Below are 57,671 nucleotides of genomic sequence, written 5' to 3'. Positions count from 1 at the left end.
CATAATTGACAGACAGCGGCCTGGGGAAATAAGCATTTGTATTAGGACTCCAAAAATCATCGCCTTCACGAAAAAAATCAAGATGAGGAGTAAAGCATGCTGATTGCCATATGTCACCTGTAGCTCCCCAGAACATATTATCACCTAACCATGCGTCACGTTTTGCTACCCCCTGGAAGAACAAACGCGCATCGAAACCTTTCCAGGATGCATTCAAATCCAGACCGAATTTGAACCGAGGAGAACTGTTACCGATAATCCTCCTGTCTCCCGGGTCATTGAGAGTGGCACCGGAGGTAATTTTACCATCGCCATTCAAATCCCGGTACATGATATCACCCGCACCCCATTTGGTGCCTAAAGCATCCTGTCCGCCATTGGGCAGTGAAGCAAGATGGGCGTCCATTTCTTCCTGGCTCTTGGCTATGCCGATGGTTTCAAATCCCCATATATTACCGCTATATTCACCTGCATACCAAGTGTCGATTTTACCCGTCTTATTAGGATACCTCAAAATCTTCTGGCGGTCATCCGAAAGTAACAGGTGGACTCCATAATTAAATCCTCTGATTTGATCTCTCCATCCCAAATCCAGTTCAAAACCGGTAGACTGCATATCGGCATTGTTCACTTTAGGAACATTCGTTCCCAAAGTGACAGGAAGTTCGGGAGCCGGCCCCACCATATTAATGGTTTTCCGGTTGAACCAGTCAAAGCTTACAGTCAAGCGGTTGCTCAACAATCCCAAATCGAAACCAATATTCCATGACCGCATGGTTTCCCAGCCTAATAACGCCGAGATCAAATCCGGTGCATTCGCTGTGTTGGGACGCTTGTTTTCAATCAGCCAATTAGAGTTAGGATCTTCAGCAACAAACTTCATCAACTGGATATACGGATATAGATTTGTCGTATTCTGATTGCCAAGCTCTCCCCAAGAGCCACGGACTTTCAAATTATTGATAACATCGTTATAAGGTTCCATAAATGCCTCACGCGCCACATTCCATCCGGCAGAGAACGAGGGAAACAAGTTCCAGCGCTTATTCCTTGCAAAACGTGAAGTTCCGTCATAACGAAGATTCATCTCGAACAGATAACGTTCTTTATAATCGTAATTGACTCGACCGAAAAAGCCGGCTGTAGCCCAATGAGTCAGTTGAGACTTGTCAATAGTAGGTTTTCCCGTGGCAGCATTTATATTAGGGACGGATTCTGATATCAAATCCTGCTTCGTAGCCTTAAGCTGTCTCCATTTGCTCATTTCAGCTTGAAATCCTGCCATCACTTTCACATGATGTGCCTCAGCAAAAGTTCTGCTATAGTCACTATAAACATTTGTGTTAAAATAATTGGTACGTTCAGCATTTTCTGTAACTTTCGATGTTTGCCAGGTATCACCCAAATAAGGCTCACCGGCTACATTCATTTGTGTAACCTTTAAAGAAGCCGTATGGGAAAAGTTATCGATCGTTTTATAATTAATCTCCCCGAAAATTTTCCAGTTCTTGACAGGCTCCACTACTACCTGGAATTGTTGGTATAGCCAGTCAGTCTGAGAATCATTGTCACCTCCGTAGAGAATAGGCCGGATGATCGTGTTTCCCATTGGATATCCATTAGGATCTACAGTAGGCTCCATCGGCCAACGTTTGGAAATATTCTGATAAAGAGTATTATCGGTCATAGCAGTAGGCTTGGAATAATCCTTTCTCATGTATTTCATACTATAATTCATATGAAGCCAGGGAAAAAGTTCTGCATTAATCTTTCCTGTCACCGAGTAACGCTGCAATTGATCACGACGGATAGCCATCATGCCTTCCTGCCCCATGTAATTTCCCGAAAAATAATACTGTATTTTCTCCGTTCCGCCACTAACACTCAGCGAATGCTCCTGTGAAAATGCCGTTCCTCCGAATACTACATCATACCAATCCGTATCCGTATTGCCGATCCAGTCCCAAATAGTAGGGGTATTCCTATTAGGCTGAGTAGTAGTGGTAATCACTCCCGATGCATAATCTTTGATAGCTTGAAGGCGGGTATCATCAAACTGTACTGCCGTTACACCGTCATTCCGCTGCATAGTATTGAAATACATAGCATATGTGTATGCATCTGCCACATGCGGCAGATTGATAGCCTGCGACCAACGAAAACTGTTATTGTAATTAACGGTTGCCTTCCCGGCTTTTCCTTTCTTAGTTGTTATCAACACTACCCCGAAAGGTGCACGCGAACCATAGATAGATGAGGCGGCAGCGTCTTTCAGAACTGATATGCTTTCAATATCATTCGGATTCAGCATATTCATATTTCCTTCCATACCATCGATCAGGATTAACGGAGCCGCATTGGAACCAGCTCCGATAGTACCTGTTCCACGAATATTGACCTTCATGTCCGCACCTATCTCACCGCCATTGCCATCGGAAGCATAGGAAAAATTCATTCCCGGAACCAATCCCTGTAAAGCCTGGCTTACGTTGGAAACCGGACGCGACAATAATTCATCAGCATTTACTGTAGATACAGAACCGGTCAGATTCACTTTCTTTTGTGTACCGAAACCTACGACCACGACTTCATCCAATGTTTGCATATCCTCTTTCAGAATAATCGACAAAACCTTGTCACCTTGCGCCTTCACAGTCTGAGATACATAACCTACATAAGAAACTGTGATAGTAGTGTTAGGCGAAGAGACATCCAGAGTGAAATTTCCGTTCAGATCTGTTATCACGCCGTTTTTAGTGCTATTCTCCATAACAGTAGCTCCAATCACCGGATCGCCGGATATGTCCGTCACCTTTCCCTTTATATGTATTGTCTGTTTTACGGAAGATGTATCCGGTATCTTCGTGGACAATATTATTTTCTTGTTATTTATAACATATTTTACATTAGTATTTTTAAACACCTCATTCAATATAGTAAAGATGTTATTGTACCCGGTTGATATTGATACCCGGCGGTTAATATCAACATGACTATCATTATAAAAAAAACTAAATTCAGATTGTGACTCAATTTGGGAAAGTACTTCTTTTACAGTCTGATTTTTTGCTTCCACATTGATTATAGTGCGTTGGGCATAACTGTCGCTGGCACATAGTAAACCAACAAAACAAAAAGAAAACACAAAAAGCAATTTCATAGTTAATGGAAAATTTTTCCAAACGGCAGGCATGGGATTATCCGCCCATAATTGTTGGACATAGTTGTTTTTCTTCATATCTTTGCATGAATTAAAGTTAAGAAATAATTTATTCTGTTTGCGCGCAAACAGTTTAAAGGCTTTCACATACAGGCAGATGTTGGCGCATCATGCCTGTATGTCTTTTTAATTAAGGAGGCTTGTAATGTTTCATAATAGTATCAAATTTAGTTAAACATAAGGGTTCTTTCTAATATATCTCTATAACCCGCTTCTTCTGATCGTTATCTTTTGCCTTAATGACCCGCCAACGAATGCATGATGAAATTTTAAAGTTTTCCAAGATTTCGTCTACATATTGATCTGTAAACATACCGGTGAATGTATATTTGTCATACTTAGAAGTATTTACTATAAAGTCTACATTATAACGTTTCCCCAGCATGCGTAATGCATCCCTCATAGGAGTCCGGTCAAATATCATTTTCATATCTTTCCACGACAATTCCGATTCTCCATTCGTACTCTTTAATAAAATTTCTTCGTTCTTTTTGTTATAAATGGTTTTCTGTCCCGGCTTCATTGTCACTTTACGTTTAGTACCTGCCTGCTGATATATAAATTCTACTTTACCTTCTATCAACGTCGTAGTGACTTCATCCATATTGCCGAATGCTTCCAGATTAAAACGTGTACCCAAAACCTCCACTTTAGAATTTTGAAGCGTTGAAACAATGAATTTGCGAGTGGAATCCTTAGTCACATCAAAATAAGCTTCACCATCCAAGCTTACTTCACGAATATCACCAGTAAAAGCTGAAGGATACTTCAAAACTGAACCAGAATTCAAATATACCAAAGTACTGTCCGGTAATCTAAATGAGGTAATCATCCCAGGCTGTGTACGGATTTCGTATAATTGGGTACGGACAGGCGCAGCAGATCCCGATTGATAGAGCAAAATAAAAATAGTAATTGTCATCGGTATAAGTAAAAACACGGCTACGCGCTGCATCCAACTCCACCAGGGAATATGATACTTGCTTCCCTGCATATGCCCTTTCACTTTGGTTAACTCTTCATTCAAATCTATATTTTCAGCGACTTGCTGTGCGTCGGTCATAAGAAGAAGAGTATAAATGTCAATAGCCTTCTTTTTATTCCCATCTGACGACTTGATCCAGGCTTCTATTTCCCGTACTTCATCTGCTGTCGCTTTACCATCATAATAGCTAATGAGCAAGTCTTCTATATTCGAATAATCCATTTCCATGATAAATTTATTAAAGAGACAACCGGGAAATAAAAAATACTAAACTCATTTTCATAATTAACATTACTTAATATTAATAAACTTTATAATTAACAACAGTGATTGTATATATTTAAAATACAAGCATTATCATTGCAGACATGGAACACAGCAATGAAGATGCATATTTATTAATTGCACTGAGAAAAGGAGAAGTAATAGCTTTCGATAGTATATTTAAAAAGTACTACCCAATTCTTTGCGCATATGGGAATAGGTTTGTAGATAATGAAGAGTCAAAAGAAATAGCCGGAGACGCAATTTTGTGGTTGTGGGAACATCGCCAGACACTCCAGGTTGAAACTTCATTAGGTCGATATTTACTCAAATCGGTATATCACAGGTCACTCAACTGCATTAAGCAGAAAAATTTGAAAAATCAAGCTGATACCATATTTTATGAAGAAATGGAAAAGCTAATACATGGTGTAGAAGCATTTCAATTTCAAGAGCTTTCCAGACGAATAAAAGAGGCCATAGATGGGTTACCAACTTCTTATCGGGAGGCTTTTCTTATGCATCGTTTTACCCAAAAGAGTTATAAAGAAATTGCTGAGATTTCCGGAGTTTCAATAAAAACCATTGCTTACCGCATACAACAGGCAACAAAGCTGCTTCGTGAGGATCTTGCAGATTTACTAATCACCACCCTCGTTTGTGTATTGACAATCATCCGTTAGCTATTGAATTAGTTTTTCCTCAGTTGCTGAAAAAGAATTCTTAGAGTAAAAAATTACTATCAGAGAAGTCCCCTTCCAACAAAAGTAGAAAACATTTTAACAGAGGAAAGTCTTGGTTCTTGATTTTTCTCGTTTGCAAATGCAGCAGAAACAATATTTACCCCATACTCAATCTCTTTCCGGGTAATTAGCAGAAGAGGGACTTCTGATTCTGCCAAGTTTCTACCAATGAAGAATGATATTGTTTTTTGTTCTTCTTTTGGCATATTGTCTATCACCAGAGGAAGTCTTTTCATAAAAATATTTATGGTATGAGTTATGTGTTCCTTTGTAGGAAAGTGAAAGATTCCTCATCTTTTTTATTCAATCCTAATCATATTACCCAAATTATAATTAAATTTGTCTGAAACCTTAAAGACATACATCCATGGAGCTAACCCATTATATACCAGTTAATACCACAGAAAAATAGATTTGATAATCAAAGAACTTTTGGAAGAGAATCTACTAAACAATAAAGTTTTCCAATTAAGAATCATGAATATGATTAATAAATATAAGATACAACTCTATTTCCTTGAACAACTGACTGAACTAAGGAAAATTAAACAGGTCACGCAAAAGAAAAAGGAAGCAGTATGCCAAGAGGAAAAGGAACTAATACGCCAAAAGAATTTTTTAGTTCCCAACCCAAACGATTCCTATAGCCGAAAGAAATTCAAGAATCTAGTTGGAATGACTATCGGAGACATTGCCAAAGCATATAATGTAAAAGTAAACGATATATTGGAACTCATCAAAACAAAAAATCCGTATACAAATTCATGTTTATCCACTTCCAAGTTGGAAATAAGAGATTTATTTATCAATAGATCTTACTTTAAAGGAATAATTTCCAATTATTTATCATTCAAAGCACAATGCAAAATACAGAATAACAGTTTTAAAGGTTCTTCTTCAAATTTGGTGGTAAGGGAAGTGTAAGCCCTCGTTTATAGTTGACAAAAAAGCAAGTATCCCGACTTTCCCCCGAAGAGTCTATCCATGAGGTGAAGAAGCGAATTTTAGAATAAACCATCTGAAAATCAATATCTTTAAAAAGTAAAATTTCCATCTTCAAAAGCTTTGTTTTAACACAGAGTTAAAGCTTGTTCTTTGGATGTGAATAACAAGTTCTTTAAATGCAAAAGCCTTATTATTTGCGCATAAGAACCTGACAAACTGCAAAAGGCATTAACAATGTTAATTGAAGAAAGGGATAAGGATGAAGATACCGGTTCAGACGGCGCAAATTCACTTCCGAAACTTGAGTTATCTTATTCAGCCGGTGTCTATTTTTTCTTATTAAAGCAAGCAAAAAGGACAATTATCAACTTGAAAATAAAGAAATAAAGAATTTACCACCAAATTTGGAGAAGAACCGTTTTAAAGGAAAGAAACACATGGGAATTTATGAACGTAAAGTTGATATGGTAAAACCATTAAAAGCTGTCCTTATCTCCACTCCTATGGGAGGACTAAACAAAGGAAAAGGTAGAAGATAGATAGCTGTGTCTTGGCATGTTACTCAAAAGAAAGGATTAGTCAACAAACTGAAGTGGAATGGGACACCAATAATACCAAAACAAGACAAAGAATGCATTGAATTGCAAGACTGTTCTGAACAAAACTCCATACAGTCTTTTTTGCTTATATGACATAAGGATCTCATCCTTTTACAAAATCACTTTACATGATAAATGATGGACTTAAGATAGAAAAACGTATTCATATAAGACGGAAGGTACAAAATTTAAAAAGTAATCAATATATAACATTCATTAGTTCAGTTAGTTAAAATACATGAATGTTACGCATGGATTGGTCGCACGGGTTACTAATAATCGGTCGCATATTATGCACACCATTTTTAAAAGTGTAGCAAAGGTAAGAACATAAAAAAGCACTAATATATTGAATATCAGTGCTAAATATTTGTTCTCAATTCTCCTTTGCGGTGCGTACGGAAGATGAACCTTAATTCTATTCCTCACGTACTCAATATCTTAGCAAGCTCCTTTATTCTTTCTCCCACTAATAACCCCACGTGTGCAATTCTTTAGATTGCTTGGTGTTGCGGTGGTTGTTTGAGTTGGTGCAAAATTAGCAAAATAGTTCATACGGAATATTATCTAAAGATTTATTAACAGAGTGTCAGGCTTCTAACTTTCCTATTGTGTTTTTTGCATTTTTATTAGAATGTCCCTTTTTTACACCTATTATCAATCTAAGAAATCTTACTTTTGCCTGATAATTAAGGCAAAATGGAGAAAATTCAAGTAATACAACCTACTAAATTGCTCGCACCTTATATAAAGCAATATTGGTTTTTAAGGATAGATGATGTAAAGCAAGGCTTTCAACGTTCTATTCCGGCAGGTTATGTAGCACTTGTTTTTCATAAAGGAAACAAAATTATTTCTTCTTTTCATAAGGGGACGCAGCCACAATCCTATATAAGCGGGCAAATCAGCACTTATTCAGACATAGAATTTTCTTTCTTAGATATGGTTATTATCCTATTTCAGCCTATCGGATGCAGGATGTTTTTTTCATATCCTATGGAAGAATTTACTAATCAAAACATAAGTATTGATTTGTTAGACAATACCTATTTAGTAGAATTGGAAGAGAAAATAAATGAAGCATTTGATACTTATCAAACGGTTAGATTGATAGAAGAATATTTATTAAATAGACTATCCAAAAATATTCCATGTAATGCCAATAGGATGATGACTACTGTTCAAAATATCAATGAAGGAGAAGGAAATATATCCGTTCTATCTCAAACGGCTTGTTTAGGATATAAGCAATTTAAACGGATATTCTCTGAATATATAGGACTAAATCCAAAAGATTTTATCCAAATCACACGATTTAGAAAGACATTCAATATTTTGCAATCAACTCCACAAATCAGTATAAGTAAAGTTGCCTATGATTGTGGATATTATGATAAGTCACATCTAATAAAGGAGTTTAAAATGTTCACGGGCTATACCCCTAAACAACTACTTGATATTTGTGATACTTATACCGAAAATCTATCGGTATTCAACTCTGTATTTATCAACGACAATAAAAAACTTAATAACATCGCTTTATGAAAATATTGATATACGGTGCTGGTGTAGTAGGCTGTACTTATGGTTGGCAATTATCCAAAGTAGGATGTGACGTTACTGTATTGGTGCGTAAAGGGCAAAAAGAATCTGTACAAAAGAATGGCATTCAAATTATCTGTTCTGACTTTAGAGGGAAAGCAAGAAAAGATACAGATGTAATCTTTAAGCCTACAGTAATAGACGAACTTTCGTCAAACAATGATTTTGAATATATTATTGTCTCCACCAATAAATTGCAATTATCAACTATATTGCCAACTCTTTCAAAGTCAGCAGGAAAAGCAAATGTTGTATTTTTCCAAAATAACTGGGATGTTTTTACTGAAATAGATAAATATTTAAAACCTGAACAATACTTTTTTGCCTTTCCCTTTATGGTTGGAGGTGGGAAAGAAGATAAAAGCATACATTGTGCCATCTCAGGTCTAAAATATTCCAATACTCCGTTAGGTGAAAAAGACGGGCGGATAACTCCACGAGTAGAAAAACTTTTTATAATACTGGATAAAGCAAACTTAAAGCCTGTCATTTCTAATCAAATATTAGTATGGCTAATCACACATTATGCTGTTGCTGCCGGTCTTTCAGCGGGAATAATGAGTGCCGGAAGTGCCTTTAAATTTATAGAGAATACAGCTATTATTAAAATTACAATGAAAGCTATTCGGGAAGGCTTAGCTATTTGTAAAAGAATGGGTGTCAATCCTAAAACAGAAAAAGCAAATAGATTATATCTTTTACCTTTATTTATCAGTGTGCCAATAGCTAAGAAAATTTATGGTAATGATGCTCTGCAACTTATGTTTGATGGACATATAAATCATTCTCCTGTTGAAATAAGGCAAATGATAGATGATATAATAGATAGTGGTGTAAAATATGCTGTTATAACTCCTAATCTGGCACAATTAAAAAGTTATATATCTTCTAACCAAACTAATAAAAGTAAGTGAATAAAGCTATCAATTCGATAGCTATTAAATATAAGTATATGAAAGATATATTACAAGAGAGATTTTTCCAATTATTATTGGAATGCTCGCAGCGTAAAGTTTCTGTAACAGAATTTACAGAAGCTATTGAGGAATTGGCTACACATTTAGCTGATTTCAGTTTCAACGAACAGGATTATAGCGTTTTACTTCGTTATTTCTCCTTTGGTTTGCATCGACTTAAATCGTATCGTGTGCGGTTTGAGCAAGAAAAAAATGCCCTACTTGCATTTAATTGATGAAGCAATGGGATTACTAAATAATGAAATGCGTATTATCAAACTGCGCATAAAATATCCGGAACAGTTTCAGCAACACGCAAATAAGCTCTTTATTTCCCCTCTCTACTTGGCTGACAAGACAACCTTTATCAACATCATGGAAATTGTCAGCGGTCTATTTCTCTCCCAACGTATAATATATCAAAATGGTAGCCCTGCTCACCTGACGGATTTAGGCAAAGGCTTTGAATGGCTTTTCAATATAAAGTTAGGCGATTATCATCAAAAGCATATGGATGTCATCAAGCGTAAGCCAACAAAACTAACAGAGTTCCTTAGCGAACTGGTAACCCTTATCCGAAAAGAACACGGAAATAAAGGGTATAGATAATCAGATACTTAGTATCAATTTATACGGGGTAGCGTATGCTACCCTGTAATTTGTTTGCTTCCCTTTTCTGAACTTTGCTTCATCAATCGATTGAGAATCTTAATGTATAATCAGAAAAATGAAGCAATATGTATGTAGATAATTACGAGTTCAAAGACTGGATGCAAAAGCTACTTGATAAACTGGAAGAAGTCGGCAAAGATGTAAAGAGTTTGCAAACCAACCCAGAAGTAATGCCGAATGACAAACTTTTGGATAATCAGGATTTATGCCTGCTATTCAAAGTCAGTACCCGGACATTACAGAGATTAAGAAGCAAGAAACTGCTGCCCTTTATGATGATTAGCGGAAAAGCCTATTACCGGGCTTCCGATGTGCGAGAGTTCATAAAGGAACGGTTCGATGTGGGTACGTTCCGAAAGTTCGAGAAAGAACACGGAACGAATAAGTAAAACTGAAATTCATCCCGAAGTTGTACACGTGGCAGCTTCGGGATGTTTTTCTTTTGGCAAACCTCTACTTATTTCTCTGCCGATATTATTCCCTCTTCCTTATAAGATGCTTCAAACTGTTTGGTAAGCGCAATAATCTGCTGGTTCGTCTTTATCAATTCAACAGTGTACTGTTCCAGTTTGTAAAGCAAGGCAAGTGCTTTCTTTTCCGCAAAATTGGAATGTAGTTCTTTCACCGTTTGGTTATACAGTATGCCTATGCTCCTGAATTGTGAAAACAGTTGGGAGAGTTGGATGTAATAATCTACCTTGCTTTTATCAATCCTAAGTACCTTAAACGATTTCCCGAAAATACAGTTCTTAATAAAATGCGCCTTTACCTTGTAGCCTGATTGGTCGTAAAAGGCTAAGAACTTGGCGTTCTCCACATCGTCCAAATTAAGGGAATAGCGGTGTGTTCGTGGGTCAAGTTTAGGCTTGCGCCCACCTTTGTTAAATAGCTTCTTTTTCTGTTCCATAATGATAATTATTTACTGGTTTTACGACTTCGGAGTAAAACCAACCACCTTAAAAGGTGGCAAGGTTTTGAGGCACAAAAAGCGAAGCGCGGACCTCAAAACACAACTTGCTATGTTCTAATGAACATAAAAATCTTCCCTACGGTCAGATTGCCAAAGCAAGTAGTTTGGCTTTATCCTCTGTCTGTTTATCAGTTGCAAAATTACAGACAGCAATTTTCCCTTGAAATATAAGATATTGCGCCAAATCACGACACAAACGGACAAAGTAACCCCATTTTTTAAAGCGTCTGTTTTTACCCCTTTCTTTGCTGAAAAATGATTGAATGGTGGCAATATATGAGACAGTAAAACAAGGTCTGAATATAATTTTAAACCATGTTTGAAAGCTATTTAAAGATAAAGGGACATAGTTATAAAATTGGCTTACATTATTTCAATCAGTATCGGGAATAAATCAACTTATTTATAAATCATTAAAAATTAAATGTATGGAACAAGTAAAACAATCATTACAGGAAACAGTAAGCAAGGAACGGGAAAGTTATAAATCGGTGTTCCTTAAAAAACGGTCGGTTTGCAACCGTCAAAGCGTGTACATAAGCGGAGAGATACAAAAACGTATCGTTCAGATTGTAGGCGTGATTACAAACAAACAAGTAAGCATCGGAAATTTCATTGATAACGTACTGGAAGAACATTTAGGTGCACACAATGATGTTCTTTCAGCTCTCTACCGGGAAGAAATGCAGAAAGGAATATTCAACCAGCCAAAAGAGAAAGACATATGAATATCGTAACTATTGAGGAACAAACCTTTAAACAGGTGTGCAGACGATTCTCCGGTTTCGTCAATCAGGTAGAACGGATTTGTAAAGAGAATACCCACCAGCCAGACAAATGGCTGTCAGGTCGTGAAGCGTGTGCCCTGCTCGGTATCAGCATCCGAAGTTTGCAGAACTACCGGGATAGCGGTAAACTGGGCTACTCCCAAATCGGGAATAGGCTGTACTATAAATCTGCCGATATTGAAAGATTGATTGCAGAATGTACAGTAAATCATGTTTCAGGAAAGAAAAACAACTATATACCAACCAACAAATAAGTATCGCCTTATGAAAAGAAAACAAGATGCCAATTCAGAAGCAAACCAATCTTTTACCCTTCCGGCTATTGTGGGTACATGGGAAAGTTTAAATCTTCATCCTACAATAATGATATACCAAAGCAAGAAAAAGTATTTTCTTTCGATGCTCCATGTATCGGATAACGGACAGGCGCAACCAGCCACTTACGAAATACAAAAAGAAGATAGCCGTTACTTCATCGTTTCAGCCTTTAAGCGGCTTTATATCAGCTATGACAAGATAAAAGACAGCCTTTCCATTTCTTATTATGGCGAGTATTTGCGTAACTGACATGTGATATATGTCAATCATTCAAACCAATTATAAATCAATAAAACGATATAACAATATGGAATTGATAAACGGCAATAGTGAAATAATTAAGGATTTCTTTCAGTCTATGGAAAGAATGTTAGAGGGTATCGGTAAACTGGCAAAGAAAAGCAGACCGCATTTGAACGGTGAAAAGTTTCTAAGCAACCGAGAAGCATCCAAATATTTGAAAGTAAGCATTCGCACGCTACAAGAATGGAGAGATACGGGCGTTATCCCTTACATTCAGATAAAAGGCAAAATAATCTACCGTCAAAGCGATATAGAACGGCTTTTACAGACCTACTACAACAAGGAACGGCAGGAATAGCTTATTACCCTAAAACACATTTTTTCCGAAACTGACTAAGAACATTAACTTTATCAGTGTAGTAGTCCGTCTGTGCAAGCCTTTGGAAGAAAATACTACCCGGAGCGGAGCGCAGGTGTGGAGATTTTCTTTCAAACCCGTAGGGCTTGGGCTTGAACGGACGGAATACGGAGCTTACCTTTGTTAATGTTTTATTCAGTTTGGGAAAATTACATAGCATTTTTCTTTGGTAATACTATTTTATTCTATACTTTTGCAAAGTATTCGTTCTTTGAAAGAATGTGGAAGAAGGTACAATTGAACCAATAGTACTACAAAATTAAAGTGATTTATCACACCAATATGGTTTTATGGGACGAGCATCTGTGTTCATCTATATTAATGATAAACATCAGAGATAGCGGTCTATCCATTTATAGTTTGTTGGCATTCTATATAGGGATTCCTCACTTGTAAATCGTCTCTACGTCTGTTAGGACATGAAAATAGAGAGCAAAAAGTATTATTGGTTATTAGTAATATTGATTGAGGACATGGCGATATTGCCATATAATCATTTAATATTATATATCATGAAAAAGGTTATACCTTCAAAAGGAGGAAAAATAAAAACCTCCCATTGCTCTTCGAAGATAGGAAGAATGACAAAAAAAATAGATGAGTTTTCTCAACTATTAAAGTCTATTCAAAAATGTGGAAGCACCTTATATCTACTTTTTAAAAGTTTGTTTAAGGTAATTCCAGTTATTTCAAAAATATACAGTTTTTTGAAAACCGTTTTTGATATTCTATCGGCTCTCTAATTTCTTTTATACATTTTAGTAGGATGATTACAACCGAAAAGCATTTGCTATATATACTAAAAGTTTCTCGTCAACAATTGGATTCCATTATAGAGAATATAGATAAATATTACTCTACATGGGAAAAGCCTAAATTAAATAAAGATACCAATGAACCTTTATATAATTCTGATGGAACAATAAAAAAACGCACAATTAACTCTACTAATAAAGATTTGAAAGTTATACAAAAAAGATTGTATAACTATTTACTTTCAAAAACAACTCTTCCTAATTATTTTTTTGGAGGTATTCCTAAGAAGGATAATATTCTTAACGCTAAATATCATCAAGGTAATAAATATGTATTTACTACAGACTTGAAATCCTTTTTTCCTTCCATTAATCATAAAATGGTGTTTTATATGTTTTTAAAATTAGGATGCACCCCTGAAATTGCAAGAACTTTAACTAAACTTACTACACATAATTATCAAGTTCCACAAGGTGTTCCAACATCAACATTAATAGCTAATTTGGTATTCAAGCCTGTTGGCGATAGAATACAGGCATTAGCAAAAGAGAATAATATTAAATTTTCAATATTTGTTGATGATATAACAATGTCTTCTTCTATAGATTTCCATAAAAAAATCCCTGAAATATTATCTATTATAACTACTTCAGGATATAAAATTAGTCATTCTAAAACTTTTTATAAAACAAAAAATCCAATAGTTACTGGTGTAATATGTCAAAACAATAAACTTAAAATACCACAATCATATAATAAAAGAATAAAGCGAATCAAGGCGGACGTTCAAAACAATGAACAAGCATTCTTAAAGATAAAAGGACTAACTATGTATCGTCAAAGAATAAAGCAAGCATAATTCTTTTTCTATTTAAAATTCTTCTCCACATTCACCATATCACGCATAATAGAGCTATCTAAAACTTTTGCATAATGCTGTGTCATTCTGATATTGGAATGTCCCAAAATCTTAGAGACATTTTCCATTGACACATCATTGGCGAGAAAAACAACGGTAGCCGCAGTATGCCGGGCAACATGTGTAGTTAAGCGTTTGGTAATGCCGCATAAATCAGCGATTTCTTTTAAGTAGGCATTCATGCGTTGATTACTGATTACGGGTAAAAGTACGCCTTTCTTTATACACTCTGCATTATCTTCATATTTCCCAAATATCCTTTGGGGAATGGATAAAACGGGAATGTTGCACATCTGATTGGTTTTCTGCCGTGCCTTGCGTATCCACAAAGCACCGTTGTTGTCTTTTATCAGGTGCTCACGGCTTAACTGCTGCACATCAACGAAAGCAAGTGCGGTAAAACAGCAAAAGACAAAAATATCCCTTACTTGCTCCAAACGTTTGATAGTAAATTCTTTGTTCATCAAAACATCCAATTCTTCACGTGAAAGGAACTCTACATTTACTTCTTCCTGCTTGAAGTGGATGCCGTAAAACGGGTCTTTCTTTATCCAGTCGTTAGCCAAAGCAATACGGACAACTTTTTTCAAATTCTTCAAATGTTTTAATGCGGAATTGTTTTGGCAATGCTTCTCTGTTTTCAACCAAAAATCAAAATCACGGATAAACTGCCCGTCCAGTTCTGCTAACATTATATCATCACGATGATAACGACTGCGGATATATTCTTTTAGGCGGTTTATGGAAGTATCAAACTTGGTAACGGTGCTTTCCGTATATTCTTTGCCAATCAGGGCACGACATTTTTCGTTATGCTCCGCATACACTTCCAGTAAGCTGCGCTGTACCTTGTCTCGTCCGTAGAAACAATCCTTTATTATATCGGCTGTTATCGGTTTGTTGTCTATCTCCAGTTCGCGGTGTATCTGCAATACTTTGGCACGAACTGTATTAATATAGTGGTTCAGTTCGATGGCTACACGGTCTTTTCCTTTGGAACATTCCTTTTTCTGATTCCATAAATCTACGGGAATGCTCCGTTTAATCATAACTTCGGCTACTCGTTTGTTTACGGTGATGCGCATACAAATAGGAGCTTCACCGTTTTTCAGAAGTTTCGCTTTCTTGATGATGAACAATACGCTTAGTGTGTTTCTTTTCACTGCTCCCATAATTCTTTGATTTTTAAGTGGTACAAAATTAGTTCGCTACACTCAAAAACCAGCTACGCAAAAAGCTGACAATCAAAGACAAATGCGTCAATTCGTGGGAGCAAAAACAGTTTTCAAAAAGTCCCACGAATAAGCCACGTGAGAACTGCCTTAAACCGTCGTTTTTTGCCGAAGCGAAGAAAAAGAAAAAGCTCTGAAATCCTTGAATTTCAGAGCTTTGCTTTAATTTACTATTTGCTTTCGCGGTGCGTACGGGACTCGAACCCGTGACCCCATGCGTGACAGGCATGTATTCTAACCAACTGAACTAACGCACCAGTATTTCATTTCTTAATCGCTATCTCTCTCGATTGCGGTTGCAAAGGTAGATATTTATTTTATATCTGCAATAGCTAAGAAAGATTTTTTTTCATCTTTCATATTCATTTGTTGATTATAAGTAGATTATACCTATCTTTGTGACACAAATTATAAAGCAATAAAAAGAAACATGAAAGATACACCTATCAAACGGCATCTTATTGATGAAACTATCGAAGAATTTCAAATAGCCGACTTTTCAAAAGCAACCATCCGTGAAGTAAAAGCCATAGCAGCGAAAGCAGAAGCAACATCCGGAGTTGAATTTATAAAAATGGAAATGGGAGTACCAGGTCTTCCCCCCTCTTCTGTAGGAGTGAAGGCCGAAATAGAAGCACTGCAAAACGGAATAGCAAGTTTATATCCTGATATTAATGGATTGCCGGAACTAAAACTGGAAGCATCAAAATTCATAAAAGCATTTATCAATATAGATCTCAAACCAGAAGGTTGTGTACCTGTCACAGGATCTATGCAGGGTACTTTCGCATCTTTCCTGACTTGCAGTCAATGCGACGAAAAGAAAGATACAATTTTATTCATAGATCCCGGTTTTCCGGTACAAAAACAACAATTAGTTGTTATGGGGCAGAAATACGAAACATTTGATGTTTACGACTACCGAGGAGACAAATTAAAAGAGAAACTTGAAAGCTATCTGAAAAAAGGAAATATTTCAGCTATCATATATTCGAATCCCAATAATCCAAGCTGGATTTGTTTGAAAGACGAAGAGCTGAAGATTATCGGTGAATTAGCGACCCAATACGATGTGATTATCCTTGAAGACCTGGCATATTTTGCTATGGACTTCCGTCAAGATCTAAGCAATCCATATCATGCACCTTACCAACCTTCGGTAGCACACTACACAGACAACTATATTCTACTTATATCCGGTTCTAAAGCATTCAGTTATGCAGGACAACGTATCGGTGTCAGCTGTATCTCTGATAAATTATATCATCGCCATTATCCCGGATTCGACAAACGCTACGGAGGCGGCACTTTTGGTACTGTATTTATCCATCGTGTACTGTATGCTCTCTCGTCAGGAACCAGTCATTCGGCACAATTCGCTATGGCAGCTATGCTGAAAGCAGCCAATGAAGGTAAATACAATTTCCTAAATGAAGTGAAGATATATGGTGAACGTGCCCGTAAGTTAAAAGAGATATTCTTACGCTACGGCTTCCATTTGGTATACGATAAAGATCTTGAAGATCCTGTTGCCGACGGTTTTTATTTCACCATTGGCTATCCGGGAATGACCGGTGGAGAGTTAGCTAAAGAATTGATGTACTATGGAGTGAGTGCAATTTCTTTAGTTACCACAGGAAGCCATCAACAGGGATTGCGTGCATGCACTTCTTTCATTAAAGAGCACCAATATACTCAGTTGGATGAAAGAATGAAATTATTTGCCGAGAACCATCCTATATCTTAAAAAGAGCACACTAAATCGAAAAAAAGAGGAATATTGTTTGTTCGTGTAAAATAAATCTTTAAATTAGGGGCATGAACATCAATTCCGACATATTTAAGATCCAATCGAATAACGTAATGCCATCGAGAGGAAAGATTCTGATATCAGAACCTTTCCTCCACGATGTAACCTTCGGAAGGTCAGTAGTATTACTTGTTGATCATACTGAGGAAGGAAGCATGGGATTGATTATAAATAAACAACTCCCATTGATGCTCAATGATATTATTAAAGAATTTAAATATATAGAAGATATTCCGCTACACAAAGGTGGTCCTATCGGAACCGATACCCTATTCTATTTACATACTCTACGCGAAATTCCCGGAACCCTTCCAATCAATAATGGATTATACCTCAATGGAGATTTCGATGCTATCAAAAGATACATTTTACAAGGAAATCCTGTAAAAGGAAAGATACGCTTTTTTCTCGGATATTCCGGTTGGGAGTGCGAACAACTAATTCAGGAAATAAAGGAGAATACCTGGATTATTTCAAAAGAAGAAAACACCTATTTAATGAATGAAGATATAAAAGGCATGTGGAAAGAAGCTTTAGGGAAATTGGGTAGCAAGTATGAAACCTGGTCCCGCTTCCCACAAGTTCCTTCTCTAAACTAAAATTACCGCTTAGGATTCATACATTGCACAAGTACTGCATCTTTATAACCTTCGTGTGTCAACAGCCAATCTTTCAATACCCCACATTGGGTAAATCCACAAGAAGTAAACAATCGTAAACTGGCCTCATTATCTATAGCTATATGGGCATACAATTGTTTCACAAATAAAAAATTAAAAGCATATTCACAAAGCAACTTCAATGCATCGGCAGCATACCCCTCCTGTCTATAATTCCTATGAACGGCAATTCCGACTGCTCCCCTTGAATGCAAGGGCACAAAATCAGTTATATCAACTGTTCCCAAAGCACGATTGTCATTCCGGCGCATAATCATCAACCTCAGCTGTTTATCAGCAAACATGTCGCTCTGTGAACCTTCAATGTATTGTTTCAGCACAAAACGAGAATACGGAACTGTAAAACTACTGATATCCCACATGGAAGGATCATTTTCCATTTCGTACATGATATCCAAATCCTCCGGTTCCACTGCACGGAGGTATATTCGCTCATTGGTTAAGAAAGATTGTTTCATCATTTATTCTTTGTTGATATGTAGCTCGGCACGTAATCTTTTCTCTCCCGGAAGACAGAAAAAGGAAGCCGTCAGGCCTATAAGTGCACATAGCGCACCTGTACTGCTAAGTGTAAAGTAGTAACCTGCCAGATTAAACACCACTACAAATTCCAGTAAAGCCAGCCGAACAGCACTCCAAAGCATATAGCGGCTCAATGCCACCGGAAACGTCAGTTGATCTATTTTCTTTGTCAAAACAAAACTGAATAATTTAAGAGAAAGTGGTATACAGACAGCGGTTATCAAAATACCGATTGTTTCAAAAACATAAACGGCCCTTACATTATCTGCTTTTATTCCAACAGGCAACACACCAGCTTCTCCAAGCAGTACCAACAGTAACGGAATGATCCAAAAAGAAATATACTGTATCTTCTGGCTTTTCACAACGCGTTTTATTTGTTCTTCCATTTATTATATATAATGATTATCAATTACAGTAATTCCATTTTAAACGGTTCCGGTAAACGTTGTGCGGTTCACGATACTTCTACCTAATGTTATCTCATCAGTGTATTCCAACTCGTCACCAATAGATACCCCGCGGGCAAGCACACTCAGTTTGACACCCATTTTCTCAAGTTTACGGTAAATATAAAAATTTGTAGTATCCCCTTCCATAGTTGTGCTGAGAGCAAGAATGACTTCATTTATTCCGCCTTCGGCTACCCGACGCACCAGGCTTTCTATCTGCAAATCGCCCGGCCCCACCCCATCCATAGGTGAAATTACACCACCCAAAACATGGTATAGCCCACGATATTGCTGAGTAGCCTCTACAGCCATCACATCCCGTATATTCTCTACGACACAAACCATAGACGCATCTCGCTGCGGATTTGCGCAGATCTGACAAGTCTCTGTATCAGATATATTATGACACACCTTGCAATATTTCACCTCATGCTTTAAAGTTATAATAGAGCTTCCGAAAGCTTCTACCACAGATGTATCCTGACGCAATAAATGAAGCACCAGTCTCATAGCTGTTTTCCGTCCGATACCCGGCAATTTAGAAAATTCTCCGACGGCTTTTTCAAGCAACGTCGATGGATATTGTTGATTCATATACAAACAAGTATATCTATTTAATTTTCAATAAAGTATATATCAATACGCATAGAAGCAACAGATTTAATATAAAAGCACTTCAACTCTCCCATAAAGATATTGTATACTTAATGAAGCACAAAGATACGCATATTTTATAAATGGCAAATCTGCCACTGATAAAATAGGAGACTTATTCAATCGGCATGTTCATTTCTTCTATTACAATTTCCGAGACAACCTATCATTACGGAACTATAAAAACAGCTCAGAATAACGCTCACAGACACATACCGCAATCAGGTTCGACACCGCCGAACGATAATTTTCAAGTATCAGATGATGAAAATTAATCTCAAATATTCCTAAATGTTCAGATCATATTTCTTAGGACATGAACAAGTGCGGTTCCCGATGGCTACCTCTTATACATTGAACAACCAACGGCACATTTTTGTTATTATAGCTAAATAACTAAAATTATGAACTTACAAAAGACTACTTTCTATCTATTCACCCTCATTAGTTTAGTGCTTACATCCTGTAGCAGCGATGATGAAAACAAAAATGATACGCAGGTATTAGTCACTGTGATCAGTGCTGATGACAAACCCCTGTCTAACGAAATCGTCCAAATGTTCGATGAAAAAACTTATGAAGAGTTCAAAAAGGATAATCGAACGACTCCTACAGCATATGCATTAACCAACTCTAAAGGAGTGGCCACTTTCATTTTTACTTATGATGAGTGGTTCGAGTCAAGTAAAGACAGATTCTTTACTTTCGCCGTTCAATATGGCAGTGGTACGGAGAACTATGAAATATGGTCTTCGGGACGTACCATACGTTCGGGCTCAGTTACACAAATAGAGTTGAAGTTAAAACCTTTGTAAACGGAAAGCGGTTTTATAAGCGGTTCCAGGTTATAATCTCACGGAATTACTTTTAAAACCGCTTTTTAGATTTTATCTTCAGCAAATTCCTTTTTTCACAAATATCAAACAGATCAGAATGAAAGCCGCATATTTTTAACCAGTATTTAAAAACTCCTATGCCTATCCGCCAATTCATAGCTATTCTGAAATGAACTGAGTTTTGGCTCGTTTGTGCCGGGCATTCCTTCGTCATTTTGAGAACGAAAATAAAAAATTATCTTTGCTCCCTAAAATACAAAAACAATGCAGAATATCATTATTACATTTATCGTCTTTTTTACACTCAGATTGTTGTCCTTGGCCTATTCCATTCGTAACGAAAAACGTCTCCTGAAAAACGGAGCTGTACAATATGGTAAAGTTAATTCGTTATTACTGACATTAGCGCATGTCGCCTACTATTTATCCGCTCTCTATGAAGCGTATATTTCGGGAACTACCTTCAACTGTTTCTCCGTGTGTGGTGTTCTTGTAATGGGCTTTGCCTATGCTATGTTATTCTATGTCATCTATAAACTACACGATGTATGGACAGTGAAACTTTATATTGTTCCCGGCCAACGCATTGAAAAGAGCTTCCTTTTCAGGACGGTGCGACATCCCAATTACTATCTGAATATCATACCTGAGCTAATTGGAGTTGGTTTACTCTGTAATGCCTGGTACACGCTATTTATCGGGCTACCGATTTATGTATGCTTGCTGGCTGTACGTATCCGACAAGAAGAGAAGGTGATGAAAAAACTACTGGAAAACTAAATCCATTTCACCACAGACTACACGGATGAGCACAGATTCTTTAATCTTATTCTCAACGAAATTAATTATCAATCCGTGTAATCTATGGTGAAATCAGAACCATTACAAATCTGAACTGAATCAGCTCCCACTTCTCACCGCTCCCAAACTGCCTCAAACAGAAACTTTTTATCCGTAACCTGTATTTGAATCGTTCTTTATCCATTATTATTTCTAAATTTGCCGGACTTATTTATAAAGCACCCCAGTCATAATGAAAACTATATCAAGAATCGCTACCGTTCTCGCACTATTGGTCAGCATTATTCCTGTCTATGCCGTCATGGGCATCGTATTAGATCCCAATGGCGATGGAAATCTGTTAATAACACTCGGCACCCTGACACCTATATTGGGTGGCCTTTTGATGGGTATCGTGAAGCTCGTGAAGAAATCACCAAAGTCTGCCACTATTTATTCTATAATAAGCCTCTCAGTTTCGGCAGTTGTTTATGCCGTCATATTGACATAAATATGGTTATTCATCATTTGCTTATCAATCGTTAATATCTAAATAAACGCAGCATAGGCGGGTGTTTCAACTATTACATGAGGGTGTGTTTACCTGCAACAGAGCGGTGCGGGTGATTACCAAACTTTTATTATTTATTCGTCTTATAAATATTGCTGATCCATACATAAAATTCCATTATAGACCCGTAGAGATAAATATCAAATTTTAATTAGCAATCATCGTTTGCAAAATAAATGTTACCTTTGTACCCGTTATGATGATACTTGTCACTATTGTATGTTACTTTGCCATTCTCTTGCTGATAGCCCGTATCACCGGACGGAAAGGAGGTTCGAATGCAGCGTTTTTCAAAGGAGAAAACCAGTCTCCGTGGTACATCGTTGCTTTCGGAATGATTGGCGCATCCATTTCGGGAGTGACTTTCGTATCTGTACCCGGCATGGTAAAGGCGATGGATATGACGTATATGCAAACTGTATTCGGATTCTTTTTCGGTTACCTGGCAGTTGCCCATATACTCCTCCCACTCTATTATAAACTCAACCTGACCAGCATATACACTTATCTGGATACCCGTATCGGAAAGCGCGCCTACCGTACAGGAGCTTCTTTTTTCCTTCTTTCGCGTATGCTGGGCACAGCTGCAAAACTATACCTCGTCTGTCTGATTCTATATACCTATGTGTTTCGCGACATGGGCATACCATTCTGGAGTATTGCTGCCGGATCGGTAGCCTTAGTCTGGATATACACCCACAAGAGCGGTATTAAAACTATCGTCTGGACAGACACCTTGCAGACCTTCTGTCTGATTGCCGCACTGATCTGTATCCTTGTTTTTGTCACAGCAAAACTAAATCTTGACTTCAGCGGAGTCATACAGACAATCAGTAACAATGAACACAGCCGCATTTTTGTATTTGACGACTGGATGTCACGCCAGAATTTCTTCAAGCAGTTTCTGAGCGGGATTTTCATTGTTATCGTTATGACCGGACTCGATCAAGACATGATGCAAAAAAACCTTTCTTGCCGTAGCCTGCGTGACGCACAGAAAAATATGTATTGTTATGGCTTCGCATTCGCCCCGCTCAACCTGCTGTTCCTCGGCCTTGGCATTTTATTACTGGTCCTTGCTCAGGAGATGCAGCTGGAACTTCCGGCAACCGGTGACGATATCCTGCCTATGTTTGCTACTCAAGGGTATCTGGGAGAAGGAGTGCTGATTCTATTCACAATCGGTATCATTGCCGCCGCCTTTAGTAATTCGGATTCGGCTTTGACCGCCATGACAACGAGCTTTTGCATCGATCTGCTCGACACAGGGAAAGACACAGAAGGAATAGCCCGTAAAAAACGAAACCGGGTACACATCGGGCTCTCTATTCTGCTCGTTTTCTTTATCTGCCTTGTCGATGCATTGAACAATCAAAGTGTTATTGATGCCATTTACATCATAGCTTCCTATACATATGGCCCTCTTTTGGGAATGTTTGCTTTCGGTTTGTTTACCCGACGGCAAACAAACGATCGGTACATACCGTTTATTGCGATAGTTTCACCGCTGATATGTTACGCAGCCGATAGGCTTGCCCGTCAGGAAACCGGCTATCAGTTTGGTTATGAATTACTGATGCTGAACGGTATGCTTACTTTTGCAGGGATGTGGATTGCATCAAGAAAAGCAACTAAAAAATGAATTTAAAAACTAACAAGAAATATGGAAATAACCAATGCTGAGTTTGTAATTAGTAACACGGACGTGAAAAAATGTCCTGCAGGCACCTTTCCCGAATACGCCTTTATCGGCCGATCCAATGTGGGCAAATCCAGCCTCATCAATATGCTGACCGCCCGAAAGGGACTGGCCATGACTTCCGCCACTCCCGGTAAGACAATGCTTATCAACCATTTTCTGATCAATAACAGTTGGTATCTGGTTGACCTCCCCGGATACGGATATGCCAGACGAGGCCAGAAAGGACAGGAGCAAATACGCACTATCATCGAAGACTATATCCTCGAGCGGGAACAGATGACCAATCTTTTCGTATTGATAGACAGTCGGTTGGAGCCCCAGAAAATAGATATAGAGTTCATGGAATGGTTGGGTGAGAACGGAATCCCCTTTTCCATTATCTTCACCAAGGCAGACAAACTAAAAGGAGGACGACTCAAAATGAATATCAACGCATATCTGAAGGAGTTACGGAAACAGTGGGAAGAACTCCCCCCCTACTTCATCACTTCATCGGAAGAATGCCTTGGTAGAACAGAAGTATTAAATTACATCGAATCAATTAACAAAGAACTTTATTCAAAGTAAAAACAGAGATATCAAAATGAAAAGAGAACTATTATCATTGGCAGTTCTTGCCACACTGCTGCTTGTACCGGGCACAGGTCGTGCACAATCCATTAAAGATCTATTCAACAAAGACAATATTTCCAAAGTGGTCAATGCGGTCACCGGGCATACCGAAACAGTGGATATGACCGGAACCTGGCGTTATACCGGCTCCGCCATTGAATTCGAATCGGAAAATCTGCTGAAAAAAGCCGGAGGAACGGTTGCCGCTTCCGCTGCCGAACAAAAACTGGATGAACAATTAGCCAAACTCGGCATAAAAGAAGGGCAACTGAGCTTTACGTTCAACACAGACAGTACTTTTGTCAGCACTTTAGGCAAACGCAAGCTGAACGGTACCTACTCTTATAACCCCACAACCGGTATGCTCCAGTTGAAGTACATGAAATTGATCCCCATGAACGCAAAAGTCAACTATACGACCCAGCAAATGGATCTTCTGTTTGAAGCAGATAAGTTACTGAAATTAATCACTTTCTTATCCAGTAAAAGCAGCAGTGCCACTCTCAAGGCCATCAGTTCATTGGCAGACAGCTATGACGGCATGATGCTTGGATATGAACTGAAACGATGAAGGCTTTTGAATGATGAACGGTAAACAACGATCAACGATGAATAATAAAGTAATTAGCGAGTAAAATAGGTTATCATAATTCTCTCTGTTAATCGCATTATTCATCGTTGATCGCTTATTGCTTATCATTCAAAAACCTTCATCGTTTGCTTTCCGTCAAAATGCACCCATCCATCATCCTCACAATACGGTTGGCCTCCCGCGCATTCTCTTCCGAGTGGGTCACCATTACAATAGTTGCCCCATCCTTATTCAACTCTTTCAACAAGGCCATCACCTCATTACCATTGGTAGAATCAAGATTACCTGTCGGCTCGTCCGCTAATATAATCCGCGGATTCGTCACAATGGCCCGGGCTATAGCTACACGCTGCTGCTGACCTCCGGATAGTTGTTGAGGATAATGTTCCGCACGATGGGCAATCTGCATTCTTTCCAACGCCTTGTTCACACGTTCCACACGTTCACGAACCGGTACTCCGGCATACAGCAATGGCAATTCCACATTTTCAAACACAGTCAGCTCGTCTATCAGATTAAAACTCTGGAAGACAAAACCAATATTCCCGTTCCGCATATCCGTCCGATCGTTTTCCGAGTAGCGGGAAACCTCTTTGTCAATGAACCACAGCTGCCCCGAAGTAGGATTGTCCAGCAAGCCCAACATATTCAGCAAAGTTGATTTTCCACACCCCGAAGGCCCCATGATTGCTACAAATTCTCCTTCTGATATTTCGATGCTAATTTCGTTCAATGCGGTAGTCTGCACACTTTCTGTACGGAATATCTTTGTCAATCCAATTGCTTTTATCATAATCTTTCAGTTTTTTTATTATTCATATCTCAATGACTTTACCGGATTTTGTGAAGCCGTCCGCCAAGTCTGGCCAATCACCGTAAGCAAGGTGATGCCGGCTATAATCAGTCCCACCAACGGAAACAGCCACCAGCTGATCGCTGTTTGATAGGCAAAATCGCTCAACCAATAGTACATCAGGAGATAACCCGACGGACAAGCAATCACAAAGGCAATGCCCACCCATTTCAGGTATTCCAGACAGAACATCTTTACAATCCGATCCGAATGGGCACCATTCACTTTACGGATACCGATCTCTTTAGTACGCTGCCGGGTAGAGAGTGAAACCAGCCCGAACACTCCCATCATAGCTATAACAATAGCAAGTACGGTAAACGAAAACAGCATCCGGCCTTGTTGTCGCTCTTTCTCGTAATTCCGATTCAAAGCATCTGAAAAAAACTGATACTTAAACTCCTTGACAAACAGGGGAGCCATCTCCTCAAACTTCTTTTGAATAAACGCCAAAGTTTCCTGCTTATGCTCCGGAGAGATCTTAATGTGTATATTCACCAGACATTCCGGACTGTACATCAGGTATGCCGGTTTAATTTTTTCACGCAACGATTGAAAATTAAAATCCTGCACAACGCCCACAATACGTTTCTTAAAACTCCCCACACCAAAACCTCCGCTAATCTCCATACCCACGGGATCAGACACATTCATTGCCTTCCAGGCTGTTTCATTAATAATTATCGGAAAATCATACACTCCACTAAAATAAGCTCCGCCATCTGCCTTTAAAATCTCTCCTTTCAGAAGTTTCAGTCCGAAGGTATTCACAAAATTGCCATCAGCCCAGATACACATCATCCGCAGTGAATCGACCTTTCCTTCCGCATCCGTCCACTGCAATACATCACCCTGCCCCTTGCTATCTTCCATATAATCGGCAATTTCAGCCCCCATCGAAACACTGAGGATATTCGGATTCTTTAGAATTTCTTGTCGGAATCCATCAACGTTATACCATAAACTCGTATAGACAGAAACTATATTCTCTCTATTCAGACCTAAATCTTTATTCTGTAAATAATTCAATTGTTTGAATACAATGCCGGTATACAACAGCAGCGTGATGGCAATAACAAACTGTACGCAAAGCAGACCGCGTATCAGGCCTCCCTTTTTTCCCGACTTTTGTCCTCCTTTGAAAGCCATCAGCGGATTTATGGCCGAGAGATAAAATGCCGGATAACTGCCGGAAAGACATCCCACACCGACAATTCCCACAACAATATAGACCAATACACTCCAGCTGAATTGCAGGGTAATATCTTTACCCATCATCTGATTGAAGAGTGGTAAAAGCAGTTCTGTCAGGGCTAATGCCAACACCAGTGAAATGAACGCCTGCACCAGACTTTCGGAAAGAAACTGCACAATCAGTGTTTTACGCTTGGCACCGGTCACTTTCCTCACTCCTATCTCTTTATAACGTAACGCTGCCCGGGCTGTAGAAAGGGTAGTGAAATTAAATGCCCCCATAAAAACAATCAATACGGCCAAAGCTATAAACAGGAAAATGGAAGTCATATTGCCGTGATTCCGGACAGATACATCCACAAAGTCGGTCTTTAAATGTATATCATTCAAGGGCTGAAACCGCAGTAAACGTTCTGCATGGACACGGTTACTCAACAAACGACTCATTTGGTTCCTGTCTGCATCGGACATCGACGAACCGGAACGCATTTTCACGTAGACATTCGCTTCTCTGCGATCCCAGTCTGTGCCGCTCCGGTAGATGCATACATTCTCGTTCATCTTATCAAATAATGCCTGTCCGACGACAGCATCAAATTGCAGATGACTCTTACGGGGCACTTTTACCACCCCGACTACCGTAAGGCTGTACTCAGTATCCATACCTCCGGTATATATCAGCTGTTGTCCGATTGCCGAAGCTGTACCAAAGAACTTTCGGGCCATTTTCTCGGAAAGTACTATATGGTTGAAGCCCGATTTGAGTTTGGAAGGATCACCTTCTGCCACTTTGAAGGGAAACATATCAAAAAATGTCGTATCGACACATATCATATCGGCAGAAAGATTCCGGTCCTTCAAGCACAAAGACCTTAACTCCCTGGCTTTAACGTATGTAGCCTGTTCCACCTGAGGGAACTCTTTACGAAAAGCTTCGGCCAAGGGTATGGCTGTAAAAGGGCTTTCCACTATTTCCCCACTCTCAGTACAATTGGCTTCAATCACCCGGAATATCCTCCCTGCATCCGGATTATAATCTTCAAATGTCAATTCATCCACTACCCACAAATAAATCAGGAATGCAGCTGCCATGCCCAATACAAATCCCAACATATTAATGGTAGAAAACAGGAAGCTCCGTTTTATCAACCGAAGAGCTACTTTTAAATAATGGCTTATCATATTTACCTATTTAATAATTAACCAGATATTATCAGTCTTACTCAACTTCTCCACTTGCCCATTTTCCCGCATCTGGGCCGGATACAACTCTAACAAAGAACTTTTAGAGAAAAACTGGGCCGGATTGCCTTCTATACTCCGGTTGGGCCAGAAAGGTAAACTTTCCGGCAAATCGGCAATGATAAGCGGCTGCTCCGGATTCACTTTATCAGACACCACAGGCAAGGAGAAAAACTCTCCGCTCCGCTTGTCATACACCAGAGAATAAAGTTTCACACTCCTGTTTCTACGGGCATTTATGCTATCATATCCTTTATCGATACTTAAGAAAAGGAAGCGATCCGTATCAACGCACGAAGTGAGGAAATAAGAGTTACCCACATCAGCCCCACCGGCCACCCGGGCCCCTGTCAGGTGGGGCAATGAACCGAAATCGAGTTTATAGGCAACTTCCAGAGTCGAAGCATTTTTTATTCTGTATATCTTACCGCCATACGCATGGTAGAACATGGTGTTGCCTTGATAATAGTAAACGATATCCCCTTCAGCCTCAAAAAGCCGGGCCTTGTACCGCTCGTTATCCCCCAATACGAAATGGCAAAGCGTATCACCTTTCAATCCCATCGTATAAAGTTCATCCGAACAACTGACACGCATTCCATAACCGTCGGGCATGGAAAAAAGATAATTTCTGTCTATCGGGAGCTTACTGCGGATAGACTTTAACTCTACCGGCTGAGGAGATGCCAGCAACTCTGCCCAGGAAGTAACCACTAAATGCGCTTTGCCCGTCTTCATATTCCGGCATGTAAATCGCAATTGCTCCTTGGCAGGATCATAATAAAAATCTCTCAGGAAATATCCTCCTTCAACTTTCACTGAACCACCTCCGCTGTGAATAACCTTTAAATCCGAACGAACCAGCATTTTCTTTTTCTCAAAATCCCGGTCCAGCAACCAAAGTCCGTCTTCGGCAAACACCAGAAAGTCATCATCAATCCTAATCAGTGAGCTCCCATCACATCGGGGTTCCATCTTTTTATAATTCACCTCCTTCCCCAAATCACTGAGCCGGAAAGGACGGACATTCTTCAATGCCGATTCAACATTCAGCACAATCGCACCTTCAGTCATGATCCGGGGCTGATATTTGATACCCGGAGGAGCCTGATAATCTTCCGCAAACTCCGATGGTGCGCTTTCTTCAACCGGAGAATCCTTTTGAGTTCTGTCTTTGACAAATTCTTTTTTCAGCTCTTCCTTACTGACTCCCGGATTCTTACTGCCACAAGCTGACAAGCAGATAATGCCTGCCAGAAACAAACTTTCAATGTAACAACATCTTCTCTTCATACCGTTCTTCTTATTTCCTGTTCATACTCCGATGCCCCAATGCCATGCGTTATTTTAATAAGATAATGACAAGAAGCATACCAAATAAGCACTCCCTTATTTATCAGCCGATTGACGCAAACAGCAAACCGGTATTTTGCACGATACCGTGCACTTTTTGTACGATATCGTACACCGCTTATTCAAACATATTCCCTATCTTTGTCGCTATACAAGACATCCGACTATGACACTAAAGCGAGGAAGAATACTGATTGCGGACGACAATGAAGACATCCTCTTCACGTTGAAGATGTTGTTGCGTCCCATTGCGGAAACAATAACCGTCACCACCGACCCGCGGGAATTGTTGCCGATTCTCTCACGTACCCATCACGACGTAATACTGCTGGATATGAACTTCCGCAGCGATGCCGTAAGCGGACGTGAAGGTTTCCGATGGCTGGAAGAGATTCTGAAACTCGATCCCAAGGCCGTAGTAATATTTATCACCGCATACGCCGATACGGAAAAAGCCGTACAGGCCATCAAGCAGGGAGCCACCGATTTTATAGCCAAGCCCTGGCAGAATGACAAGATGATAGCTACGGTATCTGCCGCACTGCAACTCAGTTTCAGCCGCACGGAGGTGGAATCTCTCAAAGAACAGAAAGAGGCTTTGGCAGCACCCTCGCCCGAACCCACCCGCATTATCGGTGAATCGGCCACCATGCAAGCCATCTTCCAGACCATCCGTAAATTGGCCGATACGGATGCCAACCTTTTATTGTTGGGCGAGAACGGTACTGGGAAGGATTTGATAGCCCGATATGTATACGAACAGTCGCCCCGCAAAAACGGGATATACGTACCGATCGATTTGGGTAGTATCCCCGAAACACTGTTCGAGAGCGAACTTTTCGGATATGAAAAAGGAGCATTCACGGATGCACGGAAAAACAAACCCGGCAGGCTGGAAGTGGCTTCGGGAGGTACGTTGTTCCTCAACGAAATCGGCAATCTCAGCCTTCCGCTACAAGCCAAACTACTTTCGGTCATCGAGCAACGGAAGAGTTCCCGACTGGGAGCCACTGCCTCTTACCCGGTAGACGTGCGGCTGATATGTGCCACCAACACCGACCTCTATACGGCTATCGACAACGGACAGTTCCGGCAAGACCTCCTCTACCGCATCAATACCATCGAAATACGCATCCCTCCATTGCGTGAACGGGGAAACGACCTGTTCCTGCTGGCCGACCATTTCTTGCAACATTACCGGAAGAAGTATAAAAAGGAAGTCCGTACCATCTCGAAAGAAGCCCGCAAGCGCATGCAGCTCTATCACTGGCCTGGCAATGTACGCGAACTGGAACACACCATCGAGCGGGCCGTCATTCTCTCAGGAAGCTCCACCCTGACACCCGACGATTTTATGCTCCGTCCCGCCCTGCAGGAACAGCCCTCCGAAAAAGAGAGATACAACCTTGAACGGCAGGAACGGGAAACTATCGACGAAGTACTCCGCCTTTGTGCCGGCAACATCACAGTGGCTGCGGAAATGCTGGGCATCACCCGTACATCGCTGTACAGGCGCATTGAAAAGTACGGATTATAAGAGCACCAAACAGAAACAACATGAAACAAAAATGGGTGAAACATCCCCTCTTATTAACGGCAGCGTTGCTGCTCTGCTGTTTTATCACCATCTGGCTCGGCATGCACGGGTTTTATATCAGTCTGCTTGTCGCAGGCTGTGTCACCCTTTTCGTGGCTTACACCATTTACCGGTATATCCTCCGTTCCGCACGTGCCATGGCACAACTCATCTGGGCCATTCGTTATTCCGATTTCCTCTCCTTGCCCGCACAGCGAGAAGAGCACCTCCATTCGCTCCCTGCAGAACTTTGGGATGAACTGAACGAAGCCTTGGACTTCTATAAACAGAATCTTCAGAAAAAAGAGAGCCAACTCCAGTATTTTCAGGCTCTGGCCAATCATATCGACCTGTCGGTCCTTGTCTACACCCCTTCCGGAAAGATAGAATGGCTGAACGAAGCTGCCAAAAGATTACTGGGAAAATCCACACTGAAAAGTGTCGAAGATCTGGCCGACTTCCAACCCGAACTTCCTTCGCGGCTCTATTCGCTCAAAGCCGGAGACCTGTCTGTATTGCAGGTGCAAAAGGAAGAAGAAAGAATACAACTCGCACTCTCAGGCATGGAGTTCGTCATACAGGGACGTCCCCTGATCGTAGCAAGCATGAAGAACATACACTCTGTATTGGACAATCAGGAGACGGAAGCCTGGCAAAAGCTGATCCGGGTACTGACGCACGAAATTATGAATTCCATCACTCCGGTCACTTCTTTATCGGAATTGCTGGAACAGCAGATAGGCAACTTCGACGGTGATGCCGAAGAACGGAAAGAAATACTCCAGATGTTACAGACCATCCGCCGGCGGGGCGACGGACTGATCCGGTTCGTGAACAGCTACAGGGAAGTATCCCATCTCCCACAACCGCTCCTGAAAATATATACAGACCGGGAATTACTGGCAGGGATAGCACAACTGATGCATACAGACCGGGATGACTTGCACCTGGTATTGTCGGACAAGCCCCTGCGTCTTATTATAGACAAGGATCTGATAGAGCAAGTACTTATCAACCTGATCAGGAATGCCCGCGAAAACGATGCGACCGACATTCGGCTGTCGACCGGATTAAGCTCCGGCGAACGTCCGTATATAAGGATTGAAGACAATGGGACGGGAATCGAGCAGGAAGTGCTCAAACGTATTTTCGTACCGTTCTTCACTACCAAAACTACCGGTTCGGGTATCGGACTGACCATCTCACGACAAATCATGCACCTGCATCACGGCACCATCACCGCTTCGTCCGAAACAGGTAAAGGCAGTACCTTCACCCTCCTGTTTCCGCCCCTTTTTTAAGGAGGGTGTAGCCATCCGGGGCATTGGGTGTAGCCATCCGCACCTTAGGGCTACACCCTATACACCGGATGGCTACACCCTCTCCATCAGACGGTTTTTAATACAATTTCACCGTCATACGACACCATTTATCAAAAAAAGCCTTAACTTTGCCGTCCACGAAACCATAAAAAAGAAATAGAAAATGAAGAAAATACTATTTTTTATCACTATGATGGTACTGAGCGTCGGTCTTGTCCAGGCTCAAGGTAAAGCAGAAATAAAGTTTGATAAGACAACACACGACTTCGGGACATTCTCTGAAAACAACCCGATTGTCAGTTGCACATTCAAGTTTACGAATATCGGCGATGGTCCGTTGGTCATCCATCAGGCAGTGGCATCTTGCGGATGCACCGTACCCGAATATACCCAGGAACCCATCATGCCGGGAAAAACAGGTACAATCAAAGTGACTTACAACGGAACGGATAAATATCCGGGACACTTCAAAAAGTCGATTACCCTGCGTACAAACGCCAAAACAGAGATGATACGTCTTTTTGTGGAAGGCGACATGACGGCCAAAGACGCAAAGTAAGCAAAAATAAATAACAACAAAAAGGAGAATCTTTCGGGATTCTCCTTTTTTTTTGCTTACTTTGAGGCTGTTTTGAAAAACCAACCGTTTGGAAATCCGATAAACTATACATAAACTACAAAAAACAATTATGAAACAAGAAGAAGACAAATTTACGGGCTTGCCCGAAAACGCGTTCCGGGAACTAAAGCCGGGAGAAGTGTACAACCCGCTGATGAGTCCGACGAAAACGTATCCGGAGGTCACTCTCTGGTCGGTAGCATGGGGAATCGCCATGGCCATCCTCTTCTCTGCTGCCGCAGCCTATCTGGGGCTCAAAGTGGGACAAGTATTCGAAGCAGCCATCCCCATCGCAATCATAGCAGTCGGTGTGTCCGGTGCAGCCAAGCGTAAAAACGCACTCGGCGAAAACGTAATCATCCAGTCCATCGGTGCCTGCTCGGGTGTCATCGTAGCAGGAGCCATCTTCACACTGCCTGCCCTCTACATCCTGCAAGCCAAATATCCGGAAATGTCAGTCACCTTCATGCAAGTATTTATCAGTTCACTGCTGGGCGGTGTGCTGGGTATCTTGTTCCTGATTCCTTTCCGCAAATACTTCGTAAGCGATATGCACGGTAAATATCCTTTCCCGGAGGCAACAGCCACTACACAGGTGCTGGTGTCGGGCGAGAAGGGCGGCAGCCAGGCAAAACCATTGCTGATGGCCGGGTTAATCGGAGGTCTGTACGACTTTATCGTGGCAACTTTCGGCTGGTGGAACGAGAACTTCACCACCCGCGTCTGTAGTGCGGGTGAAATGTTGGCAGAGAAAGCCAAACTGGTATTTAAAGTAAACACCGGCGCAGCCGTACTGGGTCTGGGCTATATCGTAGGATTGAAGTACGCTTCCATTATTTGCATCGGTTCATTGGCCGTATGGTGGATCATCGTACCGGGTATGTCCCTTTTCTTCGGCGACTCTGTACTGAACCAGTGGAATCCGGAAATCACCGCCACTGTAGGTTCCATGAGTCCGGAGCAGATCTTCTCCCATTATGCCAAAAGCATCGGTATCGGCGGTATCGCCATGGCGGGAGTGATCGGTATCATCAAATCATGGGGCATCATCCGCAGCGCAGTGGGACTGGCAGCTAAAGAGATGGGAGGAAAAGGAGACGTGGAGAAAAACGTCATCCGTACGCAACGCGACCTCTCCATGAAGATCATTGCCATCGGTTCCATCATCACGCTGATCCTGGTGGTGCTGTTCTTTTATTTCGACGTAATGCAGGGTAACCTGGTACATACACTGGTAGCCATTTTACTGGTAGCCGGAATTTCATTCCTGTTCACCACCGTAGCGGCCAACGCCATCGCCATTGTAGGTACCAATCCGGTATCGGGCATGACGCTGATGACGCTGATTCTGGCATCGGTTGTAATGGTAGCCGTCGGGCTGAAAGGTCCTTCGGGCATGGTTGCCGCATTAGTGATGGGCGGTGTAGTCTGCACAGCCCTCTCTATGGCAGGCGGTTTCATCACCGACCTGAAGATCGGCTACTGGCTGGGCAGTACGCCCGCCAAGCAGGAAGCGTGGAAGTTCCTCGGGACAATCGTATCCGCTGCCACCGTAGGCGGTGTAATGATTATCCTGAACAAGACATACGGATTCACAAGCGGACAACTTGCCGCACCGCAGGCCAACGCGATGGCTGCTGTAATCGAACCTTTGATGAGTGGTGTAGGCGCCCCCTGGCTGCTGTACGGCATCGGTGCGGTGCTGGCCATCATCCTGACGTTCTTTAAGGTTCCCGCACTGGCGTTTGCGTTGGGTATGTTCATCCCGCTCGAACTGAATGTACCGCTCGTAGTGGGCGGAGCTATCAACTGGTATGTCACCACCCGCAGCAAAGACAGTGCGCTCAACACCGAACGGGGCGAAAAAGGGACGCTGCTGGCATCCGGATTCATTGCCGGAGGTGCCCTGATGGGTGTAGTCAGCGCTGCCATGCGCTTCGGCGGAATCAACCTGGTGAACGATGCATGGCTCAACAATACCCTCTCACAGTTGGCTGCCCTGGTAGCTTACGTACTGCTAATCCTGTATTTCATTAAAGCATCCATGAAGGTAAAATGAAGTATATAGCTGAATTTCATGTATCCGGGAGGAGCGTATGTCAATCTGGCTCCGCGACGGAGTGAAATTCTCCAGATGACATATAAAGAAACTCACGAAACAACATTTATAAAGATGAAAACAATTCGTACACTTTTGTTATGTACCAGCCTATTGGCCGGAACAGTTGCAGCACAGGAGAACAGTCTGGTGCTGAGTAACGGACTCGGGTTCGTTGATACCCCCTATAAGGCAGGTACCCTTGAAGTAGACGATGCAGAAGACCTCATTATCAATTGTGACGAGGTGGACTGCACCACTTTCGTAGAATATGCACTGGCAATGGCACTCTGCCCGCAACAGGGAGACGACATGCAGGAAAGTGACTTTGCCCGTAACCTGCAACGTATCCGCTATCGCGACGGAAAAATTGACGGTTATACCTCTCGTCTGCATTATATATCCGACTGGATCAATAATGGTGTCCGCCAAGGCTTTCTTGAAGACGTAACGGCTACCCACAGCCCTTTCACGCAGAAACTGTCGATCTCTTACATGAGCACACATCCGCAACTCTACAAATCGTTGAAGAACTCTCCGGAAAATGTAGCGCAGATGGCAAAGTATGAAAAGGCACTAAGCGGTAAAGAGGTTCATTACCTGCCGAAAGACAAACTGGAGCCGGACGGATTGCCTTGGATCAAGAATGGGGACATTATTGCCCTGACCACCAATACTCCGGGGTTGGACGTAAGCCACATGGGCATTGCCATTTACATCAAGGGACAGCTGCACCTGCTGCATGCTTCGTCCAAAGAAGGCAAGGTAATAGTAGACAAGAGTGCACTGAGCCAGATGTTGAAAGACAGAAAATCACTGACAGGTATCAGAGTGCTGAGAATGAAGAAATAAACCGGAAACAAACCATACCGGACTTATCTGATCCCCGAAACCATTTTGATGCGTTTCGGGGATTTTTCTTTTCAGTAAGAAAGAGAATAGCCTTATTTCCTGACAGCCCCTTCTGCTTTTCAACGGCAACGGGAAGCACAGAAGACGGAAAACAAGACTTTTCTTCCCGAAAAGCCGGGGTTTTGTGTCCGGAGAGCCGGGGTCTGCCCCGAAAAGAGCCGGGATTTCTATGAAAAGAAGTAAGCATTCGACCCGAAAGACGGTTGCATTCCGCTGAAATGCTTACTTCTTTTCAAATTATCTCTATATGTTTTCCCACTTTACATCTGTTGTTATGGTTTTATCGTTAAAAAGAGAAGGATTATTCTCTGGTTGCATACCGTAAACGAACGAGTCCCGACTGTCAAAAAGAAAGCCGTAAGCATCCATTGATACAACTCTTCACGCATTTAGCTTTGCTACACTTACATCATGCCAACTCATAAAGTCTTTCCGCATCAAACATAAAATCGCCAACCTGTAAGGAGGGCGATTTTACCAGGCAACCGTATCATTGGATGCAAACAGAGCAAACCAGAGAGGTCTGATTATCATTTTGACAAAAGGAAAGTAAGCAGTTCGCTCCCCAGCCTCTCTTTTACCTCGTCCATATCAACACTGTGTCCGAGTTCTTTCTGAAGGGAAGTCACGCCTTTATCAATAAAACCGCAAGGATGAATGTAACTGAAATAGCGTAAATCGGTATTCACATTCAGCGCCAGTCCATGCATCGTCACGTAATGACTGCTCCGAACCCCTATCGCACATATCTTACGGGCACGGGGCGTATCACCTTCCAGCCAGACTCCTGTCGCCTTCTCTAAACGGCCGGCCTCGACGCCGTAAGATGCACAGACACGGATAACGGCTTCCTCCAGCAAGTGTACATATTCCTTCAGCCCCAATCCGAACTCCTCAAGATTAAGAATCGGGTAACACACCAATTGCCCGGGACCATGATAGGTGATATCGCCGCCACGGTCGATGTGATAGAGGGTGGCACCGATAGCCTTCAGTTGCTCCTCTCCCAGCAGCATATTATTTTCCTTTCCGCTACGCCCCAGGGTATAAACGTGCGGATGTTCACAAAAAATGATGCGATTCTCGTACTTTTCCCCTCCCTGCTTGGCATGGACGAGGGCATCGAACCATTCCGTCTGTCGGCTCCATGCTTCAGAATACGGAATAAGTTCCCAATCGGTTGTAATTGTTTTCATACGGACAAAGATAAAGAAATAAAAGAAAATGTGTATATTTGCGTGATTCAAAAAAAGAAAGTAATATGAAGTTTGACTTTCCACAAGTAGATCTCCCATGCGAACTTCTGGCATGGAATGATGTAACTGAAGATATCTTGAATATCTACAAACAATCGTGCAGGCTGAAAGCCGGCATCTTTGCTATTTGTACGGAAGGTAAGATGACCGCAACCATTAACCTGATCGATTACGAAATAAAACCGAACGATCTGATCACACTGCTGCCGGGCACTATCATCCAGTTCCGCGAACGGACAGAGAAAGTACGTTTATGCTTCGCCGGATTCTCGTCGGAATGTGTAGAACGAATCAACCTGATAAAATCGATGGTCAGCTCTTTCTCTAAGATAACCGAATGCCCGATTGTGGAATTACAGGAGGATATAGCCAGTTATCTAAAAGATTACTTCTCCCTGTTGGCACGAGTGACATGTGATGAAAGGTTCTCTCTTCCCTCCGAGATGACGGAAGTATCTTTGAAATCTATTCTGACCGCCGTCGGACTGATTTATCAGAAATATTCCCGGAAAGATCACAATACGAACCGTAAAGAAGAAATCTGCCGCGAATTGGTAGGATTGGTCACAGAGCATTATGCGGAGGAACGCCGTGCCCAGTTCTATGCAGACAAGTTGGGAATATCACTGCAACACCTCAGTACCACAGTCAAACAAGTGACAGGACGCAACGTACTGGATGTGATAGCCTATGTGGTCATTATCGACGCGAAAGCCAAATTGAAATCGACTCACATGACCATTCAGGAGATTGCCTATTCGTTGAACTTCCCCAGTGCTTCTTTTTTCGGAAAGTACTTCAGGAGATATGTAGGCATGAGTCCGCTGGAATTCAGAAACAGCTGACACCTTTCGTGGCAAAAAGATTTTCACCACAGAGGCCACAGAGTATTCATGTTGATCATCCATGACTTGAAGTTTACTCTGTGTCCTCTGTGGTGAGTTAGTTTTGAAAGGACTTGTTATTTTCTGGCCAGACTCAATGAATTCAGTACTACACTAACACTTGAGAATGCCATTGCCGCACTGGCAAGCATCGGGTTCAGCAACAGTCCGTTGATAGGGAACAGGATGCCGGCTGCAATAGGGATACCTATGAGATTATAGATAAATGCCCAGAACAGATTCTGGTGAATCAGTTTCACAGTCTGTCTTGACAACTCGAAGGCGCGGGGGAGCAACAGCAGGTCGGATGTCATCAACGTAACCATTGCTACATCCATGGCTATATCCGTCCCTTTCCCCATCGCTATGCTGACATCGGCCAGTGCCAACGCCTGTGAGTCGTTAATTCCGTCACCTACCATAGCTACGGTTTTTCCCTGCATCTGGAGTTCACGCACAAACTCTTCTTTATCATCCGGCAAGGCATCTGCCACAAAGCGGTCGATGCCCAACTTACCCGATACGGCAAGTGCCGTGCGTTGTCCGTCGCCGGTCAGCATACAAATGTCGATCCCCTGACGTTTCAACTCTTTCACAGCCTCGGCCGAAGTCGGCTTTATCTGATCGGCAATGGCAATTACGGCAAGCACCTCACTGCCACGGCCAAAGTATACAATGCTGTTTCCATCCGATTCGTATTGCACCATCATTTCGGCAAGCACATCAGAGAGCGAAGCGCTGAAATCTTTCAGTAACTTGTGGCTACCCACCCAATAAGTCTCCCCTTGATAAACCACCTTGATTCCTTTTCCGGTGATACTCTCAAAGCTGTCCAGTTGGGCAGGAACTATTTTCTCCACTTCCTGCAGAGAAGAGACAATGGCTCCGGCAAGCGGATGTTCGGATTTAAGTTCGGCCGCCAACAGGACATTCTTGAAATGTTCTTCCTGCACCTGTGCCCAAAGCCATCCGGAAACCGTGGGATGTCCCTCGGTCAACGTCCCGGTTTTATCGAGCACCACTACATCTACTTTACGCATCTGCTCGAGGGCAACCGCATCCTTAATCAGGATATGATTACTGGCTGCTTTGCCTATGCCCACCATCAGAGCGGTAGGTGTGGCAAGTCCCAGAGCACACGGACAGGCAATGACCAGTACGGATACTGCCGAAAGCAGGGCGTGTGAGAAATAATCGGTACCTCCCACCAAAAGCCAGATAACAAACGTCAGCACGGCAATACAAAGCACGACAGGCACAAAGATTCCGGTCACCCGGTCTACGATGCGCTGTACGGGCGCTTTACTCCCCTGAGCCTCCTGCACCATGCGGATGATGCGTGCCAGCACCGTCTCGCTTCCTACACTGGAGGCTTTAATCACAAAAGAGCCTTTCTGGTTGATAGTTCCCGCCAATACACGGTCGCCCGTTTTCTTTTCTACGGGAATCGGTTCGCCGCTGATCATACTTTCGTCTACATAAGATTCTCCTTCGGACAACCGCCCGTCTACGGGAATCTGCTCACCGGGACGTACCACCACCAGGTCGCCTGCCTGCAACTGGTCTATCAGGATATCTTCTTCAACTCCTCCCCGAAGCACACGGGCCACACGGGGTTGAAGTCCCATCAACTTCCGAATGGCAGTAGAGGTATTCCCCTTGGCACGCTCTTCCATCAGTTTACCGGTCAGCACAAAAGCGATGATGACTACTGCCGCCTCATAGTAAACGTGAGGTTCAAGTCCTCGGTTATACCAGAATTCGGGAAAAAATGTGTTGAAGACGCTGAACAGGAAGGCGATGGAGGTACTGAGTGTCACCAGGGTATCCATATTACTCCTCCCCAAACGTGCCTGCCGCCAGGCATTGACATAGAAAGAACCTCCGAAGAAAATCATCACGGGAAGGGCGAGTATCAACTGAATCTCGTTAGAGAAGGGCACATGCATCAAGACCATAGAAAACAGCAACATGGGGACAACGAAGATCCATGCACCGATGACCTGCCGCTTCAGCAGTCGGTAATGTTTCTCCTGGGCCTCCTCCTGACGCTCCTCTTTCAGGGCCTCTTCCACTATCAGGTCATAACCTGCGGCAAGTACGGCCGCACGGATTTCTCCGGGAGTCAGCTTGTCGGCTTCGTACGAAACGGACAGTGTGTTTGTGGCGAAGTTGACCGATGCGTCTACCACACCGGCCAATTTCTTCACTGTTTTTTCCACATTATTAGCGCACCCCGCACAGTGCATGTTCAGTACAGGAAACGCTTTCTTTATAATATTACCCATAATCTATTATTATATATACTATCTAATAAACAATGAGGTAAAGAACAATGTTCACTTCTTGTCCGTTTCCTTTGCTTCCTTTATGACTACAGCTTCGTATTTAAATTTCCGAAAGCCTTCTTTCAGTTTTTCAACATTCGTCTTTTCCGCATCGTAAGTGATGGTGACGGTTTGAGTTTTCAAATCAGTCTTAAAGTTTTTAAGTCCTTTTTCGAACTTGATATTGTTCTTCACCTTTCGTTCGCAGTTGGCGCACTCCATCTGTGCCACTTTGAAAACAACGGTACGAAAGTCTTTTGCCGCAACGGCAGTCACCGAAAGTAAAGCCACCACCAGTGTGGCAATCATTTTTTTAGTCTTCATGAATGTAAGTATTAGTAATCAATAATTTTAGTCGTTCGTTCTACTCTCTTTCAATCTCGTGCCAGGTTAAACCTCACTCCGATATATCCCTTTGCTCCATGTACCGGTCCCCATATCATAGTCGAGTCAAAATGATCTCCCCAAGGATTGGCTGCATCGATAATCGGATTCTTTTGTTTGAAATTTGTCAGGTTCTCACCTCCAATGTATACCGACCAGCGTCGGAAATAGCGCGTCACCTGTGCACTAAGCTGACTAAAGCCTTTATAACGGGCATCCCACGAAGGAGTGCCGTCAGCAAGTGTATACGGATCGGGCATACGTCCTCCTCCATTCATCTGCCAGGTGGCATCAAACTGCCACAAGCCCAGCGGAGTCTGATAAGAAGCGGTTACAAGTCCTTTGTATTTCCCGGTCAGCGGCTTCTCCATCAACCGGTGATTGTAAGTCGTCTTGGCGTCTGTCCAACGATAGGCAGCTGTCAGCGAAAAACCCTGAAAGAACGGATAGGTAGCCTCCACCTGAAACACTTGTGAATACGACCGTCCGTCGAGATTGTAGAACGCCACCTCATGGGGATTCGTATCCATATCGACAACGACCTGTTTCAGGAAGTCAGTGTAATAGTATTCCAGATTCAGGTTCAGCGTTTTCCCGAAAAGCGGAATGTAACCCGATATACTTGCGCCATAGTTCCACGCTTCTTCCTGGTCGAGGTGACCGGCAATACTTACCTTCCGGCTACTTGCCATCAGATAATTGTTTTCGGCAAGCACGTGATTCGTACGATACCCTTTTCCGGCAGAAAGACGGAAATGAACAAAGTCATTGGGGTTGTATTTAATGTGGGCACGTGGAGTCACGAAAAAGCCGTACTCACTGCTATGGTCGCCACGAAGTCCGGCCATCACCACCAGTTTATTCTCCAGATTAAAAGTGTACTGCGCATAAGCTCCTCCTACCGATTCGCGTGCAAAAGCCTTCGTCAACGGAGTGTCAGCATTGTTGGTCAAACGGTAATGCTGGTCATATCCGTCATAATTATAACTGAATCCCGCCGAAAGACTGTGTTGCTTTGTAAATTCGGTTTCAAACATCAGCGAAGCATAAGCGTTGGACTGGTCAACATCATAAATCTTACGTCCATAAAGCGCATCCTGGTTGTGCAGCGTACCGGACAGAATCAGCGCAAGATTCGTATTCTTCTCCTTATTAAATATATAGGCATTCTTGGCAAAAGCCTCGTAACGGCGGGTTTCAATATCGATAGCATAGCGATCGGCTGCCGGCACACCGCTATGACTCACCTGACCGCCTTTTCTGCTTTCGTCCAGCGCTTTGATGCCTGCCTGAAACACATAGTGGTCACCCATATAGGCCCAACGGTTCCAAAAATTATACTGCTCTATCCGGGGAATATCGGCAAAGCCGTCATCGTTGCCGTCATGTGCTTTCGTTTCATTTTCGTAATGTGCCAGCAACGAAGTACTCCATCGTTTGGAAAGTTTCACCGTGGCATCCGCATTCGCCTCATAACGATTGGTGGTACTGGCAAAAAGATTGGCCGAAACCCAATCCGCCTCAGGCAGTTGCGGCTTCTTAAATTCAACATTGATCTGTCCGGTAAGGGCTTCATAACCATTCTTCACGGACGAAATCCCCTTGGATACTTGTATGCTATGCATCCAGGGACCGGGAACATAACCCAACCCGTAAGGAGAAGCAGCACCGCGATAGTTCGGAATATTCTCGGTCAGCATCTGCACATAAGTTCCCGATAGTCCGAGCAACTTGATCTGCTTCGCTCCGGTAGCAGCATCCGAATAGCTGACGTCCACTGAAGGATTGGTGACAAAACTCTCGCCAAGATTGCAACATGCTGCACGACAGAGCTCGTCACTGGTAATGATCTCTTCGTTCATCACGCTGTTGCGCAGCTTCAGTGTGCTCAACTTACGACTGACAATATTCACTTCACTCAGTTCCATCCCCTCGCGAAGTACTACGTCCAGAACGGCGTTCTTGTCTTTCACTTGTATGGTATCGTTTTCGTAACCTACAAAACTTACAATGAGATGACTGCCCCTGTCGGGTTTGGATATGGAAAAAGTACCGTCCTCACGAGTGGCTACCCCACCGGGAATATTCTTCCAGAAAACGTTGGCACCGATAATCGGTTCGCCGGCCTGATCTTTCACCGTACCGCTCACTTGCGCTTGTACAGTCAGACTGCCGAGAAGCAGTCCGGTCAATAATATATATTTCATTAAATAACTTCGTTTGTCTTTTTTATTTGGTTTATATTCAATAAGAAATAAGTAGGATTCACCACAGATTACACAGAAGAACACAAGTTGTCCCGCTTCAATAATTAACGGTATTAACCCTTAAATAGTGAAAGCCTGTGCAATCTGTGATGCAATCCAAACAGTAAATATTGAAGAAACTAAATAAGCAAAGTAGAATAAAGAGCTAAATAATGCCGGGAACTCGTTTTAGGTGGCGGTACCACATAAGGAGCTTCCAACACCCCGTCACGGAAAAGCGCACACAGCAGATCCGATACCTGGTCGCAAAGGAATACGCTGACAGGAGCAGGGACAGAAGATTCGAACGCCTGCTTCACCAGGTCAAGTTTATAGATAGTCGCCGTACATCCCTCACCCCGGCACGATTTATGGAATTCAAAATCGAACTTATCACAGAAGCCGCATTTGTCGGCACAACAGCAATTTGCCGTCTCACAACCACTGCAACAATATTGAACGACAGAGACTCCCGCCCCTACATACACTATAAGGAGGGAAAGAATAACAGCGAGTATATAGCGGAATCTCTTCATAACGGTTGCAAAGATAAGCAGATTTAACCAGCTCTCCTCATTCTTTTTTCTTTTTTTATGCTGCCGATTCACTAATATGAACTATATTTGTCGATAGTGAACGATTATATAAATGTTGAATTTAAAGAAGAACCCCTTATGAAAAAACAATATGTCAGTCTGCTTGCGATAATACTTGCTACAAGTGGCTTTTTATTTTCTTGTGGTGACAAGATGAACAAGAATACCGGTGCGCTGGAATTCGACAGCATACAAGTGAACGAAACGGCACATCTCTTCGGAGATACGGCAAAGCCGGCATGTAACCTGACCATCAATTTCACGTATCCGGTGAAGTCATCGGACAACAAATTGAAGGATAGCCTGAACAGCTACTTTATAGCTGCCTGCTTCGGAGAAGGATATATCGGTGAAAAACCGGCAAAGGTGGTAAAGGAATATACTGAACATTACGTAAAGGAATATCGCACAGACCTTGAACCCATGTATGCCGAAGACGAAAAGAACAAAGAAAGCGAAGGGTCCATCGGCGCATGGTATTCGTATTATAAAGGAATAGAGAGCCACGTGCAACTCTATTATAAGAACCTGTTGGTTTATCGCATCAACTACAATGAATATACCGGAGGCGCGCATGGCATTTACATGACAACCTTCCTTAATATGGATCTGATAAACCTGCGTCCACTGAAGCTGGATGACATTTTCACAGGTGATTATAAGGAAGCACTGACCGACCTGTTATGGAACCAGCTGATGGCAGACAAAAAAGTAACGACCCATGAAGCACTTGAAGATATGGGCTACGGTTCTACCGGAGATATCGCCCCGACAGAAAACTTCTACCTCGACAAAGACGGCATTACCTTCTATTATAATGTATACGACATCACTCCGTATGCCATGGGACCGGTAGAAATTAAGATTCCATACGAGATGATGGAGCACATGCTGGGTAGCAACCCGATCATCGGAGAGATGAAAGCTCAATAGATTAACCCTTTTTATTAAAATACAGATATATTACAACCTTATGGATACAACAGAACAAACTTCCTCCCTCCCCTCTACCGGAGGGGAAACCGGAGTGGAGCTTCTTCTTAAATACTTTCCTGACTTGACGGAAGAGCAACGCAAACAATTCGCAGCTCTTTACGAACTTTACATTGACTGGAATTCTAAAATCAACGTAATCTCGCGCAAAGACATCGAAAACTTGTACGAACATCATGTGCTCCATTCACTGGGAATTGCCCGTGTCATTCGTTTCCGTCCGGGTAGCAAAGTTATGGATCTTGGCACCGGAGGCGGATTCCCCGGTATCCCGCTGGCTATTCTTTTTCCGGATACAAAGTTTCACTTGGTGGACAGCATTGGAAAGAAAGTACGTGTAGCAACCGAAGTGGCCAATGCCATCGGTCTAAAGAACGTCACTTTCCGTCATGCCAGAGCCGAGGAGGAAAAACAAACATTCGACTTTGTCGTAAGCCGTGCCGTGATGCCCCTGGCCGATTTGATAAAGATAATCCGGAAGAACATTTCGTCCAAACAGCAAAATGCCCTCCCCAACGGGTTAATCTGCCTGAAAGGCGGCGAGTTGGAACATGAAGCAATGCCGTTCAAGCACAAGACAACCATGCATAGCCTGAGTGAGGATTTCGACGAAGAGTTTTTCCAGACCAAGAAAGTGGTATATGTAACGATTTAAACGATCAAACAACATAGTCATGAAAATAAAGAGATTTGAGTTCAATATGTTTCCCGTAAACTGCTATGTGTTATGGGATGAAACGAACGAGGCAGTCGTGATAGACCCAGGCTGCTTTTATGACGAAGAGAAACAAGCTTTAAAGAACTTCATCGTCACCAACCATCTGAACGTAAAACATCTGCTGAACACTCACTTACATCTGGATCACATCTTCGGTAATCCATTCATGCTTCGTGAGTTCGGACTATCTGCCGAAGCAAACCAGGCGGACGAGTACTGGATAGACGAAGCTCCCAAGCAGAGCCGCATGTTTGGTTTTCAGCTGAACGAGGCACCTGTGCCATTGGGAAAATACCTGCATGACGGGGATATCATAACTTTTGGAAATACAACGCTGGAGGCAATCCATGTACCCGGACACTCTCCCGGAAGTCTTGTATATTATTGCCAGGCAGAAAACTGCATGTTTTCAGGAGATGTATTGTTTCAGGGAAGCATCGGCCGGGCAGACCTGACCGGAGGCAACTTTGATGAACTGAAAGAGCATATTTGTAGCCGACTGTTCGTGCTGCCCAACGAAACAATCGTTTATCCGGGGCACGGTGCACCGACTACCATTGGGATAGAGAAGGCGGAAAATCCGTTCTTCAGGTAAGAGAATATCAACAAACCTTATTATAAATAAATCATTAATAACATGAAAACCGATTTATTAGCCTGCCGTCACATCGGCGTCAACAAAGCGGATGCCGAAGTAATGCTCCGGAAAATTGGAGTTGGTTCGCTCGACGAACTGATTGATAAAACCATTCCGGCCAATATCCGGCTCAAAGCACCTCTGGCACTGCCTGCGCCGATGACCGAATATGAATTTGCCCGCCACATTGCCGAGTTGGCAAGCAAAAACAAGTTGTTCACGACCTATATCGGCATGGGGTGGTACAACACAATCACTCCGGCAGTCATCCAACGCAACGTCTTCGAAAACCCCGTCTGGTATACTTCCTATACTCCTTACCAGACAGAAGTTTCGCAAGGCAGACTGGAAGCTTTAATGAATTTCCAAACCGCCGTATGCGACTTGACTGCCATGCCATTGGCCAACTGCTCTCTGCTTGATGAAGCAACCGCCGCTGCCGAAGCTGTGACAATGATGTACGCTCTGCGTTCACGCAACCAGCAAAAATCCGGAGCCAATGTGGTATTTATCGACGAGAACATCTTCCCACAAACCCTGGCTGTCATCACTACCCGAGCCATCCCGCAAGGAATTGAAATCCGTACCGGAAAGTTCCGCGAACTTGAATTTACAGACGATCTCTTTGCCTGCGTCTTACAGTATCCCAATGCGAATGGTAATGCGGAAGATTACCGTGAGTTTACGGAAAAAGCACATGCAGCCAACTGCAAAGTGGCTGTAGCCGCCGACATCCTGAGCCTCGCCCTGCTTACACCTCCGGGAGAATGGGGGGCAGACATCGTATTCGGCACTACACAGCGTTTGGGTACTCCGATGTTCTACGGTGGTCCCTCGGCTGGCTATTTCGCTACCCGCGACGAATACAAACGTAACATGCCGGGACGTATCATCGGATGGTCAAAAGACAAGTATGGCAAACTCTGTTACCGCATGGCACTCCAGACGCGCGAACAGCATATCAAACGGGAAAAGGCGACCTCAAATATTTGTACCGCACAGGCATTACTGGCTACGATGGCCGGATTCTATACCGTCTATCATGGACAGGAAGGTATCCGTAACATCGCTTCACGCATCCATAGCATCGCTGCTTTCCTTGAAAAAAATATCGGGAAACTGGGATATAAGCAGGTAAACAAACAATACTTTGATACCCTCCGTTTTATCTTGCCCGATAGCATCTCAGCACAGCAAATCCGGACTATCGCTTTAAGCAAAGAGGTGAATCTGCGCTACTTTGATAATGGCGATGTAGGTTTGAGCATTGATGAAACGACCGATATAGCAGCCGTTAACGTCCTATTGTCTATCTTTGCTATTGCTGCCGGAAAAGACTTCCAGAAAGTGGATGACGTACCCGAAACAAGTACCATCTGCAAAGAACTGAAACGCCAGAGCCCCTATCTGACACACGAAGTATTCTCTAAATATCACACGGAAACGGAAATGATGCGCTACATCAAGCGCCTTGACCGCAAAGATATTTCACTGGCACAGTCAATGATTTCACTTGGCTCCTGCACCATGAAGTTGAATGCAGCTGCCGAAATGCTACCGTTGAGTTGTGCCGAGTTCATGTGCATGCATCCGCTTGTTCCGGAAGATCAGGCTGCCGGTTACCGCGAACTGATCCACAACCTGAGCGAAGAGTTGAAGATTATCACCGGGTTTGCCGGAGTGAGCCTGCAACCCAATTCCGGTGCTGCCGGTGAATACGCCGGACTACGCACCATCCGCGCTTATCTTGAAAGCATCGGACAAGGACACCGGAACAAAGTATTAATCCCTGCATCTGCCCACGGGACCAATCCGGCATCTGCCATACAAGCAGGCTTCACTACCGTGACTTGTGCTTGCGATGAACACGGAAACGTAGACATGGACGATCTCCGCACCAAAGCTGAAGAAAACAAGGAGGATCTGGCTGCGTTAATGATCACCTATCCCTCCACACATGGTATCTTCGAAACGGAAATTGTCGAAATCTGCCAGATCATTCACGATTGCGGAGCACAGGTATATATGGATGGCGCCAACATGAATGCTCAGGTAGGATTAACGAATCCGGGATTTATCGGTGCAGATGTTTGCCACCTGAATCTGCACAAAACATTTGCTTCTCCTCACGGTGGCGGCGGTCCCGGTGTAGGCCCGATCTGTGTAGCCGAACATCTGGTACCATTCCTTCCGGGACACGGACTGTTCGGAAACTCACAGAACGAGGTTTCTGCCGCTCCATTTGGCAGTGCAGGCATTCTGCCCATCACTTACGGCTATATCCGCATGATGGGAACCGAAGGACTGACAATGGCAACCAAAATAGCAATCCTGAATGCCAACTATCTGGCAGCCTGTCTGAAAGATACATATGGCATCGTATACCGGGGAGCCAATGGCTTTGTGGGACACGAAATGATCCTGGAATGTCGGAAAGTATATGAAGAGACAGGTATCAGTGAAAATGATATTGCCAAACGTCTGATGGATTATGGCTATCATGCTCCTACCCTCTCCTTCCCGGTTCACGGCACACTGATGATTGAACCGACTGAAAGTGAGAGCCTCGCCGAGTTGGATAACTTCATCCATACGATGTTGACCATCTGGAATGAAATTCAGGAAGTGAAGAACGGTGAAGCCGATAAGGGGGACAATGTGCTTATAAATGCTCCACACCCCGAGTATGAAGTAGTAAGCGACCGGTGGGAACACTGCTATACGCGTGAAAAAGCTGCATACCCGATAGAAAGTGTACGTGAAAATAAGTTTTGGGTGAATGTAGCCCGTGTCGATAATACATTAGGCGACCGCAAACTATTGCCGACATGCTATGGCCGTTTCGACTGAAATTAATTTGATTCACCACAGAGTTCACAGAGTATCACAGAGTTTATCTCTTGTAATTTCTACTCCGTGATACCCTGTGTTACTCTGTGGTGAATTTAAACTTGAATCCGATACTCTATTCCACAATGGTTATTGTACCTTCTTTCACCGTTTTTTCCTTCAACGATACACCTTCTGCCTGATATCCCAAAGCTACGCAACCGTAAACTTTATGGTTCTCGGGTACTCCAAGAGAGGTAAGATACGCCCGGACTTCCGGATCATCGCAAGTCGTCCCGAGTTGATTGATCCAGCAAGAACCGATGCCCAAAGAACGGGCTGCCAAAAACATATTCTCAATGGCACAGGCACAGTCCATCCCGGCCCACCACTGGGTAGGGTCATTAGAAACAATGACCAAACTCGGAGCATGATAATAACAACAATAAGTCTCACTATGTCCACGCTCCTGAAGACGCTTATCGTCACTTTTAGCAAATGCTCCCTTGATACGATTGTTCAATTCTTCAAGTTTAGCCGCACTACGGACTGCCGTAAAATGCCACGTTTCATAATGCATGCCGCTCGGTGCATAGGTAGCTGCCTCCAGTATGGCATTCAAGTCTTCCGACGGTACCTGCTTTTTATCATAGACACGCACACTGCGGCGTGCCTTAATCGTTTCTAAAACTTCATTGGTTTTCATCATGAATATCTATTAATATTGTATTCCTTATCTTTTAATTAAACCAATCTTGGCATTCAGTTTGAAATAGTATACACCATTCTCCCTTTCAAGGAATCCATACTTATCTTTATCAACCGATCCTTTTTCAAGACGTGAATTCAGATAAAGGAAGTCCTCAAACGTTTTCTTTTCCGACTTATGATAGCACAACACCTCGCCACTGCCATCAACCAGTAATATACCTTCAACAGCCGAGTCCGTCCCGTTGTATATTTTTGCCGGGCGCATACCCAAAGCGAGCGCCAATAAGAATTGCTTCATTTTAAATTCATAAAAACCATGCTTGCTGATCAACTCTTCTTTTATCTTGAGAGGATTTACTGTCTTCATCAGTTCGGTCAGTTCACTGATACGTGTGATGCCGTCCAGATGCATCGTACGCACCATCTCCGCCAACACACGAGGAAAATGCAAGTCAATCATCAGCAAGTTACAGCGAAACACACGGTCTGCCACATCCGAGTATTTCAACACACCTCCCAGACGTTCGATCATCATCATGCGCTCGGCAACCTCCGTAGGCGATTCGGGAAGGGCATTAATTTTATTTACGGTAGGTGCAGCAAACTTTACACCGGATTGCTCCAATTTCAGGTTTGCAGCACGTCCCCCATCCAGCAACGGATTCATCGCACTCAGACGCGAACGGACATTGAAACCGGCTAACGGAGCTTCGGGATGCCAAAAGGCGATTGAGAAATCGGTACGATCTTCCGTCCGTGCTTCAAGATCAAAGATTCCGGCTTCGTCCAAAAACTCCTCCACCCCATCGGGAGAAGTGACTTCATCGGTAGACGAACCTTTTATCGCATTCAGAATCAGGTCAGCCACCGTTGCAAAATCTTCGCGGGGCAAGCTTTTTCCGACTTTCTCACCTTCCATCCGGATATCTTCTCCTTCGATATAATAACACCGGGTGCCATCATGCTCCTCACGCTGAATCATCGCAATAGGCCAGCACTTTTCATCTTCTTTCTTTGCTTGTGGAGTTCCGAGAGAAACTTTTCCGTCCGCCAGCAGACGAAAAAAAACATATAGCTCACTCCACTCTCTTTTTGTTGCTTCAAATGCCATTCTATCTATCTTTTTATTATGTGTGGGAAGAAAACCTCCCCCCTGTCTTATTTCTTTCTCTTATTCATTTCCTTCTTCTTCATCTAAAATACGTGCAGTTTCCACTTTTTCCAACCGAGACCTTAAGCGAGGCATCACCGACTGTCGGATGCGAAGTGTCATGCTGCAATCCATATCATACGACTGGGAGAGAATTTCCGGTTCCTCCTCTTTCACAATCCGCATCACATCGTTCATAAACGGATATTCAAAAAGCACGGTTACTTCTTCATCCACCGTTTTCTCTACAACAGTGGCAGCGGCAATAGCCTCCGCGGCGGCGGCTTTATAAGCCACAATCAATCCACTGGTTCCCAACTTGATTCCCCCGAAATAACGAACCACGATAATCAGAATATCCGTCAGTTCGTTGGAATTAATTTGTCCCAGAATCGGTTTGCCGGCCGTACCGGAAGGTTCTCCGTTGTCGTTTGCACGAAAGTTTTTACGTTCGTGCCCCAACATATAGGCATAACAGACGTGACGGGCATCGTAATATTTCTTCTGATACGTCTCCAGATGATTCTTAATCTCTTCCAATGTACGCACCGGAAGAGCGATGGCAATGAACTTACTACGCTTCTCGGTATAGGTACCTTCTGAAACTTCAGTGATGGTTTTGTATGTATCTTCTGACATGATATCCGGAATCATTTTTAGTGGTTCAGGCTATACCTAACAACTGTACTTCAAAAACCAGGGTCGAAAAAGCCGGAATAGGACCACTGGTACGTGTCCCATACCCCATGGTATACGGGATGTAAATTATCCAACGATCTCCCACCCGCATTTTCTGCAAAGCGATCTGCCATCCCTCGATGACCTCACTCAAACGGAAAGCTTCGGGACAGTTCCGTTTCCAGGAATTATCAAATTCCCGTCCATTGATCAGTGTCCCCCTGTAATGGACAGACACCACACTGCCGGGCCGGGGAGTAGCGGTACCACTACCTTCCTCCAAAACCTTATATAATATGCCACAAGGCAATTCGTATACATCCGCTTCGGCACGTAATGCCTGCATGAATTGCTCGTTCTGCAACTTGTATTCTTCTTTTCGTCCCATAGATCTATTCAGATAATAATTACTTCGGTCACAAAGATACGGAAAAACGTACATATTTGGATAGCCCGGAATGCAAAACGAGGATGTTCCTCTGTTTTAGAGTAACATCCTCGTTCTTTTTCTACATCGATACGCTCTTTATTCCAACTCGTGTATCACCAGTCCGGAACGCAGTTTCGGCTCGAACCAAGTGGTTTTCGGAGGCATAATGTTTCCCGTATCGGCAATATCCATCAGTTGCTTCATTGAAACGGGATAAAGGGCCAGTGCCACTTTCATCTCTCCGCTATCCACCCGTCTGCCCAGCTCACCCAAGCCACGGATACCTCCCACAAAATCGATCCGTTTGTCCGAACGCAAATCTTTGATACCCAGAATTTCATCCAGAATCAGATTGGAAGAGATCGTCACGTCCAATACCCCAATGGGATCATTGTCGTCATAAGTTCCCGGTTTGGCTGTCAGGCTATACCATTTACCTTCCAGATAAAGGGCAAAATTATGCAATGCAGCGGGTTTATAAATCTCTTTCCCCTTCTCCTCTACCACAAAATTCTTTTCAAGAGCAGTCAGGAATTCGGCAGGTGTCAGACCATTGAGATCTTTCACCACCCGGTTGTAATCAATAATAGTCAACTGGTTCGCCGGAAAACATACAGCCATGAAGTAATTATATTCTTCGTCTCCGCGATGACCGGGATTCTGTTTCGCCTTCTCGGCTCCAACCAGAGCGGCAGCGGCCGAACGATGGTGTCCGTCGGCAATATAAAGTGCCGGCATAGCAGCAAACTCTTTTGTGATCACAGCAATGTCATCGTTATCATCAATCACCCAGAAAGTATGCCCGAATCCGTCACCGGGAGCAATAAAGTCGTATACCGGTTTTTGAGCCGTATACTTCCGGATGATAGTGTCGAGCACTGCATTATCGGGATAAGCAAAGAATACCGGTTCGATATTGGCATTGTTCACACGAACATGCTTCATACGGTCTTCTTCCTTATCACGCCGGGTCAGTTCATGCTTTTTGATAACGCCGTTCATGTAATCGGGCACATAAGCGTCTACCACCAGTCCGTACTGCGTCTTGCCGTTCATGGTCTGGGCATAGATGTAATAATTCTCTTTATCATCCTGCACCAACCACCCTTTATCGCGAAACAGACGGAAGTTTTCTGCCGCCTTGGTATAGACTTTCTCGTCGTGTTCGTCTGTTCCGACCGGAAAATCTATTTCAGGTTTAATGATATGATACAGTGATTTCTCGTTTCCGGCAGCTTCTGCACGAGCCTCTTCTGAGTTCAACACATCATACGGACGTGATGCGACCTGTTCTACCAAGTCCTGTGGAGGGCGGATGCCTTTAAATGGTTTTATTGTTGCCATAAAACTGGGGATTATTTGTTCACTCTAAATTTTTCGCAACCCTCTTTCAGGAAGCCTACAATCTGTTTCGCCGCAGCAATACCTGCATTGATATTTGCCTCGGCAGTCTGAGCACCCATCTTCTTCGGTGTTGAGAAATAACGTCCGGCAAAGAGTTCGGTAAACTTCGCATTGGCAGCAGGCATAATATCGGTGATGTATTTAAAGTCCGGACGTTCTTCCATCAGCTGAATCAGTTCATCCTCATTGATCACCTCTTTACGGGCCGTATTGACCAAAATAGCTCCTTTCGGCATATTCTTCAGTAAATCACGGTTAATGGAATTCTTTGTTTCGGCTGTAGCCGGAATATGCAGTGAGACGATATTACAAATTTTGTAAAGTTCTTCGGCCGAGTCGACGGCTTTCACTCCATCTTTTTCAATCACATCTTTCGGGCAGAAAGCATCGTAAGCGTAAAGCTCCATGCCGAATCCTTTGGCAATACGTGCCACATTGCGTCCCACATTGCCATAAGCGTGGATACCCAGTTTCTTTCCCATCAGTTCCGTACCCGACGTTCCATTATAGAAATTGCGGACGGCATAAACGAGCAGCCCGAACACCAATTCGGCCACGGCATTCGAATTCTGCCCCGGAGTGTTCATTACGCACACACCGTGTGCGGTAGCGGCGTTTAAGTCCACATTGTCATATCCGGCACCTGCACGGACTACTATTTTCAATTCCTTCGCAGCCTCAAGCACTTCCGCATCGATGATATCGCTGCGAATGATAATGGCATTCGCATCTTTCACCGCATCAAGTAATTGAGCCTTATCTGTATATTTCTCAAGCAGAGCCAATTCGAATCCGGCTCCTTCTATTTCTTTCTTTATACCATCTACGGCAATTTTGGCAAATGGTTTTTCGGTTGCAACAAGTACTTTCATTTCCTTTGTTATGTTTTGGGGATAATTCACCACAGAGGGACACAGATTTGTCTTTCTTCTTCAATTATGGCACTCTGTGGTGAAATCACATTATTAATGAAGTTTCTCAAATTCCTGCATGCAGTCAATCAGCGCCTGTACACTTTCCTTCGGCATCGCATTATAACAAGATGCACGGAAACCACCTACAGAACGGTGTCCTTTAATGCCGGACATACCTTTGTCCGTAGCGAATTTCAGGAAATCGGCTTCAAGATCTTTGTATTCCGGTGCCATTACGAAACAGATATTCATGCGTGAGCGGTCCTCTTTAGCAGCCGTTCCCACAAACATCTTGTTGCGGTCTATCTCGGCATACAGCATATCTGCCTTTTCGGTAGCCCGGCGATCCATCTCTTTCACGCCACCCTGAGCTTTGATCCAGCGCAAAGTCTGCATCGCAGAATATATAGGCAATACGGGAGGTGTATTAAACATAGATCCGCCGTCAATATGGGTTTTGTAATTCAACATACTCGGGATGTAACGTGACACTTTGCCCACTGCATCGTCCTTTACGATAACAAAAGTGACACCGGACGGAGCCAGATTCTTCTGTGCACCACCATAGATACAGATGTACTTCGAAACATCTACCGGACGAGAGAAAATATCAGATGACATATCGGCAACCATCGGAATCGGTGAATCGAGATCTCCCTTCAACTCTGTACCATAAATCGTGTTGTTGGTTGTCACATGGAAATAGTCTGCATCAGCAGGTATGGTAAAGTCTTTAGGGATAAACGTATAGTTTGCGTCAGCCGAAGAAGCTACCTCAACCACTTCGCCAAACCCTTTCGCTTCTTTCATCGCTTTCTTCGCCCAAACACCGGTGTTCAGGTAAGCAGCTTTCTTTTCAAGGAAGTTGTAAGGTACCATACAGAACTGCATACTGGCACCACCGCCCAAAAAAAGTACCGAATACCCTTCGGGAATATTAAGTATTTCCTTAAACAAAGCTACGGCTTCGTCCATGACTGCCTGAAAATCTTTGCCTCGGTGGCTGACTTCCAAAACAGAAAGACCTGAACCGTTGAAATCGAGAATAGCTTTCGCTGTTTCTTCTATTACTTCGCGAGGGAGAATGGAAGGGCCTGCACTGAAATTATGCTTTTTCATTTGATGAGTGTTTTTGGTTATACAATTTCGTTATTTTATGTCTACTGACATGGCGAATTTACGAATTTATTTCCTCTCAACAAACGTTTCTCTATAAAATTACAATCTCAGAGGGCATTTATCTTACTTTTTAATGGTTTATGCAGGAATTATACACCATTTTGTTATCTATACATGCCAAGATGGTAGAAAAAAGTTCAAACTGATATTATTACAAGGCTATCTATTTTGAAATGAAAGAGAGAGTGACTAAAAAGTGAATATTTATAAGAAGAAGAGGCAAAGACCGTAAAGAACCGGGGGCGGACAACCGGAGCGCCGGGGTACAGTGCCCGGAGCGCCGGGATGTAGGGAAGGAAGAGCCGGGATCCGAAAAGCTGTTTCACCACAGAGGACACAGAGGGCACAGAGAATAGATCTTTAAACAGGAGATTAAAACTCTGTGCCCTCTGTGTCCTCTGTGGTAAAATAGCTATCAGATAAATCCGTTTTAATCCGCCTCTTCAATCACCGTCTTCATCCCTTTGATCTTCTCACCGCGTATAAGCGTCAGCAATTGCTTGACCTTAGACCGCCGCACGGCTACAAAAGCATAATGGTCCTTCACATCGATTGCCCCAACATCTTCACGCACCAGATTTCCTTTCTTATAGAGGAATCCGGCAATATCGATCTTACTCAATTTGTCCTTCTTCCCTTTACCTATATAAATAGTTATCCACTGAGGTTTAGACGGACGGGGCGCGTTCTCCGGTAAGTCAAAGATATCGAGTTCCGAAGGTATATAATCCGGCACGCGTTCCTCCGGATTCAATATCAGATAAGAAGTACCCGTCGCATCCCAGCGGGCAGTACGTCCGTTACGATGAGTAAAAGCTTCTTCATTCACCGGGATATGATAATGAATGATATGCTCCACCTCCGGGATATCAAGTCCGCGGGCAGCCAAGTCTGTAGACACCAGCACCGGACAGCTGCCATTACGGAACTTATACAGTGCCCGTTCCCGATCCGGTTGCTCCATACCTCCATGAAAGCGTTCATTGGAAACTCCTTTTTCCGTTAGTAAGGCACTCACACGGTCCACCGCATCCCTGTGGTTACAGAAAACAATACTCGAACTGCTTCCCAACGTACAAAGCAACTTATAGAGGGTTTCTATCTTATCTTTAGCAGGCGAAACCACCTTCATCAACCGCAAACGTGATTCCTCCACATCGTTTGTCAGGAAATCAAGCTTTATCGTACGGTTCAGTCCTGTAAATTGCGGAATCTCTTCCGCATCTGTTGCCGAAGTCAGAAAACGCCGTTTCAAGTCGGGCAACTGTCCGATAACCGTTGCCATCTCTTCCTGAAAACCAAACTCCAGGCATTTATCAAATTCATCGATCACCAACAGGGCCACTGTGCTTGCATCGAAGTTCTGCTTGGAGAGATGGTCGTTCATACGGCCGGGCGTACCGATGATAACCTCCGGCTGCATTCCTTTCATCGTCCTATGCTCTTCCATTGCCGGACGTCCGCCATAACAACTCATTGCCTTGAACTCTGTTCCCATCGCCTTGAACACCTGCTCTATCTGCAACGCCAACTCGCGCGAAGGCACCAGCACCACAGCTTGTACTCCTTTCACATCAGCCCTCAGACTACCGACCAACGGTAACAAGAAAGCAAGGGTCTTGCCCGAACCTGTGGGCGAAAGCAATATCAGGTCTTCGCCACCTTTATTAAATGCCTCAATAGATGCTTCCTGCATCGGATTGAGCTGTTCTATTTTCAACCTATCGAGTATCTCCTTCAATCCATTCATTGTTTTTTCTTTCTCTTGTTTAATCCTTTAATTGATATATAAAGTAAGGGTTATCATTATAATAAGTAATCAGCATCAGGCGGTTCAACCGTCCGTCCACCATCATAGAAATGCTGAAATTATCCAACTTATACTTTCGGACCGGATTACCATTCCAATCGTACTGCTCTACGTACATATAGCGATTTCCTTTATCATTGTCACTGCCCACTGCATAAGGTGTACGTCCCGAATAGGAAATATACACATAATCTCTCGTCGGAGACACCTGCATATAATGCGTTACGTTCGCATCCAATCCATCAGCAATGTTTAAAGTTTCATCATCAAAACCTTTTTGCTGGAAGTTCAGAGTCCGGACGCTATCACCTTTCATATTCATGAACTTCACTATCTTGAAGTATTTATAAGCATAAACCATCCGATTTCTCTGCGGATTGGCAGCCAAAGATCCCAAAACCGGTGATTTTCGAGCGAACCTCAATGTCAACGGATAGCGTTTTTCTTCTTTCAATGAATCACCCTCCACCTTGATTGTACGTATATAGCGTCCTGACTGATAAACAAATTCATTC

At 42.9% G+C, this 57,671-nt stretch carries 57 protein-coding genes and 1 tRNA gene (2 of these 58 running past the window's edge); 32 read left to right on the top strand and 26 right to left on the bottom strand.

What is annotated here, in order from left to right:
* Window positions 1-3,238 carry the 5' portion of a TonB-dependent receptor gene (locus ISX59_RS01015; RefSeq protein ID WP_032539368.1) on the bottom strand. 284 nt of this gene lie to the left of the window's left edge, so the window shows 3,238 of its 3,522 coding nt (coding positions 1-3,238); it begins with the start codon at window positions 3,236-3,238; its stop codon lies off the left edge, out of view.
* A 172-nt stretch (window positions 3,239-3,410) separates the two neighbouring features.
* Window positions 3,411-4,433, bottom strand: coding sequence for a FecR family protein (locus tag ISX59_RS01010; RefSeq protein ID WP_227559412.1), 1,023 nt, complete (start codon window positions 4,431-4,433; stop codon window positions 3,411-3,413).
* 140 nt (window positions 4,434-4,573) lie between these two features.
* On the opposite strand from ISX59_RS01010, the gene ISX59_RS01005 reads away from it, so the two are divergent.
* Window positions 4,574-5,152 carry an RNA polymerase sigma-70 factor gene (locus ISX59_RS01005; protein ID WP_032530196.1) on the top strand — a complete coding sequence of 193 codons (579 nt, stop codon included), beginning with the start codon at window positions 4,574-4,576 and terminating at the stop codon, window positions 5,150-5,152.
* Between the two features lie 59 nt (window positions 5,153-5,211).
* Here the strand turns inward: ISX59_RS01005 and ISX59_RS01000 are convergent, their stop codons facing one another.
* Window positions 5,212-5,448: a hypothetical protein gene (locus ISX59_RS01000; RefSeq protein WP_005805556.1), complete on the bottom strand. Its 237-nt coding sequence runs from the start codon at window positions 5,446-5,448 to the stop codon at window positions 5,212-5,214.
* A 247-nt stretch (window positions 5,449-5,695) separates the two neighbouring features.
* On the opposite strand from ISX59_RS01000, the gene ISX59_RS00995 reads away from it, so the two are divergent.
* The 7 genes from ISX59_RS00995 (at window position 5,696) to ISX59_RS00965 (ending at window position 10,375) form a co-directional block, all read left to right on the top strand.
* Window positions 5,696-6,136, top strand: a complete 441-nt coding sequence (locus ISX59_RS00995) for a hypothetical protein (protein WP_005820049.1) — start codon at window positions 5,696-5,698, stop codon at window positions 6,134-6,136.
* Window positions 6,137-6,391: 255 nt separating this feature from the next.
* The gene (locus ISX59_RS00990) at window positions 6,392-6,544 is read left to right on the top strand and encodes a hypothetical protein (RefSeq protein WP_005820048.1); all 153 of its coding nucleotides are present in this window, start codon (window positions 6,392-6,394) and stop codon (window positions 6,542-6,544) included.
* Window positions 6,545-7,455: 911 nt separating this feature from the next.
* Window positions 7,456-8,301 (top strand): helix-turn-helix domain-containing protein, encoded by an 846-nt coding sequence (locus ISX59_RS00985; RefSeq protein WP_220575559.1) that lies wholly within the window; start codon window positions 7,456-7,458, stop codon window positions 8,299-8,301.
* A complete protein-coding gene (locus ISX59_RS00980; RefSeq protein WP_220575558.1) occupies window positions 8,298-9,272 on the top strand; it encodes a ketopantoate reductase family protein in 975 nt (324 codons plus the stop codon). The genes ISX59_RS00985 and ISX59_RS00980 overlap by 4 nt, the downstream gene beginning before the upstream one ends.
* 38 nt (window positions 9,273-9,310) lie before the next feature.
* Window positions 9,311-9,550 carry a hypothetical protein gene (locus ISX59_RS00975; RefSeq protein ID WP_057319415.1) on the top strand — a complete coding sequence of 80 codons (240 nt, stop codon included), beginning with the start codon at window positions 9,311-9,313 and terminating at the stop codon, window positions 9,548-9,550.
* On the top strand, window positions 9,504-9,923 hold the full coding sequence (locus tag ISX59_RS00970) for an RteC domain-containing protein (RefSeq protein WP_220575557.1): 420 nt from the start codon (window positions 9,504-9,506) through the stop codon (window positions 9,921-9,923). Before ISX59_RS00975 ends, ISX59_RS00970 begins: the two co-directional genes overlap by 47 nt.
* 128 nt (window positions 9,924-10,051) lie before the next feature.
* Window positions 10,052-10,375 (top strand): helix-turn-helix domain-containing protein, encoded by a 324-nt coding sequence (locus ISX59_RS00965; protein WP_220575556.1) that lies wholly within the window; start codon window positions 10,052-10,054, stop codon window positions 10,373-10,375.
* Between the two features lie 68 nt (window positions 10,376-10,443).
* On the opposite strand, the gene mobA is transcribed toward ISX59_RS00965, so the two are convergent.
* Window positions 10,444-10,893 carry a conjugal transfer protein MobA gene (gene mobA / locus ISX59_RS00960; protein WP_220575555.1) on the bottom strand — a complete coding sequence of 150 codons (450 nt, stop codon included), beginning with the start codon at window positions 10,891-10,893 and terminating at the stop codon, window positions 10,444-10,446.
* A 491-nt stretch (window positions 10,894-11,384) separates the two neighbouring features.
* Here mobA and ISX59_RS00955 point away from each other — a divergent pair, with 491 nt between their 5' ends.
* From ISX59_RS00955 to ISX59_RS00930, 6 genes are all read left to right on the top strand, one after another.
* Window positions 11,385-11,684, top strand: coding sequence for a DUF3408 domain-containing protein (locus tag ISX59_RS00955; protein WP_220575554.1), 300 nt, complete (start codon window positions 11,385-11,387; stop codon window positions 11,682-11,684).
* Entirely contained in the window at window positions 11,681-11,998 is a 318-nt protein-coding gene (locus tag ISX59_RS00950) for a helix-turn-helix domain-containing protein (RefSeq protein WP_220575553.1), read from the top strand. The genes ISX59_RS00955 and ISX59_RS00950 overlap by 4 nt, the downstream gene beginning before the upstream one ends.
* 10 nt (window positions 11,999-12,008) lie before the next feature.
* The gene (locus tag ISX59_RS00945) at window positions 12,009-12,311 is read left to right on the top strand and encodes a DUF3876 domain-containing protein (protein ID WP_220575552.1); all 303 of its coding nucleotides are present in this window, start codon (window positions 12,009-12,011) and stop codon (window positions 12,309-12,311) included.
* A 58-nt stretch (window positions 12,312-12,369) separates the two neighbouring features.
* Window positions 12,370-12,663: a helix-turn-helix domain-containing protein gene (locus ISX59_RS00940; protein WP_220575551.1), complete on the top strand. Its 294-nt coding sequence runs from the start codon at window positions 12,370-12,372 to the stop codon at window positions 12,661-12,663.
* Between the two features lie 572 nt (window positions 12,664-13,235).
* Window positions 13,236-13,466: a hypothetical protein gene (locus tag ISX59_RS00935; RefSeq protein ID WP_102408099.1), complete on the top strand. Its 231-nt coding sequence runs from the start codon at window positions 13,236-13,238 to the stop codon at window positions 13,464-13,466.
* 23 nt (window positions 13,467-13,489) lie between these two features.
* Complete coding sequence (locus ISX59_RS00930; RefSeq protein ID WP_010992853.1) at window positions 13,490-14,338, top strand: reverse transcriptase family protein; 849 nt, start codon at window positions 13,490-13,492, stop codon at window positions 14,336-14,338.
* Window positions 14,339-14,346: 8 nt separating this feature from the next.
* On the opposite strand, the gene ISX59_RS00925 is transcribed toward ISX59_RS00930, so the two are convergent.
* Together ISX59_RS00925 and ISX59_RS00920 are read right to left on the bottom strand one after the other, a co-directional pair.
* Window positions 14,347-15,570 (bottom strand): site-specific integrase, encoded by a 1,224-nt coding sequence (locus ISX59_RS00925; protein ID WP_220575550.1) that lies wholly within the window; start codon window positions 15,568-15,570, stop codon window positions 14,347-14,349.
* A 243-nt stretch (window positions 15,571-15,813) separates the two neighbouring features.
* Window positions 15,814-15,887, bottom strand: a tRNA-Asp gene (locus ISX59_RS00920).
* Between the two features lie 173 nt (window positions 15,888-16,060).
* On the opposite strand from ISX59_RS00920, the gene ISX59_RS00915 reads away from it, so the two are divergent.
* Complete coding sequence (locus tag ISX59_RS00915; protein ID WP_005805431.1) at window positions 16,061-17,377, top strand: pyridoxal phosphate-dependent aminotransferase; 1,317 nt, start codon at window positions 16,061-16,063, stop codon at window positions 17,375-17,377.
* Between the two features lie 71 nt (window positions 17,378-17,448).
* Window positions 17,449-18,039 carry a YqgE/AlgH family protein gene (locus tag ISX59_RS00910; RefSeq protein ID WP_005777059.1) on the top strand — a complete coding sequence of 197 codons (591 nt, stop codon included), beginning with the start codon at window positions 17,449-17,451 and terminating at the stop codon, window positions 18,037-18,039.
* 2 nt (window positions 18,040-18,041) lie between these two features.
* On the opposite strand, the gene ISX59_RS00905 is transcribed toward ISX59_RS00910, so the two are convergent.
* Genes ISX59_RS00905 through recR form a run of 3 tightly spaced genes read right to left on the bottom strand, consistent with a single transcriptional unit; the run spans window position 18,042 to window position 19,688 of the window.
* Entirely contained in the window at window positions 18,042-18,578 is a 537-nt protein-coding gene (locus ISX59_RS00905) for a GNAT family N-acetyltransferase (RefSeq protein WP_005805429.1), read from the bottom strand.
* A 3-nt stretch (window positions 18,579-18,581) separates the two neighbouring features.
* The gene (locus tag ISX59_RS00900) at window positions 18,582-19,031 is read right to left on the bottom strand and encodes a hypothetical protein (RefSeq protein WP_032540638.1); all 450 of its coding nucleotides are present in this window, start codon (window positions 19,029-19,031) and stop codon (window positions 18,582-18,584) included.
* 39 nt (window positions 19,032-19,070) lie between these two features.
* Window positions 19,071-19,688, bottom strand: coding sequence for a recombination mediator RecR (gene recR / locus ISX59_RS00895; RefSeq protein WP_005787270.1), 618 nt, complete (start codon window positions 19,686-19,688; stop codon window positions 19,071-19,073).
* Window positions 19,689-20,152: 464 nt separating this feature from the next.
* Between recR and ISX59_RS00890 the strand changes: the two genes are divergently transcribed.
* From ISX59_RS00890 to ISX59_RS00865, 6 genes are all read left to right on the top strand, one after another.
* Window positions 20,153-20,563, top strand: a complete 411-nt coding sequence (locus tag ISX59_RS00890) for a hypothetical protein (protein WP_005777052.1) — start codon at window positions 20,153-20,155, stop codon at window positions 20,561-20,563.
* A 285-nt stretch (window positions 20,564-20,848) separates the two neighbouring features.
* Entirely contained in the window at window positions 20,849-21,364 is a 516-nt protein-coding gene (locus ISX59_RS00885; RefSeq protein WP_005777051.1) for an isoprenylcysteine carboxyl methyltransferase family protein, read from the top strand.
* Between the two features lie 253 nt (window positions 21,365-21,617).
* Window positions 21,618-21,875, top strand: coding sequence for a hypothetical protein (locus tag ISX59_RS00880; RefSeq protein WP_032541412.1), 258 nt, complete (start codon window positions 21,618-21,620; stop codon window positions 21,873-21,875).
* Window positions 21,876-22,131: 256 nt separating this feature from the next.
* Window positions 22,132-23,577, top strand: a complete 1,446-nt coding sequence (locus ISX59_RS00875; RefSeq protein WP_005805420.1) for a sodium:solute symporter — start codon at window positions 22,132-22,134, stop codon at window positions 23,575-23,577.
* Between the two features lie 21 nt (window positions 23,578-23,598).
* Window positions 23,599-24,204 carry a ribosome biogenesis GTP-binding protein YihA/YsxC gene (yihA, locus tag ISX59_RS00870; RefSeq protein WP_005777046.1) on the top strand — a complete coding sequence of 202 codons (606 nt, stop codon included), beginning with the start codon at window positions 23,599-23,601 and terminating at the stop codon, window positions 24,202-24,204.
* A 16-nt stretch (window positions 24,205-24,220) separates the two neighbouring features.
* Window positions 24,221-24,820 (top strand): DUF4923 family protein, encoded by a 600-nt coding sequence (locus ISX59_RS00865; protein ID WP_220575549.1) that lies wholly within the window; start codon window positions 24,221-24,223, stop codon window positions 24,818-24,820.
* Between the two features lie 139 nt (window positions 24,821-24,959).
* Here ISX59_RS00865 and ISX59_RS00860 read toward each other — a convergent pair whose 3' ends face one another.
* From ISX59_RS00860 to ISX59_RS00850, 3 genes are read right to left on the bottom strand one after another with little or no spacing between them, the layout of a single operon-like run.
* On the bottom strand, window positions 24,960-25,634 hold the full coding sequence (locus ISX59_RS00860; protein ID WP_005777044.1) for an ABC transporter ATP-binding protein: 675 nt from the start codon (window positions 25,632-25,634) through the stop codon (window positions 24,960-24,962).
* A gap of 18 nt (window positions 25,635-25,652) precedes the next feature.
* Window positions 25,653-28,070: an ABC transporter permease gene (locus tag ISX59_RS00855; RefSeq protein WP_101603091.1), complete on the bottom strand. Its 2,418-nt coding sequence runs from the start codon at window positions 28,068-28,070 to the stop codon at window positions 25,653-25,655.
* Between the two features lie 6 nt (window positions 28,071-28,076).
* Entirely contained in the window at window positions 28,077-29,423 is a 1,347-nt protein-coding gene (locus ISX59_RS00850) for a DUF4933 domain-containing protein (protein WP_220575548.1), read from the bottom strand.
* A 226-nt stretch (window positions 29,424-29,649) separates the two neighbouring features.
* Here ISX59_RS00850 and ISX59_RS00845 point away from each other — a divergent pair, with 226 nt between their 5' ends.
* The 5 genes from ISX59_RS00845 (at window position 29,650) to ISX59_RS00825 (ending at window position 35,950) form a co-directional block, all read left to right on the top strand.
* Window positions 29,650-31,020, top strand: a complete 1,371-nt coding sequence (locus ISX59_RS00845) for a sigma-54 dependent transcriptional regulator (protein WP_005805412.1) — start codon at window positions 29,650-29,652, stop codon at window positions 31,018-31,020.
* 20 nt (window positions 31,021-31,040) lie between these two features.
* On the top strand, window positions 31,041-32,360 hold the full coding sequence (locus tag ISX59_RS00840; RefSeq protein ID WP_220575547.1) for a PAS domain-containing sensor histidine kinase: 1,320 nt from the start codon (window positions 31,041-31,043) through the stop codon (window positions 32,358-32,360).
* Window positions 32,361-32,544: 184 nt separating this feature from the next.
* On the top strand, window positions 32,545-32,940 hold the full coding sequence (locus ISX59_RS00835) for a DUF1573 domain-containing protein (protein ID WP_005777034.1): 396 nt from the start codon (window positions 32,545-32,547) through the stop codon (window positions 32,938-32,940).
* Window positions 32,941-33,070: 130 nt separating this feature from the next.
* Window positions 33,071-35,059 carry an OPT family oligopeptide transporter gene (locus tag ISX59_RS00830; RefSeq protein ID WP_220575546.1) on the top strand — a complete coding sequence of 663 codons (1,989 nt, stop codon included), beginning with the start codon at window positions 33,071-33,073 and terminating at the stop codon, window positions 35,057-35,059.
* A gap of 114 nt (window positions 35,060-35,173) precedes the next feature.
* A complete protein-coding gene (locus tag ISX59_RS00825; protein ID WP_220575545.1) occupies window positions 35,174-35,950 on the top strand; it encodes an N-acetylmuramoyl-L-alanine amidase-like domain-containing protein in 777 nt (258 codons plus the stop codon).
* 590 nt (window positions 35,951-36,540) lie between these two features.
* On the opposite strand, the gene lipB is transcribed toward ISX59_RS00825, so the two are convergent.
* Window positions 36,541-37,206, bottom strand: coding sequence for a lipoyl(octanoyl) transferase LipB (gene lipB, locus ISX59_RS00820; RefSeq protein ID WP_032536143.1), 666 nt, complete (start codon window positions 37,204-37,206; stop codon window positions 36,541-36,543).
* Window positions 37,207-37,271: 65 nt separating this feature from the next.
* Here lipB and ISX59_RS00815 point away from each other — a divergent pair, with 65 nt between their 5' ends.
* Window positions 37,272-38,111, top strand: a complete 840-nt coding sequence (locus tag ISX59_RS00815; RefSeq protein ID WP_005777027.1) for a helix-turn-helix domain-containing protein — start codon at window positions 37,272-37,274, stop codon at window positions 38,109-38,111.
* 116 nt (window positions 38,112-38,227) lie between these two features.
* Here the strand turns inward: ISX59_RS00815 and ISX59_RS00810 are convergent, their stop codons facing one another.
* The 4 genes from ISX59_RS00810 to ISX59_RS00795 form a co-directional block, all read right to left on the bottom strand.
* Entirely contained in the window at window positions 38,228-40,438 is a 2,211-nt protein-coding gene (locus tag ISX59_RS00810; RefSeq protein WP_032540628.1) for a cation-translocating P-type ATPase, read from the bottom strand.
* A 51-nt stretch (window positions 40,439-40,489) separates the two neighbouring features.
* Window positions 40,490-40,801, bottom strand: a complete 312-nt coding sequence (locus ISX59_RS00805; protein WP_005777023.1) for a heavy-metal-associated domain-containing protein — start codon at window positions 40,799-40,801, stop codon at window positions 40,490-40,492.
* 50 nt (window positions 40,802-40,851) lie between these two features.
* On the bottom strand, window positions 40,852-43,068 hold the full coding sequence (locus ISX59_RS00800; RefSeq protein ID WP_032536132.1) for a TonB-dependent receptor: 2,217 nt from the start codon (window positions 43,066-43,068) through the stop codon (window positions 40,852-40,854).
* Window positions 43,069-43,247: 179 nt separating this feature from the next.
* Window positions 43,248-43,643, bottom strand: a complete 396-nt coding sequence (locus tag ISX59_RS00795; protein ID WP_080715614.1) for a hypothetical protein — start codon at window positions 43,641-43,643, stop codon at window positions 43,248-43,250.
* Window positions 43,644-43,781: 138 nt separating this feature from the next.
* Between ISX59_RS00795 and ISX59_RS00790 the strand changes: the two genes are divergently transcribed.
* From ISX59_RS00790 to gcvP, 4 genes are all read left to right on the top strand, one after another.
* The gene (locus tag ISX59_RS00790) at window positions 43,782-44,636 is read left to right on the top strand and encodes an RsiV family protein (protein ID WP_005777018.1); all 855 of its coding nucleotides are present in this window, start codon (window positions 43,782-43,784) and stop codon (window positions 44,634-44,636) included.
* 94 nt (window positions 44,637-44,730) lie between these two features.
* Window positions 44,731-45,351: a 16S rRNA (guanine(527)-N(7))-methyltransferase RsmG gene (gene rsmG / locus ISX59_RS00785; RefSeq protein WP_005777016.1), complete on the top strand. Its 621-nt coding sequence runs from the start codon at window positions 44,731-44,733 to the stop codon at window positions 45,349-45,351.
* Window positions 45,352-45,370: 19 nt separating this feature from the next.
* On the top strand, window positions 45,371-46,009 hold the full coding sequence (locus ISX59_RS00780) for an MBL fold metallo-hydrolase (RefSeq protein ID WP_005777014.1): 639 nt from the start codon (window positions 45,371-45,373) through the stop codon (window positions 46,007-46,009).
* 42 nt (window positions 46,010-46,051) lie between these two features.
* Window positions 46,052-48,901 carry an aminomethyl-transferring glycine dehydrogenase gene (gcvP, locus tag ISX59_RS00775; protein WP_220575544.1) on the top strand — a complete coding sequence of 950 codons (2,850 nt, stop codon included), beginning with the start codon at window positions 46,052-46,054 and terminating at the stop codon, window positions 48,899-48,901.
* 115 nt (window positions 48,902-49,016) lie between these two features.
* Here gcvP and ISX59_RS00770 read toward each other — a convergent pair whose 3' ends face one another.
* The 9 genes from ISX59_RS00770 to ISX59_RS00730 all read right to left on the bottom strand — a co-directional run.
* Complete coding sequence (locus ISX59_RS00770) at window positions 49,017-49,586, bottom strand: nitroreductase family protein (protein ID WP_195341365.1); 570 nt, start codon at window positions 49,584-49,586, stop codon at window positions 49,017-49,019.
* A gap of 27 nt (window positions 49,587-49,613) precedes the next feature.
* Window positions 49,614-50,702, bottom strand: a complete 1,089-nt coding sequence (locus ISX59_RS00765; RefSeq protein ID WP_005805387.1) for an HpaII family restriction endonuclease — start codon at window positions 50,700-50,702, stop codon at window positions 49,614-49,616.
* A gap of 60 nt (window positions 50,703-50,762) precedes the next feature.
* Window positions 50,763-51,380 (bottom strand): YigZ family protein, encoded by a 618-nt coding sequence (locus ISX59_RS00760; RefSeq protein WP_005805385.1) that lies wholly within the window; start codon window positions 51,378-51,380, stop codon window positions 50,763-50,765.
* 25 nt (window positions 51,381-51,405) lie between these two features.
* On the bottom strand, window positions 51,406-51,807 hold the full coding sequence (locus tag ISX59_RS00755; protein ID WP_005805382.1) for an FKBP-type peptidyl-prolyl cis-trans isomerase: 402 nt from the start codon (window positions 51,805-51,807) through the stop codon (window positions 51,406-51,408).
* Between the two features lie 138 nt (window positions 51,808-51,945).
* Window positions 51,946-53,193, bottom strand: a complete 1,248-nt coding sequence (locus ISX59_RS00750) for a DUF1015 domain-containing protein (protein ID WP_220575543.1) — start codon at window positions 53,191-53,193, stop codon at window positions 51,946-51,948.
* Window positions 53,194-53,204: 11 nt separating this feature from the next.
* Window positions 53,205-54,125, bottom strand: a complete 921-nt coding sequence (locus tag ISX59_RS00745; RefSeq protein WP_005777001.1) for an NAD(P)-dependent oxidoreductase — start codon at window positions 54,123-54,125, stop codon at window positions 53,205-53,207.
* 93 nt (window positions 54,126-54,218) lie between these two features.
* Window positions 54,219-55,286: a 3-phosphoserine/phosphohydroxythreonine transaminase gene (gene serC, locus ISX59_RS00740; protein WP_005776999.1), complete on the bottom strand. Its 1,068-nt coding sequence runs from the start codon at window positions 55,284-55,286 to the stop codon at window positions 54,219-54,221.
* A gap of 490 nt (window positions 55,287-55,776) precedes the next feature.
* Entirely contained in the window at window positions 55,777-57,096 is a 1,320-nt protein-coding gene (locus ISX59_RS00735) for a DEAD/DEAH box helicase (protein WP_220575542.1), read from the bottom strand.
* Window positions 57,097-57,115: 19 nt separating this feature from the next.
* On the bottom strand, window positions 57,116-57,671 hold the 3' portion of the coding sequence (locus ISX59_RS00730) for a BF3164 family lipoprotein (RefSeq protein ID WP_220575541.1). It continues 569 nt past the right edge of the window; only the last 556 of its 1,125 coding nucleotides appear in the window; its start codon lies beyond the right edge, outside the window; the stop codon is at window positions 57,116-57,118.

The organism is Bacteroides sp. FSHCM14E1 (genome assembly GCF_019633785.1).
Lineage (GTDB): Bacteria > Bacteroidota > Bacteroidia > Bacteroidales > Bacteroidaceae > Bacteroides > Bacteroides hominis.
The sequence above is the reverse complement of the archived record's forward strand: the minus strand, read 5'-3'. Positions and strand labels throughout refer to the sequence as shown.

Coding starts and splice junctions, on each gene's coding strand:
- ISX59_RS01010 (WP_227559412.1), bottom strand. CDS start 4,433: ATGGAAATGGATTATTCGAATATAGAAGACTTGCTCATTAGCTATTAT.
- ISX59_RS01005 (WP_032530196.1), top strand. CDS start 4,574: ATGGAACACAGCAATGAAGATGCATATTTATTAATTGCACTGAGAAAA.
- ISX59_RS01000 (WP_005805556.1), bottom strand. CDS start 5,448: ATGAAAAGACTTCCTCTGGTGATAGACAATATGCCAAAAGAAGAACAA.
- ISX59_RS00995 (WP_005820049.1), top strand. CDS start 5,696: ATGATTAATAAATATAAGATACAACTCTATTTCCTTGAACAACTGACT.
- ISX59_RS00990 (WP_005820048.1), top strand. CDS start 6,392: ATGTTAATTGAAGAAAGGGATAAGGATGAAGATACCGGTTCAGACGGC.
- ISX59_RS00985 (WP_220575559.1), top strand. CDS start 7,456: ATGGAGAAAATTCAAGTAATACAACCTACTAAATTGCTCGCACCTTAT.
- ISX59_RS00980 (WP_220575558.1), top strand. CDS start 8,298: ATGAAAATATTGATATACGGTGCTGGTGTAGTAGGCTGTACTTATGGT.
- ISX59_RS00975 (WP_057319415.1), top strand. CDS start 9,311: ATGAAAGATATATTACAAGAGAGATTTTTCCAATTATTATTGGAATGC.
- ISX59_RS00965 (WP_220575556.1), top strand. CDS start 10,052: ATGTATGTAGATAATTACGAGTTCAAAGACTGGATGCAAAAGCTACTT.
- mobA (WP_220575555.1), bottom strand. CDS start 10,893: ATGGAACAGAAAAAGAAGCTATTTAACAAAGGTGGGCGCAAGCCTAAA.
- ISX59_RS00955 (WP_220575554.1), top strand. CDS start 11,385: ATGGAACAAGTAAAACAATCATTACAGGAAACAGTAAGCAAGGAACGG.
- ISX59_RS00950 (WP_220575553.1), top strand. CDS start 11,681: ATGAATATCGTAACTATTGAGGAACAAACCTTTAAACAGGTGTGCAGA.
- ISX59_RS00945 (WP_220575552.1), top strand. CDS start 12,009: ATGAAAAGAAAACAAGATGCCAATTCAGAAGCAAACCAATCTTTTACC.
- ISX59_RS00940 (WP_220575551.1), top strand. CDS start 12,370: ATGGAATTGATAAACGGCAATAGTGAAATAATTAAGGATTTCTTTCAG.
- ISX59_RS00935 (WP_102408099.1), top strand. CDS start 13,236: ATGAAAAAGGTTATACCTTCAAAAGGAGGAAAAATAAAAACCTCCCAT.
- ISX59_RS00930 (WP_010992853.1), top strand. CDS start 13,490: ATGATTACAACCGAAAAGCATTTGCTATATATACTAAAAGTTTCTCGT.
- ISX59_RS00925 (WP_220575550.1), bottom strand. CDS start 15,570: ATGGGAGCAGTGAAAAGAAACACACTAAGCGTATTGTTCATCATCAAG.
- ISX59_RS00915 (WP_005805431.1), top strand. CDS start 16,061: ATGAAAGATACACCTATCAAACGGCATCTTATTGATGAAACTATCGAA.
- ISX59_RS00910 (WP_005777059.1), top strand. CDS start 17,449: ATGAACATCAATTCCGACATATTTAAGATCCAATCGAATAACGTAATG.
- ISX59_RS00905 (WP_005805429.1), bottom strand. CDS start 18,578: ATGAAACAATCTTTCTTAACCAATGAGCGAATATACCTCCGTGCAGTG.
- ISX59_RS00900 (WP_032540638.1), bottom strand. CDS start 19,031: ATGGAAGAACAAATAAAACGCGTTGTGAAAAGCCAGAAGATACAGTAT.
- recR (WP_005787270.1), bottom strand. CDS start 19,688: ATGAATCAACAATATCCATCGACGTTGCTTGAAAAAGCCGTCGGAGAA.
- ISX59_RS00890 (WP_005777052.1), top strand. CDS start 20,153: ATGAACTTACAAAAGACTACTTTCTATCTATTCACCCTCATTAGTTTA.
- ISX59_RS00885 (WP_005777051.1), top strand. CDS start 20,849: ATGCAGAATATCATTATTACATTTATCGTCTTTTTTACACTCAGATTG.
- ISX59_RS00880 (WP_032541412.1), top strand. CDS start 21,618: ATGAAAACTATATCAAGAATCGCTACCGTTCTCGCACTATTGGTCAGC.
- ISX59_RS00875 (WP_005805420.1), top strand. CDS start 22,132: ATGATGATACTTGTCACTATTGTATGTTACTTTGCCATTCTCTTGCTG.
- yihA (WP_005777046.1), top strand. CDS start 23,599: ATGGAAATAACCAATGCTGAGTTTGTAATTAGTAACACGGACGTGAAA.
- ISX59_RS00865 (WP_220575549.1), top strand. CDS start 24,221: ATGAAAAGAGAACTATTATCATTGGCAGTTCTTGCCACACTGCTGCTT.
- ISX59_RS00860 (WP_005777044.1), bottom strand. CDS start 25,634: ATGATAAAAGCAATTGGATTGACAAAGATATTCCGTACAGAAAGTGTG.
- ISX59_RS00855 (WP_101603091.1), bottom strand. CDS start 28,070: ATGATAAGCCATTATTTAAAAGTAGCTCTTCGGTTGATAAAACGGAGC.
- ISX59_RS00850 (WP_220575548.1), bottom strand. CDS start 29,423: ATGAAGAGAAGATGTTGTTACATTGAAAGTTTGTTTCTGGCAGGCATT.
- ISX59_RS00845 (WP_005805412.1), top strand. CDS start 29,650: ATGACACTAAAGCGAGGAAGAATACTGATTGCGGACGACAATGAAGAC.
- ISX59_RS00840 (WP_220575547.1), top strand. CDS start 31,041: ATGAAACAAAAATGGGTGAAACATCCCCTCTTATTAACGGCAGCGTTG.
- ISX59_RS00835 (WP_005777034.1), top strand. CDS start 32,545: ATGAAGAAAATACTATTTTTTATCACTATGATGGTACTGAGCGTCGGT.
- ISX59_RS00830 (WP_220575546.1), top strand. CDS start 33,071: ATGAAACAAGAAGAAGACAAATTTACGGGCTTGCCCGAAAACGCGTTC.
- ISX59_RS00825 (WP_220575545.1), top strand. CDS start 35,174: ATGAAAACAATTCGTACACTTTTGTTATGTACCAGCCTATTGGCCGGA.
- lipB (WP_032536143.1), bottom strand. CDS start 37,206: ATGAAAACAATTACAACCGATTGGGAACTTATTCCGTATTCTGAAGCA.
- ISX59_RS00815 (WP_005777027.1), top strand. CDS start 37,272: ATGAAGTTTGACTTTCCACAAGTAGATCTCCCATGCGAACTTCTGGCA.
- ISX59_RS00810 (WP_032540628.1), bottom strand. CDS start 40,438: ATGGGTAATATTATAAAGAAAGCGTTTCCTGTACTGAACATGCACTGT.
- ISX59_RS00805 (WP_005777023.1), bottom strand. CDS start 40,801: ATGAAGACTAAAAAAATGATTGCCACACTGGTGGTGGCTTTACTTTCG.
- ISX59_RS00800 (WP_032536132.1), bottom strand. CDS start 43,068: ATGAAATATATATTATTGACCGGACTGCTTCTCGGCAGTCTGACTGTA.
- ISX59_RS00795 (WP_080715614.1), bottom strand. CDS start 43,643: ATGAAGAGATTCCGCTATATACTCGCTGTTATTCTTTCCCTCCTTATA.
- ISX59_RS00790 (WP_005777018.1), top strand. CDS start 43,782: ATGAAAAAACAATATGTCAGTCTGCTTGCGATAATACTTGCTACAAGT.
- ISX59_RS00780 (WP_005777014.1), top strand. CDS start 45,371: ATGAAAATAAAGAGATTTGAGTTCAATATGTTTCCCGTAAACTGCTAT.
- gcvP (WP_220575544.1), top strand. CDS start 46,052: ATGAAAACCGATTTATTAGCCTGCCGTCACATCGGCGTCAACAAAGCG.
- ISX59_RS00770 (WP_195341365.1), bottom strand. CDS start 49,586: ATGAAAACCAATGAAGTTTTAGAAACGATTAAGGCACGCCGCAGTGTG.
- ISX59_RS00765 (WP_005805387.1), bottom strand. CDS start 50,702: ATGGCATTTGAAGCAACAAAAAGAGAGTGGAGTGAGCTATATGTTTTT.
- ISX59_RS00760 (WP_005805385.1), bottom strand. CDS start 51,380: ATGTCAGAAGATACATACAAAACCATCACTGAAGTTTCAGAAGGTACC.
- ISX59_RS00755 (WP_005805382.1), bottom strand. CDS start 51,807: ATGGGACGAAAAGAAGAATACAAGTTGCAGAACGAGCAATTCATGCAG.
- ISX59_RS00750 (WP_220575543.1), bottom strand. CDS start 53,193: ATGGCAACAATAAAACCATTTAAAGGCATCCGCCCTCCACAGGACTTG.
- ISX59_RS00745 (WP_005777001.1), bottom strand. CDS start 54,125: ATGAAAGTACTTGTTGCAACCGAAAAACCATTTGCCAAAATTGCCGTA.
- serC (WP_005776999.1), bottom strand. CDS start 55,286: ATGAAAAAGCATAATTTCAGTGCAGGCCCTTCCATTCTCCCTCGCGAA.
- ISX59_RS00735 (WP_220575542.1), bottom strand. CDS start 57,096: ATGAATGGATTGAAGGAGATACTCGATAGGTTGAAAATAGAACAGCTC.